The 42,054-nt window shown below is 71.2% G+C and carries 33 protein-coding genes and 1 pseudogene (1 of these 34 cut by a window edge); 15 read left to right on the top strand and 19 right to left on the bottom strand.

Features of this window, described 5'->3' with window-relative positions; all coding sequences use genetic code 11:
- Positions 1-194 (top strand): annotated as a pseudogene (locus HCK04_RS27870) (hypothetical protein); the annotation flags it as partial.
- A 1-nt stretch (position 195) separates the two neighbouring features.
- Here HCK04_RS27870 and HCK04_RS27865 read toward each other — a convergent pair.
- The 12 genes from HCK04_RS27865 to HCK04_RS27810 form a co-directional block, all read right to left on the bottom strand.
- Positions 196-1,227, bottom strand: coding sequence for a hypothetical protein (locus HCK04_RS27865; protein ID WP_142650357.1), 1,032 nt, complete (start codon positions 1,225-1,227; stop codon positions 196-198).
- A gap of 93 nt (positions 1,228-1,320) precedes the next feature.
- A complete protein-coding gene (locus HCK04_RS27860; protein ID WP_142650356.1) occupies positions 1,321-1,722 on the bottom strand; it encodes a (deoxy)nucleoside triphosphate pyrophosphohydrolase in 402 nt (133 codons plus the stop codon).
- The gene (locus HCK04_RS27855) at positions 1,719-2,864 is read right to left on the bottom strand and encodes a bifunctional lytic transglycosylase/C40 family peptidase (protein ID WP_260617426.1); all 1,146 of its coding nucleotides are present in this window, start codon (positions 2,862-2,864) and stop codon (positions 1,719-1,721) included. The genes HCK04_RS27860 and HCK04_RS27855 overlap by 4 nt, the downstream gene beginning before the upstream one ends.
- Positions 2,861-3,508, bottom strand: a complete 648-nt coding sequence (locus tag HCK04_RS27850; RefSeq protein ID WP_142650355.1) for a hypothetical protein — start codon at positions 3,506-3,508, stop codon at positions 2,861-2,863. The genes HCK04_RS27855 and HCK04_RS27850 overlap by 4 nt, the downstream gene beginning before the upstream one ends.
- Before the next feature lie 19 nt (positions 3,509-3,527).
- Positions 3,528-6,059 (bottom strand): type IV secretion system protein, encoded by a 2,532-nt coding sequence (locus tag HCK04_RS44350; protein WP_260617425.1) that lies wholly within the window; start codon positions 6,057-6,059, stop codon positions 3,528-3,530.
- Entirely contained in the window at positions 6,056-8,533 is a 2,478-nt protein-coding gene (locus tag HCK04_RS27840) for an ATP-binding protein (RefSeq protein WP_142650354.1), read from the bottom strand. The genes HCK04_RS44350 and HCK04_RS27840 overlap by 4 nt, the downstream gene beginning before the upstream one ends.
- Before the next feature lie 30 nt (positions 8,534-8,563).
- A complete protein-coding gene (locus HCK04_RS27835; RefSeq protein ID WP_168066316.1) occupies positions 8,564-11,620 on the bottom strand; it encodes a conjugal transfer protein in 3,057 nt (1,018 codons plus the stop codon).
- Between the two features lie 22 nt (positions 11,621-11,642).
- Complete coding sequence (locus HCK04_RS27830; RefSeq protein ID WP_244312715.1) at positions 11,643-11,915, bottom strand: hypothetical protein; 273 nt, start codon at positions 11,913-11,915, stop codon at positions 11,643-11,645.
- A 65-nt stretch (positions 11,916-11,980) separates the two neighbouring features.
- Positions 11,981-12,991 carry a conjugal transfer protein gene (locus HCK04_RS27825; RefSeq protein WP_142650352.1) on the bottom strand — a complete coding sequence of 337 codons (1,011 nt, stop codon included), beginning with the start codon at positions 12,989-12,991 and terminating at the stop codon, positions 11,981-11,983.
- Positions 12,992-13,344: 353 nt separating this feature from the next.
- Positions 13,345-14,061, bottom strand: a complete 717-nt coding sequence (locus HCK04_RS27820; RefSeq protein ID WP_142650351.1) for a hypothetical protein — start codon at positions 14,059-14,061, stop codon at positions 13,345-13,347.
- A 312-nt stretch (positions 14,062-14,373) separates the two neighbouring features.
- On the bottom strand, positions 14,374-15,297 hold the full coding sequence (locus tag HCK04_RS27815) for a hypothetical protein (RefSeq protein ID WP_142650350.1): 924 nt from the start codon (positions 15,295-15,297) through the stop codon (positions 14,374-14,376).
- Positions 15,290-15,736: an RNA polymerase sigma factor gene (locus tag HCK04_RS27810; protein ID WP_260617428.1), complete on the bottom strand. Its 447-nt coding sequence runs from the start codon at positions 15,734-15,736 to the stop codon at positions 15,290-15,292. The genes HCK04_RS27815 and HCK04_RS27810 overlap by 8 nt, the downstream gene beginning before the upstream one ends.
- 130 nt (positions 15,737-15,866) lie before the next feature.
- Here HCK04_RS27810 and HCK04_RS27805 point away from each other — a divergent pair, with 130 nt between their 5' ends.
- Both HCK04_RS27805 and HCK04_RS27800 read left to right on the top strand, forming a co-directional pair.
- Positions 15,867-16,337: a GNAT family N-acetyltransferase gene (locus HCK04_RS27805; RefSeq protein ID WP_260617427.1), complete on the top strand. Its 471-nt coding sequence runs from the start codon at positions 15,867-15,869 to the stop codon at positions 16,335-16,337.
- 404 nt (positions 16,338-16,741) lie between these two features.
- A complete protein-coding gene (locus HCK04_RS27800) occupies positions 16,742-19,111 on the top strand; it encodes an RICIN domain-containing protein (protein ID WP_142650348.1) in 2,370 nt (789 codons plus the stop codon).
- A 124-nt stretch (positions 19,112-19,235) separates the two neighbouring features.
- On the opposite strand, the gene ychF is transcribed toward HCK04_RS27800, so the two are convergent.
- Positions 19,236-20,324 carry a redox-regulated ATPase YchF gene (gene ychF, locus HCK04_RS27795; RefSeq protein ID WP_142650347.1) on the bottom strand — a complete coding sequence of 363 codons (1,089 nt, stop codon included), beginning with the start codon at positions 20,322-20,324 and terminating at the stop codon, positions 19,236-19,238.
- A 100-nt stretch (positions 20,325-20,424) separates the two neighbouring features.
- Here ychF and HCK04_RS27790 point away from each other — a divergent pair, with 100 nt between their 5' ends.
- Both HCK04_RS27790 and HCK04_RS27785 read left to right on the top strand, forming a co-directional pair.
- Positions 20,425-21,747: a DNA recombination protein RmuC gene (locus tag HCK04_RS27790; RefSeq protein ID WP_205830786.1), complete on the top strand. Its 1,323-nt coding sequence runs from the start codon at positions 20,425-20,427 to the stop codon at positions 21,745-21,747.
- A gap of 10 nt (positions 21,748-21,757) precedes the next feature.
- Positions 21,758-22,258, top strand: a complete 501-nt coding sequence (locus tag HCK04_RS27785) for a DUF6542 domain-containing protein (protein WP_142650346.1) — start codon at positions 21,758-21,760, stop codon at positions 22,256-22,258.
- 24 nt (positions 22,259-22,282) lie between these two features.
- Here the strand turns inward: HCK04_RS27785 and HCK04_RS27780 are convergent, their stop codons facing one another.
- Positions 22,283-23,248, bottom strand: coding sequence for a 4-hydroxy-3-methylbut-2-enyl diphosphate reductase (locus tag HCK04_RS27780; RefSeq protein WP_142650345.1), 966 nt, complete (start codon positions 23,246-23,248; stop codon positions 22,283-22,285).
- An 89-nt stretch (positions 23,249-23,337) separates the two neighbouring features.
- On the opposite strand from HCK04_RS27780, the gene HCK04_RS27775 reads away from it, so the two are divergent.
- Positions 23,338-24,693, top strand: coding sequence for a hypothetical protein (locus tag HCK04_RS27775; protein WP_168066312.1), 1,356 nt, complete (start codon positions 23,338-23,340; stop codon positions 24,691-24,693).
- A gap of 314 nt (positions 24,694-25,007) precedes the next feature.
- Positions 25,008-26,213, top strand: coding sequence for an exodeoxyribonuclease VII large subunit (gene xseA, locus HCK04_RS27770; RefSeq protein WP_142650343.1), 1,206 nt, complete (start codon positions 25,008-25,010; stop codon positions 26,211-26,213).
- A 146-nt stretch (positions 26,214-26,359) separates the two neighbouring features.
- Here xseA and asnB read toward each other — a convergent pair whose 3' ends face one another.
- Positions 26,360-28,201 (bottom strand): asparagine synthase (glutamine-hydrolyzing), encoded by a 1,842-nt coding sequence (gene asnB, locus HCK04_RS27765; protein ID WP_142650342.1) that lies wholly within the window; start codon positions 28,199-28,201, stop codon positions 26,360-26,362.
- Positions 28,202-28,335: 134 nt separating this feature from the next.
- Between asnB and HCK04_RS27760 the strand changes: the two genes are divergently transcribed.
- Entirely contained in the window at positions 28,336-28,629 is a 294-nt protein-coding gene (locus tag HCK04_RS27760; RefSeq protein ID WP_142650341.1) for an exodeoxyribonuclease VII small subunit, read from the top strand.
- A 122-nt stretch (positions 28,630-28,751) separates the two neighbouring features.
- Here HCK04_RS27760 and HCK04_RS27755 read toward each other — a convergent pair whose 3' ends face one another.
- Positions 28,752-29,300, bottom strand: coding sequence for a DUF4245 domain-containing protein (locus tag HCK04_RS27755; RefSeq protein ID WP_142650340.1), 549 nt, complete (start codon positions 29,298-29,300; stop codon positions 28,752-28,754).
- Between the two features lie 46 nt (positions 29,301-29,346).
- Positions 29,347-29,940: a TetR/AcrR family transcriptional regulator gene (locus HCK04_RS27750; RefSeq protein ID WP_142650339.1), complete on the bottom strand. Its 594-nt coding sequence runs from the start codon at positions 29,938-29,940 to the stop codon at positions 29,347-29,349.
- Positions 29,941-30,086: 146 nt separating this feature from the next.
- Here HCK04_RS27750 and glpX point away from each other — a divergent pair, with 146 nt between their 5' ends.
- Complete coding sequence (glpX, locus tag HCK04_RS27745; RefSeq protein ID WP_142650338.1) at positions 30,087-31,115, top strand: class II fructose-bisphosphatase; 1,029 nt, start codon at positions 30,087-30,089, stop codon at positions 31,113-31,115.
- A gap of 4 nt (positions 31,116-31,119) precedes the next feature.
- Here glpX and HCK04_RS27740 read toward each other — a convergent pair whose 3' ends face one another.
- Positions 31,120-31,767 carry a DUF1707 domain-containing protein gene (locus tag HCK04_RS27740; RefSeq protein ID WP_260617424.1) on the bottom strand — a complete coding sequence of 216 codons (648 nt, stop codon included), beginning with the start codon at positions 31,765-31,767 and terminating at the stop codon, positions 31,120-31,122.
- 108 nt (positions 31,768-31,875) lie between these two features.
- On the opposite strand from HCK04_RS27740, the gene HCK04_RS27735 reads away from it, so the two are divergent.
- Positions 31,876-34,266: a LuxR C-terminal-related transcriptional regulator gene (locus HCK04_RS27735; protein WP_260617423.1), complete on the top strand. Its 2,391-nt coding sequence runs from the start codon at positions 31,876-31,878 to the stop codon at positions 34,264-34,266.
- A gap of 83 nt (positions 34,267-34,349) precedes the next feature.
- Entirely contained in the window at positions 34,350-35,603 is a 1,254-nt protein-coding gene (locus HCK04_RS27730; protein ID WP_142650336.1) for an MFS transporter, read from the top strand.
- On the opposite strand, the gene HCK04_RS27725 is transcribed toward HCK04_RS27730, so the two are convergent.
- On the bottom strand, positions 35,593-37,014 hold the full coding sequence (locus HCK04_RS27725) for a PLP-dependent aminotransferase family protein (RefSeq protein ID WP_142650335.1): 1,422 nt from the start codon (positions 37,012-37,014) through the stop codon (positions 35,593-35,595). The two genes, HCK04_RS27730 and HCK04_RS27725, sit on opposite strands and share 11 nt — an antisense overlap.
- Before the next feature lie 66 nt (positions 37,015-37,080).
- On the opposite strand from HCK04_RS27725, the gene HCK04_RS27720 reads away from it, so the two are divergent.
- The 4 genes from HCK04_RS27720 to HCK04_RS27705 form a co-directional block, all read left to right on the top strand.
- Positions 37,081-38,040 carry a DMT family transporter gene (locus HCK04_RS27720; RefSeq protein WP_142650334.1) on the top strand — a complete coding sequence of 320 codons (960 nt, stop codon included), beginning with the start codon at positions 37,081-37,083 and terminating at the stop codon, positions 38,038-38,040.
- Between the two features lie 298 nt (positions 38,041-38,338).
- The gene (locus HCK04_RS27715) at positions 38,339-39,991 is read left to right on the top strand and encodes a fumarate hydratase (RefSeq protein WP_142650333.1); all 1,653 of its coding nucleotides are present in this window, start codon (positions 38,339-38,341) and stop codon (positions 39,989-39,991) included.
- A gap of 98 nt (positions 39,992-40,089) precedes the next feature.
- A complete protein-coding gene (locus tag HCK04_RS42790; RefSeq protein WP_142650332.1) occupies positions 40,090-41,607 on the top strand; it encodes a serine/threonine-protein kinase in 1,518 nt (505 codons plus the stop codon).
- Positions 41,608-41,649: 42 nt separating this feature from the next.
- Positions 41,650-42,054, top strand: partial view of a serine/threonine-protein kinase gene (locus tag HCK04_RS27705; protein ID WP_142650331.1) — the 5' portion only. The gene runs 1,146 nt beyond the window's last position; the window shows 405 of its 1,551 coding nt (coding positions 1-405); it begins with the start codon at positions 41,650-41,652; the stop codon falls past the right edge of the window.

Genomic DNA, 42,054 nt, shown 5'->3' with positions numbered 1-42,054 from the left:
ACGAGGCGTACGACGTGAGTCACCGGATCAAGGATTATCGCATTCCCGTCGTCCGGGTGATCGGAGGATCCCCCTCCCAGGCGACCACCGTCTTCTCCCGGCTCAACAGCGCCGGCCTGTCACTGACCGTGGACGAACAGGCCACAGCGCACGAGTACACCGACGGCTCGGAAAGCGCTCAAGACAGCGGGTGACTCAGCGGCGGGTCGTGGGGTCCTCGTCCTCAGGGCCGTGAGGCTGCTGCGGAAGGTTACCCGACCGGGTGGCCTCGGCCCAGGGGTCCGGCTGGGCATGCATCTGGGCCTGCTGCTGCGCCTGCATCTGGGCCTGCATCTGGGCCTGCATCTGGGCGGGGTCGGCCACCGGATATCCGTACGGCTGGGGGTAGCCGTACTGCACCGGGTAGCCGTAGGGCTGCTGCGCATAGCCCACGGTGTAGGGCTGGACGGGCACGAAGCCCACCATCGGCGCGTAGCCGGGGGCGGCCGCCGCGGGGTAGGCCGCTGCCGCCGCCTCGGGTGCCGGCGTCCGCGCCGCGGCCGGGCCGCCCCGCCGTACGGCGGCGGCGTGCGCCATCCGGCGCAGCCGGCCCTCGAAGATCAGCCAGGCGATCAGCGCGATGCCCACGAGCACCCCGGCGGGGATGGCGAGCCGGTGGGCCAGCGTGGGCTTGTCATACTCGGGCGTCGCGTTGCGGATCTCGATCGGCACCGTCTGGGGATCGGGCTGCTCGAACGTCACACCGCTCGGGGTGGGGCTCTGCTGCGCCGCGTCCGGCGTCGGCCCGGTCGACGCCGGGGCCAGGCTCACCTCCCCGTCGTCCTCCGGGGTCGGGCTGGGGGGATCCGTGACGGGGGTGTCGGTCAGCGTCGGGATCGACTGCCCAGTGTTCTGCCCGGTGTTCTGTTCCGTCGTGGACGCGGGGGGAGCGGTCGTCGTCGTGACCGGCTTGGGCGACTTGCTCGGCGACGGCGTCGGCGTGATGGTGATGGTCTTGGTCACCACGGGCTCGGCCGTGGGGCTCGCGCTCGGCGACGACCCGACCGGCGGCGTCTGGGTGACGGTCACCGTGACGACGGCGCACTGGGGGTCCGTGGTGGGGTCGCACGGCTCCACCGGCTCGGCGTTCGCGCCGATCATCGGGCCCACGGCCAGGACCGCCAGCGTGGCGATGGCCACGGACGCGGCAGCCGAGGACGCGGCTCTCAGGTACACGCGTCCGATCACCGCTCGCCTCCTGTCGGCCCTGCTACGAGGTCAGAACCGATTGTAGATTGGTAAAAGCACGAGCAAAGCCCGATCTTGCGAACGATTCGGCGACTATCCGCCGTGATTCGGCAGCATTTTCTCGATCGCGGCGACGACCGGCAGATCCGCGGGAAGCCAGGGGACGTCGTAGAGCTCGTGCGGCTCCAGCCAGCGCAGCGCGAGGTGCTCCAGCGGGCGGGGCACACCCGTGACGACGGTCGCGAGCCACACACGCATCACCCAGTCGCCGTGCAGGGGCCAGTCGCCGCCGACCCGGCGTCCGAGGGCGACCTCGACCCCGAGCTCCTCGGCGCACTCGCGCACCAGCGCCGCGTGCTCGTCCTCCCCCGGGTCGACCTTGCCTCCGGGGAACTCCCAGCCCCCGCGCAGCGCCGGGGGCTCGGCCCGCTGGGCGGCCAGGAGACGGCCGCCCTCGACGATCGCGGCGCCGACGACGAGACGCGGGCCCGTCACGTCTGGGCCCTCTTGAGCTGCTCGATGACGGTCTCGTTCTCCAGCGGCCGGGTGAACCCCACGATGTTGGGCCGGTCACGGTACGTCGTGACCTTGATGGGCCCGCACAGCGTGCACCGCGCCTCGATCATCTTGCCGGGCGACACGACCATCCCGACATGCCCGGGATTGTCCTTAGAGGTGCCGGGGCCGGCGTTGAAGAAGACGAGGTCGCCGGGCTGCTCCTCGCCCGCCTCGATCTTCACGCCGAAGGGCCACTGGCCGAAGGTCGTGCGGGGAATGGTCAGACCCGCGTTGCGGTAGGCCATGTAGATGATTCCCGAGCAGTCGAAGGCGTCCGGGCCCGTGCCGCCCCACCGGTACGGCTTGCCCCGCTGCGCCAGAGCGTACTCGAGGATCTTGCGGACGACGTCGTCGGGGGCGCTGTCGACGAAGCCGGAGTCGCAGGCCGGGTCGGCGTCGGGCGGCAGGCCGATCTCCCCGGTCGCCGCGTAGCGCTTGGCGATCTCCAGCACCTGGTCGACGTACCAGGTGGCCCGGTTGTAGACGAAGATCGCCCTTCTGAGGTCGTCGGGCGCGCCGTTGCGCTTGAGCATCTTGGCCGCGCCGAGGATCGCGTCCGCCGGGTCGTAGACGTCGCCGTAACCGTCCCCGTCGCCGTCGGAGGCGTAGCCGTTGATCCCCGGCTCGATCTTGATCCTCGGCTGGCCGCCCCAGGTGCTGATGAGGAACTGCATCGGCCCCGCGGCCCCCGCGTAGTTGGTGCCGCTGCGCACCCCCGGCAGCGTCGAGCGGCCGTGGTTCGTCTCCCGCTTGCCGATGGCGGCCAGGACGTTCCACTGCACACCGATCTGCTTGCCGAACTTCTTGTAGAGCTCCAGGTAGTCGGCCGGGATGTCGCCCTGGGCGGTCTGCGAGACGTCGGCGGCGCCCTCCCCCGTGGCCGCCTGCGCGCAGTTCTCCGCCGCGCCGCCGCCGAAGAGGATCGACGGGCTGGGCGTCATCAGGATGATCGAGCCGAACAACGTGGCCGGGACGATCACGATGAGGGCCACGGCGATCATCCGCCAGTCCCGCCCCGCCGACGCGAGCCTGCGTACGACGCGCGTCGAGGCGGGAGTCATGCGCGGCGGAGCGGTCACGGCGTGCTGTCCCCGTCCTGACCGGCGTCGGCCAGTTGCAGGTCGTACACCCGCCAGTCGGTCCCTGCCTTGATCACGGTCACGGCGAAGCGCTCGGGCACGTCCTTCTGGCCGTTCTTGTCCGTGACGTGACGGACCGAGTCGACGACGAACACCACCTGGTCGGCCGTCATGTCGCGGATCGTCGTCACCTTCGCCGACCCCTTGGAGGTCACCTGGTCGGCCTCGTTCTGCTCCACCACGGCGGGATCGGTGACGGTCCTGGTGATCTGCCCGCCGAACTCGTCGGTCGCGAACCACTTCAGCCGGTCGGCGCGCGCCGCCGGCTCATCTCCGGGCGAGAAGGTGCCGTACGCCTCGGTGAAGCGGCGCGCGAGGTCGGCCGCGGCACCGATCTCCTGCCTCGACAGCGGCAGGTACGCGTACACGTCGAAGGCGCCCGGAGTCGTCGCCACCGGGCTGGGCTCGCGGGCCGCGGCCGTCGCCCGCGAGGTGGCGACGACCGACTGCTCCCTCGTCTGCTCGTCTCCCGAGGAGGAGTCCGACGGCCCGCTCATCGTGAGGTAGACGCCGACGGCGGCGAGCACCACGACGGCCGCCGCGAAGGCGAGCCCCTTCCCCCGATCACTGTTTCGGCTTCTCATGACGGCGCGGAGGTTCCCGTCAGTCGCCGGAGTCGCGGTCGGCGGGCTTGGCCCAGAACGGAGTGGGCGCGTCGCCGTCGCGGCGCGTGCTCTCTCCCCTGCTCGGCAGCCAGAGCGGCGGCGGCTCGGCCGAACGGGGACGGCTGGACGACCCGCCGAAGATGCCGCCGGACGAACCCGACTCGCGCGGGGCGGGCCGGGACCGGCCGCCGTCGCTGCGGCGGGACGATCCGCCGAAGATCCCACCGGACGAACCACCCGACGAACCACCGGACGACCGGTTCGAGGACCTGCCCGACGAGCCGCGCGAGCCGCCGCCGAAGAACCCGCCCGAGCCGCCGCCGGACGACCGGGTGGACGACGGCCGGGAGGCCCAGCCGCCACCGGACCTGCCGCCGAACCAGCCGCCACCACCGGATCCGCCGCTCGATCCGCCGCTCGATCCGCCGCTCGATCCGCCGCTCGACCCGCCGCTCAGACGGCCGCGGGACGGCGCGGGCTGTGCTGTGGCTGACGCGGCAGACGGCGCGGGCACGGGGGACACGCCGGTGACCCGCTGCGGCGGGCTACCCGCCGACGCCGCAGACGCCGCGGACGCCGCCGACACGGCCTGTGCCGCGGGGCGCTTGCCCGGGCCCGACGGCATGGACGCTCGTACGGCCCCGGCGGGGCGCACGCCCGAGAGGTTGAGCGGCGGGGCCGTACCCGGACGCGAGGCGGTGACCCCGGCCTTGCGGCGGCCGGCCCCCTGCGCGTCGGCGTCGAGCGGCGCGGGTTGCGCCCCCGCACGCGCTCCCGCCTGGGCGGGGACGTTGCTTGCGCCCTCCTCGCCGCGCACGCGGCCCTGCGCCACGCCCGTCGCGGCGGCCGCCGCCGTGCCCGCACCGGTCGCCATCGCGACCGCGCCCATGACCGGCTCGGCCTTGCGCAGCCCCCACCGGGCCGCCCGGGCCGCCGCCACCGGCGGCAGCGCGTTGGCCGCCCGCGAGAGGGTCGGCGCGGTCGCGGCCTCGCCGAGCATCCGGGTGGTGATCGTGTGCCCGTCCATCGAGGCGAACAGGTGCTGGAACGGCCGTCTGTAGAAGAAGACCGCGATCGTCAGCAGCGCCATGAACAGGATCTGCATGCCCCAGGGCAGGCTGGTCGAGATGATCAGCGCGTAGCCGTACACGAGGACGCCCAGCACCAGGGCCAGCACCGCCTGACGCAGCAGGGTGCCGACCAGCATCTCCACCCAGCGCATGGCGATGATGCGGCCGGAGCCCGGATGCACGCCGATCAACAGGAAGACCGGTCCGAGCATCAGCAGCAGCAGGAAGCCGACCTTCAGCACGAGCAGCGACACCGCGACGAGGAAGATCAGCAGACCGGCGACCATCGCGGCGATGAACGCGCCGATCGCGATGCCCAGGCGGCTGGTCCAGTCCTTGCCCTGGAACAGGAAGTACGCCGGGGTGCTCTGCATCGGCTTGGCGATCTCCTCCTCGAACCGCTGCTGGTGCGAGTCGGAGGCCGGCGTCTGGTCGGCGGCCTGCTCGGCGGCGTCGATCGCCTGGAGGTTGAGCAGCTTGGCGCCCAGACCCTTCACGAGACCGGAGTTGGGGTCGGCCGTGCCGAACTCGCCCATCAGCCACGGCTTGCAGACCAGGACCGACCACAGCGCGTCGGCGTTCTGCGCCACACCGGGCGTGCCCTGGCGGCCGTACCCGCCCGCCGTCGGGGCGCTCGGCACCTCGCCCGGCGCGGTCTCCTTCATCGGCAGGCACGACGCGCCGCCCGCCCCGGGCAGCCCGGAGAACGCCGAGTTCACGATCTCGCCGGTCTTGTCGGTGACGGTCTTGCCGAGGCTGGTGAAGTCACCCGGACGGCTGAAGAACCAGATGGCGACCGTGACCGCGAGGACCATCCAGATGACGCCCTCGGTGGTCGTCGTCGCGCGCTTGCGGATCAGGCCGTACCACGCCAGCCAGATCGCGCCGAGGATGACGATCGGCCGCAGGTAGGGCCAGTACATCGCGTTGGCCAGGTTGGTGACGATCTCGTCGGCGACGTCCTTGATGGGCTGCAGCGGGCCCTCGGTCGCCGCCGCCTGGTAGGTGCTGATCGTCAGCCGGTCGACGGCCTTGGCCCACGAGAAGACCGTGTTGGCCCACGCGTTGCCGAGCACGGCCGTGACGTCGGAGCACCCGAGGTCATAGGTGTGCCAGAACTGGCCGGCCATGCCGTACCGCTCGTAGTTGGTCTGCGGCTCCTTCGGCGCCTGCGCCGTGTTCTGACCGGCGTTCTGACCGGCGTTCTGGCCGGCCACCGCGTCGTCGGTCGCCGGTGGCTGGACCAGCCCGTCGACGCCGCCGCCCACGATCTCGGGGGCGAGGTTGGGCGACAGGTCACAGGGCCCGACCGCGCTCGCCGTACTGGTGGGAAAAACCAGGGGAAGCGTCACGAACGCCGCGAAGGCGACGAGAAGCAGGGCCAGGGTCCGGCGGACCCGCCTGCCACGTCTGCCGCCCTCCCGGGTGCGACCCCTGGGACCGTTCCTGCGCACGCTCACGATCGCACCTCCTGCGCGACCCCCGACCGACCGGAGCCCCCGTCAAGAAGATCATGCACGTTCTCGTTGGGTTTGTCGTGTGTCGGATTGGTGTCAAGCCAGCGCAGCAGCTCTTCCGAGATAAGGTCCACCCCGATACGGCCGGCCCGGCCGTCCAGATCCCGGAAGACGCACTCCCCGTTGCCCAGGGAACGCAGCACCGCCTTGTGCTCCTCCGACGGGTCGACGCCCAGGAGCTCCATCACGTGCTCGACCTCCACGCGTTCCGTCGAACGGAACGCGAAGACCGACGACAGACAGTTGGTCACCTGCTCGTTGAGCAGGTCACCGGCGTTCTGTGAGACCAGGACGAGCGCCGTGTTGCGCGAGCGGCCCATCCGGGAGACCTCCGGCACGAGCTTGGCGCCCTCGGGGGTGGACGTGATCGCCCACGCCTCGTCGAGGAAGATCGCCTTCGGCGTGCGCCGGTCGAGCCCGTTCATCAGGCGGCGCGCGAACTGCGACACCAGATAGAGCAGCGCGACCGACAGCCGCTGCTCGTAGGAGTAGTCGTCCCTGGCCGTCATCACGTCGGGCAGCGTGAGGCCGCCGAGCGTGAACACGGTCGTCCAGCCCTCGGTGTCGATCTGCTCGCCGCCCGAGGCGTCGAAGCACAGCCGGGCGAGGTGCATCTCCGACATCGACCGCAGCACGGCGCCGAGGTTCTTCGACGCCGGGTCGGTCGACTGCTCCAGGTGATCCACGACCTTGCCCAGCGAGGGGTCGGGCTCGTTGGAGACCGCGGCGACCGCCTGGATCATGGCGGACTCGCGCTCCTCCGACATCCTCGGCAGCAGCAGCCGCAGGGTCTCGGTCGCCATCGTCTTCTTCGTCGCGATGTCGTCGCCGAACGAGAACGGGTCGAGCAGGCCCGGCGAGGCCGATCCCAGCGGGATGACCCTGGCTCTGCGGCCCCGGTCGCGCAGCAGCCGTACGAGCGACTCGGCGTCGCCCTTGGGGTCGATGACCGCGATCGTGACGCCGCGCAGCGCCATCTGGTAGATCAGCAGCAGCGCGAGCGTGGTCTTGCCACCGCCCGGCTCACCGGTGATCGCGATGGCGGTCGGGCGGTTGCGCGCCGCCGCGACGAGCGGATCGAAGTGCACGATGCTGCGCGCCCGCCCCAGCGTCTCCCCCACGTACGGCCCGATCCAGCCGGCGTTCGACTCGTCCACCCGGTCGCCGAGCTCGACGGTCGCCGTGGCCATGCCGCCCGCGATCGTGCGCAGCGGCTGCCGCTGGGCGTACGCGTTGACCCGCAGCCGCTCGCCGGGAAGGGCCTCGCAGAACAGCGAGAACTGGTCGCCGGTGGAGTTGACGACGTCGATGCCGATGTCGCGGTAGTGCTCCACGACGGCCTCGACCCGCTGGACGCACATCTCCTCGGTCGGCGCGCTCACGCTCAGGCGGTGCCAGCCGTACACGAACGGCAGGCGTTCCTTGGTGATGCCGTGCTCCAGCATGCGGGCGGCGTCGATCTGCTCGGCCAGCGCGAGCGGCGCCTCCGCGCCCGCCTCGCGGATGTGGATGTCCATGTCGCGGGCGTGGGCCAGCTTGCGCGCCACGTCCTTGCTCGCCCTGACCGGGGGGATCAGCCGCATCCGGCTGGAGATCTCCACGGGGAACGGCAACTGGTCGGCGAAGTGCAGCCACGGCTCGCCGTCGGGGAACGGCATGAGGTCGGGGAACCGGGCGAACGACAGGTGCGCGGTGTAGGAGTCTCCGGCCGGCTGCTCGATCCGCAGCAGCGACCTGCCGTTGTGGATCTGCCCCTCGACCAGCGACTCGATCTCGCCCTTGCCCCACCTACGGCGCGGCGTGGCCGAGGGAGACGGCTCACCGAGGCCGCCCGCCGCCGCGTGCTGGAACAGCCAGGCGATTTCCGTGGAGGTGGCGTGGCGGGCGTAGAGCGCGCTGGAGGCCAGGGCCCGGCCGAGCCGCTCGGCGGCCTCGGTCCACCGGGTGATCTCCTTGTCCGGCACGTGATCGTCCTCGATGCCGAGCGCCTTCTCGCTGCGCTGGTAGAAGCCGAAGAGCTGGGCCAGCACGCCGGTGCCGAGCTGCGCGCCACGCGGCCCGAGCCGTACGCCGAGATAGACCTCCTTGCTCCAGAAGTCCTTGGCCCAGACGTGGCGGTACATCTCCTCCAGGTACTCCCGCCAGCCCGGGCCCTCGTCGGAGGTCGAGTTGAGCGCCATCGCCCACTCCGCCGCCGGGTAGGCCCGGTGCGCGATGCGCAGGTGCACCTCGGCGTCGGACATCCTGATCGCGGCCAGCGCGATCGTGATGTTGGTGGCCAGCGCCTCGCGCTCCTCGGGGGTGAGGAACTCGTAGCTCACCGTCGGCAGCCGGAAGTAGGCCCAGGCCGCCGAGTCGGTGAGAAGAACCCGGTCGTCGAAGTAACGCACCGCGAGGCGACTGCGCGCCCTGCTCATCGACCTCTCACCAGCTTCCTCGCTCGCCCCTCATCTGGCCACCTCCTGCTTGGCCTGGACAGCCGCCAGGCCGCTCACGATCACACCCGCAAGCGCAACGTACGCCCTGCGGCCGCCCATTCGGAGGTGATTGACGTCGACCGGTCCCGGCCGCCCAGGAGCCAGCTCGTCCTCCCAGGGCACCCGGACGATCGCCCGGCAGCGGCCGCTGGCCACCGCCTCGGCCTGCTCCACGTCGGGGAGGCTGCGGCGGCTCACGCCGTTGATCACCATTACGGCGCGTCGCCGCAGGTCGGAGCAGCCGTGCCCGTCGAGCCACTCGTAGGTCATCGCCACCGCCTCGGAGGCGTCCTCGCTCGCGGGGGCGACCAGCACGAGCTGGTCGGCGTACGGCAGGAGCCGGGCCGCCAGCGCGGCCGCGGGGTCGATCACGGTAAGCCGGTAGTGCCGGTCGAGCGCGGCGAGCGTCCTGCGCCAGTCGGCCAGGAACGCGCGTTCGGCCAGGCGCTGCGTCACCCGGTCGTCGGTGTCCGCCCCGACGACCTCAAGCCCCGATTCACAGCGCGTCGTGTACGCCCGCATGCCGAGGTAGCCGTTCACCTCTTCCGAGCTCTCGATGAGCGAGCTCAGCGTTTCGGGGGACTCGGCGGCGATCCTCGTCGTGAGCGTGTCTTCTCCGGTGTTCGCGTCGAGCGCGAGCACACGGTCATCGCGATAGCGGGCCAGTGTGTGGCCCAGCATTAACGCCGTGGTCGTCTGCCCGGCGCCGCCGGTGCAGCCGAGCACCATGATCCGCCTGCTCGTGGTGAGCGGGATGCGGGTCCTGGCCTCGTCGACCTCCATGCCGTCCGTACGGCTGCCGCCCACGACGACCTGCGCCAGGCGGCGCCAGCCTCCGGAGGTGTCACGTCCGACGACGGCCTCGACGCGGCGCAGGCGCGGCGGCTCCTCGTGCGCCGGCCTGCCGGGGGTGGGCGTCCCCGGGGTGGGCAGCGACGGCCGGGCGGGACCGGCCGGGCCCGCGGCGCGCGGCCCCACAGGCACGGCGCGGATCGACACTCCCGCCGTGCCCGCCGAACCCGCAGCGCCCGCTGAACGAGGGGTGCCCACAGTGCCCGCAGCGCTCTCGTACGGCCTGGCCCCCGTGTGGTGCGCCGCCTCCCGGGCGGGCGTGTCCCGCGTCTCAGGTTGGGAAGCAGGTCGGGAAGCAGTGGAGACGTCGGCCGCCGGCTCCAGGGGCTCCGGGAGCGCTGGGGGTGCCTGAGGCGCTAGCGGCTGCGGGGGGGCTGGGGGCGCCGCCTCCGTGGCCGCGTGAACCACGGGCGCCTCGCCCGCCGGCTCCAGGGTCTCAATGGGCGCCATGGACGCGGGGGGTGCCGGGGATGCCGCTTCTGTGGCCGCGTGAACCACGGGCACCTCGCCCGCCGGCTCGCCCGCTGCGTCGCTCTCCGTGCCGCTCTCCGTGCCGACCGGCACCCGGGGCCGCACGAGCCGCGGCGGACGGCCCCTCCGATGCTGCGCGAGTGCCTCGGCGTCGTGCTGTGCCGTCGTTTCCCGCGCCGTCGTTTCCCGCGCCGTCGTTTCCCGCGCCGTCGTTTCCCGGGCCGTGGGTGCCCGGCCCGCGTCCTCGGCGGGCCTCCGGGGCGCGTCCGCGGCGTCAGCGGCGTGCGCGCGCTCCACCGCAGCCGACTCCGGCTCGGGTTCCGGCAACGGCCCGGGCTCCAGCTCCAGCTCCGGCTGCGGCTCAGTGAAGGACGCCGCACCGGACGACCGTACGGCGTGAGGCTCGGGAGTCTGCTCGGGCCGGGGTTCGGGAGCCTGTTCGAGGCGGGGCTGGGGACCGGGCTCGGGACCGGGCTGGGGACGGGGCTCGGCCGAGGCGGCGAGCCTGCGGAGGCGGCGCAGCGTCTCGGTGCCGATGGGAGGGACGGCGTGCGGAGCAGCGGGTGCCTCCGACGCCTCGGCGGGCGCGGCGGACTCAGCGGCGGCCAGGGGCGCGTGCTCCACAGGTGCCGGCGCAGCGCCCTGCCCAGAGTCCTGCACGGCGCCATGCGCAGAGTCCTGCACAGCGTCCAGCACAGTGCCCTGCACAGCGTCCAGCACAGTGCCCTGCACAGCGTCCAGCACAGTGCCCTGCACAGCGTCCAGCACAGTGCCCTGCACAGCGTCCAGCACAGTGCCCTGCACAGTGCCCTGCACAGTGCCCTGCACAGTGCCCTGCGTAGAGTCCTGCATGGGGTCCTGCACGGCGGCATGCACAGGGCCCGGCTCGTGGCTCTCTTCGCGGCTCTCGTGAAGCTCCTGGGGCTCGCGTTCCCGCTCCAACTCCGTCGGCGACGGCGACGGCGGGGGCACTGACGACACAGACGACGCGGCCGGCAGGGGCGGCGCAGGTGACGCAGACGGCGCGGGCGGCGCGGGCGGCGCGGGCGGCTGCGTGAGGTAGACGACGCGCTCGCCGGTGGCGCCCGCCCGGGAGGCGGCACCGCTTCGGGACAGAGGTGCGGGAGGCGCGTCGGCGACCGGGGCGGCGGCGGCAGCGGCGGCCGCCACGGCCGGGCGTACGACACGTGACGGATCCACCTGATGCGCGCCTGCTCGCGCGGCGGCCCGCGAGGCCGGCCGCGCGCCGCTCCTGGAGACCTTCGGAACGGGCACCTTGACCGAGACCGCGCGGCGCGCCTTGCGTTCCGCCCTGGCCTGCGGCGCCGCGACCGGCGGCGTGGTCCGCCAGACACGCGCCGTCAGCGTGACCTCATCCGGCTCGTCGAACGGGGCCATACGGCACCACGTGCGGGGCTCGCTCATGTAGCGGAGCTGCGACTGGAGCAGCTCGGTGAGGCGCTTGCTCTCGATGACAGGGCGGGTGGACAACCAGGTGAGCACACCCGGCGGAACGAGGTAGATGACGTGCCAGGGAGCCTCGAACGGCAGTCCGATCAGGTAGAGGAAGACCCACCACGGCACGGAGACACCCACGAACACACCGATCCAGACGACCGGAAGCGGCATCGGCAGCCGTAGGTCGTACAGCTTGTACAGCCGCTTCTCAATACGCCAGATATTGGTATACGTGGGCAGATCCACCCCGAACCTCCTCTCCGCCCGATCACTTGATGCCAAGTGCGCCCGCGATCGCCTTCGCCGTCACCTCGATGATGTTGGGAACGTAAAAGATCACGCCGATCGCGATCGCCAGGATGATGAACTGGACGAACCTGGTGATCTCGCGGGTGAAGAGGAAGAAGATCGCCACGACGGAGACGACCGCGAGGAAGAGCGGAGCGAAGAACCTCCGGAGGAAGTCGGCGAGCCCTTCGGTGTTGATGCCCGCCGTCGGCGCCGGTGAGGGCGCGGCGAGATCAAGGAAGTGGTCCGCGATGGTCTTCAGTATCAACTCTCGCCCTCCCGGGGGGATGGATCAGCGATGTCTTTGCCGGGCATGCGCTACCCCACGGACCGGTTCGCACCCTGGATGTCCCTGACGAACCACTTGCCGCCCTGCTTTTCCATGGTCAGCTGATAGGCCTGTTCGAGACCGGCCGGCTGTGCCGCCGGGTCCTGCGACGGGCTCGCCACCCCCGCCGACTGTCCTGACGCGACCGCCCACACGACCACGGCCGTGACCTTCCTGCTGTCGGAACTGCCCGGCGGGACCACCACGTCCTTCAGCTCGGCGAGGCTGAACTCGCCGTTGAACCCGTTCACGGTCACCCCGCTCGCGACGTAGCGCTGGAGGTCGACCTGGTTGCCCGCGGCGTACGCCTTGAAGAAGCCTTCGAGCTGGGGACGCAGTTCGGCCTCGGTGGCGGAGTCGCGGTCGGGGTCCGGGAGCTGCGGCAGCCCTGCCGGGCCGGGCGCGGGAAGCAGGGCCGGCTGGGCCGAAACCACGAACCTGCCGTTGTCGTAGTAGACCGGCACGGACAGCAGCCCGCGGGTGCCCCCCGACTGGTAGGTCACGGTCACTCGGGCGTTGTGGTCGTCGATCACGTCGATGCCGGTGAACTGGAAGGCCCCCGCGGACATGCGTCCGTAGCCGTTCCAGCCGAACTGCTCGTCGGCGCCCTCCGGCAGGAAGGTCCTCAGCCGCTCCGCGCGCTGCTGGGGATTGGCCGCGTCGTAGTTGAGGTAGACCGCCGCGAACTGGTTGGCGAAGGCCGCCGCCTGCGTCACCGGGAATCCGGAGGTGGCCGAGCCGGTGGGGGCCACGCCGGCCGGGTCGTCCTGCGTCAGCCGATCAAGCGGGGCGCGGATGCCGTTGACCACGATGACGATGATCAGCGCCCAGAGGATGACCCGCCCGGTCCAGACGAGCCAGCGGCCTCCACCACCGCTCCAGCCTCTGCGGCGGGGGACCGTGCCGTGCGCCGCGCTCGCCGCCTCGAAACCTTCCAGTGGGTACGGGTCAGGGTCGCCAGCGATCCGCGGATCCTGCTGGACGTCTGACCTGCGAGCCATCACGCCTCCGCTCGCGCCGATCCCTCCGGCTGGCGCGGTTTCCTCTTGCTCTCGATCCGGTTAACCGCATTGAAGTATTCACCCTAGCGGCCTCGCCAATTCTTCCAGGTAAGCCACGCCCATGGTGCAAGCATCGCCGCGACCGAGCAAACCGGGTCCACATCCCCAGAGAGACGCCCCACACCTATCCACTCCGCGAAAAAGCACGTTACGCCTGGCCAGCGGGGGCATCGATTACCTAACCGCCACCTATTGCTGTCTTCGCAGCTCGCAGGCATAACGAAACCGTCCGTACGCGCCACGACGGCCCCGCCGGAGCAGGGCCGTCGTGCCTCTGAGCTACGCCCGCACCGTCACTGGCACGCCTCGGAGGAGGACGCGGAGGACGACTGCGACTCGGTCGACGCCGGTGGGATGGCGGCCGGCGGGACGTTCTCCGGCGCACTGCCCATGGCGCTGCCCGTCACGCTCTCCGGGACGCTCTCCGGGACGCTCTCCGGGGCGCTCTCCGGCAGCGAGGAGGTCTGCGACTCGCTCGCGGACGACTGCTCCGGAGATTGGGCCTGGGATTCGGCCAGCGACTGGGCCTGGTCCGACAGCTGCTGCTGCGCGCGCTGGGACATCTCCTCGATGCGCTGCTGTGCGCTCGCCGCCTCCTGCATGATCTGCTGCTTGGCGCTGCTCGCCTCGTCCCTGATGCTCTGGCGGGCCTGCTCCGCCATCTCCTCTATCGACGCCGCGGTCATGCCCGGGAGCGCCTGGCTCCGCAGGCTCGCACCGCCGTACCAGCCGGTGGACCACTGCGCCGGGAGCTCCGCGACCGTCATCATCGGCATGCCGAGCTGCATCGTCTCGGGCATGGCCTCGGCCATCATCATCGGCTCGCCGAGGGTGGTGGTGTACGACGTCGCCCGCACCGATCCGCCGGGCTCGCTCGCCTGCGGCGCCCACGCCGACTCCGGGGCACCCGTCGCGGCGGAGGCGGTGCCGCCGAGCAGCGCGACTCCGGCGGCCGTGAGCGTCGAGGCGAAAATCACCGCGAGAGCCGGCTGTCTGGATTTCCGATGCATGGTCCCCTCCTTGGGTCCGATCGGGCCTCGCCAGGTCAGGCCACCTGGGCTTTTCCCGGTGCCCGGAATCGGCCGGCATCCCCTTCCGCTGTGCCGGATTGCGGCGGCGAAGAGATTTGTGGCGAAAAGGGATTCAAACGGCGACTACGCGCCAAACGGCCTCATCTCGATGCTTCAACGAAGCTCACGAATGCGTCTAGGGCAGTTGGCCCAAGCGTTTCCGCTGGCCATGGAGGATCTGACCAGAGGGAGAGGTGTGGCGGGTGATGCCGCTCACCACCATGACCACCGCTTTTGCCCGACCGGGCCATCTCAAGGCCGTTCGAGATCGTAGGCGACGTCCGCCACGCGAACCGTCCGTACCAGCGGATCCTCGATGATCTTCCGCAGCTCTCCGATGGTCACCAACGAGTCCACGTAGGCGTAGGCCAGGCCGTCGTTCACGGCCTTGCGCAGCCGCGCCAGGCTGAGATCGAAGTCGCGCAGGTTGTCGTCGTCGTAGTCCTTGAGGATGCCGACCCAGCGGCGGAAGTTCGCCAGGTCGGATTTGAGTGGTTCATCGTCCTCCCCCGGCATCGGGGCCCGGTCCCATGTCGTCGTCCCTCCCCAGGTGATGGGGATCGACCTGGGACGCCGTTCGAAAACCACCTTGTCGGCGTACGACTTGTACCTGCCGGTGAATGAGGTCAGCTCATCGATGGTGAGCGGCGTGGCGAACTCGACCACCGCCAGCGCGTTGAGCCCCTCGGGGAGCCGGGCCAGAACCTTGCGGCTGTCCTCCTTGGGCTGGTTGCCCGTCCCCACGTTCATCAGGGCGAGGTTGAGCGTGGTGCCGGCGCTCGCGCCGAGCGGCAGCCTGCCCACATGGCCGAAGAAGTCCTGGGTGACCACGTGCTCGGCGCCGCCGTACCCCTCGACGAAACCTCCGACGGCCCGCACCGGCCTCGCGGCCACGGTGAACGACATCGACAGCGGCGTGGTGGCACCCCAGTTTCTGACCTCGATGTCGTAGCTCGGGTTGTAGATTTTGAAGGCGGTGCCCAGCACGTCGGTCATGCGCTGCTCCCTGTCGCCGCGCCGCTGGATCATGCCGGAGCCCACCGTCGCCGCCAGGACCGAAACCAGCAGCCCCGCCAGCACTGTGATCGCGGTGCGGGCGACACCCCGCCGTACGGCCCGGCGGGTCGCCCGGGGATCGAAGTCGGGCATGGGCGGCAGCAGAGCGTCGTCAGTCATGAGGGCCTCCGTAGAGATCGGCGAAGGCCGCCCTGGCACGCCACACGGCCGTCTTGACGGCGGTGTGCTTCCTGCCGGTCATCGCGGCCACCTCGACCAGCGAGAAGCCTTCGAAGTAGACCAGGGTGAGCAGCCTGCGGTGCTCCTCGGGCAGGCGGTCCAGGGCGTCGCGTACGGCCAGCGACTCGACGTGCAACGGAGGCACGCCGAGCTCGTCAGGGTGGGGCAGGTCCAGCTCGCGGCGGTGCCGCCGCACCTGGTCGACGAGAACGTTGCGGGCGATGACGAGCAGCCATGCCGCCGGGTTTCCGCCGCGCCAGCCGAGCAGGGCCCTGGTCGCCTTGACGAACGTCTCCTGGGCGAGGTCCTCGGCGAGGTGGGGATCGCGGGTGCGGCGCAACAGGAACCCGCACACGAGCGCCCAGTGCTCGCGGTACAGCTCCTCGATGATGATGCCCCCCGCGTCTTCGTGTCTGTCACAACAGACCAGACGCGAACGGGCCGGAAATGGTCACCCGCAAAATCTCTTGCGGTCCGCCGAGCCGGGCAGGGAGGGTGCGAAGGTGGCCATATCGCAGCAGGAGCACCCGGCGCGGCAGGCGAGGCCGTCCGACGCCGCTGTCGTCGCCGAGTTGCTGGACGCCTTCAACCGCGAGTTCGACACGCCGACACCGGGCAGCGACGTGCTCACGGCGCGCCTCCGCCGGCTGCTCGCCGGGGATGACCTCGTCGCCCTTCTCACCGGCGAACCGGCCGTCGGCGTCGCCGTTCTGACCTTCCGGCCCGACGTCTGGCATGACGGCCCGTCCGTCGTCCTCGACGAGCTGTACGTACGGCCCGGCCTGCGCGGGCAGCGGTTCGGGCACGCCCTGCTCGAGGAGGCGTGCCGCCTGTCACGGGAGCGCGGCGCGGCGATCCTCGCGATCAACGTCGACGGCGAGGACACCGACACGCGCCGCTTCTACGAGGCGCACGGCTTCGCCAACATCGAGCCCGGAGCGCCCGAGCCGATGTTCCACTACTACCGCGCTCTCGCCTGAGCACGGCCTGGGCCCGTCTGAGCCCGTCTGGGCCCGTCTGAGCCCGTCTGAGCGCGTCTGAGCACGTCTGAGCAGCACGAACGTCGAGGGCTCGCGTTCCAACATTCTCTGCCATAACCGAGCGCGACCGAACGTACGCGGACGCCTGAAACGTTCATCACGGGCGACGGCCGTCAGCCGCGTTTCCGCTGCATGCCTGTTCAGCCAGGTTAACACGCCATCTTTCCCGCCTGACCACGCCTTGACATGCCCCAACCGCTCTGACAATTTCAAACGGCTTCCAACAGAAAGCGATCCGGCAGGGTCGGTGGACCGCCCGTCACCCATCCCCCACACGGACACCCCGGAGGTCCGGCATGCGCAAACGTCGACCAGTCGGCGACAGGAAATGGATCCGCATCATCATGGCGGCGGTCACAGCGGCCGTGACCGGCGCCGGCGCGGTGGTGGTGACCGCGCCGGCGGCCCAGGCGGCCACGACGACCATCACGCTGAACGGCGGCTCGACGGGTCGCACGTTCGACGGGGTGGGGGCGATCAGCGGCGGCGGCGGCAACTCCCGGCTGCTCATCGACTACCCGGAGACGCAGCGCTCCCAGATCCTGGACTACCTGTTCAAGCCCGGGTACGGCGCGGCGGTGCAGTTGCTGAAACTGGAGATCGGCGGTGACGCCAACTCCACCGACGGCTCCGAACCCAGCATCGAGCACACCCGCGGTGACATCAACTGCAACGTCGGCTACGAGTTCTGGCTGGGCGAGCAGGCGGTGGCGCGCAACCCGAACATCAAGCTGATCGCGCTGCCGTGGACCGCGCCCGGCTGGATCGGCGGCGGGAACTTCTGGTCCCAAGACATGATCGACTACGACATCTCCTGGCTCAACTGCGCCAAGCAGCACGGCCTGACGATCAGCTACATCGGCGGATGGAACGAGCGCGGGCACAACAAGACCTGGTACAAGAACCTCCGGTCGGCCCTCGACTCCAACGGCTACGGCAACGTGCAGATCGTCGGCGACGACAGCTTCGGCCTGTCCACCGCGGACGACATGCTGAGCGACTCCGCGTTCAAGAACGCGGTCGGCGTGGTCGGGGCGCACTACCTGTGCGGCTACCTGAGCGACGCCACCTCGTGTCCGTCCAGCGCGAACGCCGTGGCCACCGGCAAGCCGATCTGGAACAGCGAGTTCGGGTCGCAGGACTACATCAGCGGCTCGGCCCCCTATATCCGCAGCATCACCCGCGGATATCTCGACGGCCAGATGACGGGCTTCGTCAACTGGCCGCTGGTGGCCGCGCTCTACCCGAACCTGCCCTTCAACACCACCGCCCTGGCGGTCGCCAACTCGCCGTGGTCGGGCGCCTATCGGGTGGGCCGCAGTCTGTGGGCGAACGCCCAGGTCGCCCAGTTCACCCAGCCGGGCTGGCGCTTCCTCACCGGCTCCGCGAGCGGATACCTCGGCGGGAACCGGAGCAACGGCAGCTACATCTCCCTGAAGTCCACGAACAACACCGACTACTCGACCATCTACGAGACCAGCACATCGACGACCACGCAGACCGTGAACGTCAACGTGACAGGCGGGCTGAGCACCGGGACCGTGCACGTGTGGTCCACCGACCTGGGGTCGAACAACCCGGCCGACTGGTTCGTCAGGCAGCCGGACATCACCCCCAGCAACGGCTCCTACTCGCTCACCATGCAGCCGAACCGGATCTACTCGGTGACCACGACCACCGGCCAGGGCAAGGGCACGGCGACCGGACCGGCGAGCGCGCCGCTGGCTCTGCCGTATTCCGACGACTTCGACGCCTACGCCTCCCGCACCGAGGCCAAGTACTTCTCCGACATGCAGGGATCCTTCGAGGTCCGGCCCTGCGCAGGCGGCCGGGCCGGTCAGTGCCTGCAGCAGGTGACCCCCATGCGTCCGATCGAATGGCAGGACGACAGTGACGCCTTCGGCCTGGTCGGAGACCCGTCCTGGAGCAACTACAAGGTCAGCGTGGACGTCAACTTCCAGCAGGCCGGCACCATCACGCTGCTCGGGCGGGCGAACACGCAGTCACGCCCGCAGAGCCACCAGGCGGCCTACCAGTTGCGGCTGAACAACTCCGGCGCCTGGTCGATCGCCAAGAGCACCACGTCCGGCACGGTGAGCACCCTCACCTCGGGCTCCCGGGGCTCGCTCGGGACCAACACCTGGCACACGATCTCGCTCAGCTTCACGGGCAACCAGATCAGCGCCACCCTCGACGGCACCGCGCTCGGCTCGGTGACGGACAACTCCTACTTCACCGGACAGGTCGGGCTCGGAGTGGTCGGATACCAGACCGACATGTTCGACAACCTCTCCGTCACCGAGACCAGCGGCGGAAACGGCAACAGCGGCGTCGGTCCCATCAGGGGCCAGGCCTCCGGCCGCTGCGTCGACGTCCCCAACCAGTCGCAGGCCAACGGCACCCAGGTCGCGCTCTGGGACTGCAACAGCGGCGCCAACCAGACCTGGACCCTCACGCCGTCCAAGCAGCTGATGGTCTACGGCACCAAGTGCCTGGACGCCTACGGACAGGGCACGGCGGACGGGACCCGGGTCGACATCTACGACTGCAACGGCGGCACCAACCAGCAGTGGACGCTCAACCCCGACGGCACGATCGTCGGAGTCGGCTCGAACAAGTGCCTGGACGCCTACGGCGGCGGCACCGCCAACGGCACGCAGCTGGTGATCTGGACGTGCAACGGCGGCGGGAACCAGAAGTGGTCCCGCAGCTGAGCCGACGGTGACACCGGCCGGCCGGGTTCGCATCGCAAACCCCCGCATCGCGAACCCCCGCATCGCAACCCTGCGACGCGGACCCGGCCGGCCACTCGCGGCGAGCACGGCGGGCAGAGCCGGTTCAGACGTTGAAGCGGAACTCCACCACGTCGCCGTCGCGCATCACGTAGTCCTTGCCCTCGATGCGGGCCTTGCCCGCGGCCCTGGCGGCGGTCATCGAGCCGGCCTCCACCAGGTCCTCGAACGAGATGACCTCGGCCTTGATGAAACCGCGCTGGAAGTCGGTGTGGATGACCCCGGCGGCCTCGGGGGCGGTCGCGCCCTTGCGGATCGTCCAGGCCCTGGCCTCCTTGGGCCCGGCCGTCAGGTACGTCTGCAGGCCGAGCGTCTCGAAGCCCACCCGGGCGAGCTGGGCGAGGCCCGACTCCTCCTGGCCGACGGACTGCAACAGCTCCAGCGCCTCGTCGTCGGGCAGTTCCACCAGCTCGGACTCGATCTTGGCGTCGAGGAACACGGCCTCCGCCGGGGCCACGAGCGCCGAGAGCTTGGCCCGCAGGTCGGTGTCGGTCAGCTCGTCGGCGTCGAGGTTGAACACGTACAGGAACGGCTTGGCCGTGAGGAGGTGGAGCTCGCGCAGGTCGGCGAGGTCGATCCCGGCCGCCTTGCCCCCGGCGTACAGGGTCGTGCCGGTGTCGAGCAGCTTCGCCGCGGCCTCGGCGGCCTCCAGCAGGACCTTGCGGTCCTTGTTGTTGCGCGCCTCCTTCTGCAGGCGGGGCAGCGCCTTCTCGATCGTCTGCAGGTCGGCGAGGATCAGCTCGGTGTTGATCGTCTCGATGTCGCGCTCCGGCGCCACCTCGCCGTCCACGTGGGTGACGTCGGGGTCGGAGAAGACGCGGATGACCTGGCAGATCGCGTCGGTCTCGCGGATGTTGGCGAGGAACTGGTTGCCCCTGCCCTGGCCCTCCGACGCGCCCTTCACCAGGCCCGCGATGTCGACGAACTCGACCTTGGCCGGGAGGATGCGCGCGGAGCCGTAGATCTCCGCCAGCTTGTCCAGACGGGAGTCCGGCACGCCGACGATGCCCACGTTCGGCTCGATCGTGGCGAACGGGTAGTTGGCCGCGAGGGCGTTCCCGCTCTTGGTCAGGGCGTTGAAAAGCGTGGACTTGCCGACGTTGGGCAGGCCGACGATGCCGATGCTCAGGCTCACGTACCACGAGTTTAGGGGTCTCGGGGGGTGCGCCTGACATCGACGGCCTCGTGGTCCGGCTCGGCCCGCCCGCAGGCGCGCCTCCCTGTTTGGGACGCCAATGCCTGAAATCATCCAGACCGTGGATGTCGTGGCGCTCGCACTGGGACTGGTGATCGGGGTGGTGGTCGGCGCGGCCCTGGCCGGGATGCGGGCCGCGGGCCGGACCGCCCAGGCGGCCGCAAGGGTGGCCGAGGCCGAGGCCCGGACGCGGGCGGCCGAGGACAAGGTGTCCTACATGGAGAACCAGCTCACCGAGCGGTTCCAGGCCCTCTCCGCGCACGCCCTCGACGTGGCCAACCTGCGTTTCCTCGAACTCGCCGAGAACCGGCTCAACACCACCAGGGCCGAGGCGGCCGGGGATCTCGACCAGCGCAGGCAGGCGGTCGAGAACCTGGTCGCGCCGCTGCGGGAGACGCTCGCCAAGGTGGAGAGCCAGCTCAGGGAGAGCGAGTCGGGCGCCCGCGCCGCCCGCGCCGAGCTGAGCAAGCAGATGGAGTTCGTACGGGAGAGCTCCGATCGGCTCAAGGCCCAGACGGACGCGCTGGTGCGGGCGCTCCAGCGGCCGGAGGCCCGGGGGCGGTGGGGAGAGCTCCAACTGCGCCGGGTCGCGGAGATCGCCGGGATGGCCCGCTTCTGCGACTTCGACGAGCAGGTGAGCGCCGTCACCCGTGACGGCGTGGTCCGGCCCGACATGGTCGTACGGCTCAGCGGCGGCAAGAACATCGTCGTGGACGCGAAGGTCTCGCTCGCCGCCTACCTGGAGGCGGCCGAGGCCGCCGATCCCGCGTTCGCCTCGGCCCGGCTGGACGCCCACGCGCGGCACGTACGCGAGCACGTCGACCGGTTAGCGGCCAAGTCCTACTGGCAGGCGTTCAACCCGTCGCCGGAGTTCGTGGTCCTGTTCATCCCCGGCGAGGCGTTCCTCGCGCCGGCTCTGGAGCGCGACCCGGGGTTGCTTGAGTATGCGATGCGCCGGCGCGTCCACATCGCCACGCCCACGACGCTCGTCACGATGCTCCGCACCGCGCAGTACGCCTGGCAGCAGACGGCGGTCAGCGAGAACGCCAAGGCCGTCTTCGATTTGGGCAAGGAACTGTACGAGCGGCTCGGCGGCCTCGGACGGCACGTGGACAACCTCGGCAAGGCGCTCACGCGAGCGGTCACCGCGTACAACCAGACGGTCGGCTCGCTGGAGAGCCGCGTGCTGGTCAGCGCGCGGAGGATGAACGACCTCGGTCTCGTGGACTACGCGCTCGACGCCCCGTCGGCGGTCGAGGAGGTCCCCCGGCCGGTCGCCATCCCCGAACTCGAAGGTGAAGAGCGGGTAAGCCCCCCTCCCCCGCATCGTCAGAACGGTAAATTGACGCGAGACTTGTCGTAAGGGGGGCCCGATGACAGGCACCGGTCGAGCGGGGCTGCGGCTGACCGCTCGGGGGGCGATCGTCATGCTCTTCGTGATCACTTTGGTGGGCATGCCGTTCCTGCCCGGACCCGCGTTCGTGGCCGGGTGCCTGGCGGCGGTCCTGTTGGTGCGTCCCCGCGACCTGCTGCCGCTGGTGGTGACGCCTCCGCTGGTCTTCTTCGCCGCGGCGCTGCTGGTGGAGCTCGTGCGGGCGCTCGGCTCCGCATCGACGCTTCCGACGTTCGGGCTCGGGATGTTCACCGCGCTGTCGTCCGGCGCGCCGTGGCTGTTCCTCGGGTCCGCGCTGGCGCTGGGCATCGCGTGGGTGCGCGGCCTGCCCGACAATGTGCGGGAGTTGCGCGGCGCGCCCGCGCCCGAGCCGACGTCGGCGTCCCGCTTCCGTTCACGCCGTGGCCGGGCCCACACGTTCGACCCGGAGCCTGAGGGTTACTTCGAGCCCCGGGTGTACGGCAGGGCCGCCGACGAGTGAACGCGGATCGTTGCTGAACCGCTGCTAGACCGCGCGAAGATCCCTGCGCAGCTCGTGGGGCAGGGCGAACCGCATGCTCTCCTGCACCGACTCGACCTCCTCGACGTCGGTGAAGCCGTGGTCGGCCAGCTTGGCGAGCACGCCCTGCACAAGGTCCTCCGGGACGGAGGCGCCGCTGGTCAGGCCGACCGTACGCACGCCCTCCAGCCACTCGTCCCGTACGAACGAGGCGTCGTCGACCAGGTAGGACGCGGCGGCGCCGTAGTCCTTGGCGACCTCGACCAGCCGCTTGGAGTTGGAGGAGTTGGCCGAGCCGACGACGATGACCAGGTCCGACTCGGCGGCGATCTGCTTGACCGCGGTCTGCCTGTTGGAGGTGGCGTAGCAGATGTCGTCGCTCGGCGGGTCGATGAGGTTGGGGAACCGTGTCCGCAGCCGCGCGACCGTCTCGGTGGTCTCGTCCACCGAGAGGGTCGTCTGGGAGAGCCAGACCACCTTCTCCGGGTCGCGTACGGACACGCTCTCGACGCCGTCGAGCCCGTCGACGAGCTGGACGTGCTCGGGCGCCTCGCCGGCGGTGCCCTCGACCTCCTCGTGCCCCTCGTGCCCGATGAGCAGGATGTCGTAGTCCTTGGCCGCGAACCTCTTGGCCTCGTTGTGCACCTTGGTCACCAGAGGGCACGTCGCGTCGATGGTCCGCAGCCGGCGGCTCGCGGCCTCCTCGTGCACGGCGGGCGCGACGCCGTGGGCGGAGAAGACGACGATGGCCCCCTCGGGGACCTCCTCGGTCTCCTCCACGAAGACGGCGCCGCGCTTCTCCAGCGTCTTCACGACGTGGGTGTTGTGCACGATCTGCTTGCGTACGTAGATGGGCGCGCCATACTGCTCCAGCGCCCGCTCGACCGCTTGCACCGCTCGGTCGACGCCCGCGCAGTAACCGCGGGGCTTGGCGACCAGGACACGGCGGGTCGCTGAGGTCTGCACGTCCATGTTCCTATGCTATGTGGAACGCGAGCCACCTCTTGACCCTGGTCTTGCAAGACTGGGTGTACCAGATACGCATCTCCCCGGGAGCCGAAATGTCCGTCCTTAGAGCAATAACGACCGTTCTTCAGACCGCTCTGAATGGGGTCGGACAGGCGTTGCTGGCCGGCGACAAGATCAAGTCCACTCTCAAGGAGCGCTTCGCCGGTGGCGAGGCGCAGGACGGCGAGCGCCGCGAGACCGCAGAGACGCCCGAGGGGGCACGCGCCGAGGCAGCGCGAAACGGAGCAGTAAGGACCGAGGAGGGCACCGAGCAGGCCGCCGGGGAACGGCCCGCGCGCCGGGAGCCCGTCATCTTCGCGCCCCGCCCGAGCAAGACCGAGAAGGCCGAGAAGACCGAAAAGGTTGCGGAGGCCGAGAAGGCCGAGGCCGGCAAGACCGACGCGGTGACGGCCGAGGCACCGGCCACACCGGCCACGGAGACGGCCCCCGCCCAGGCATCTGCCGCAGGGAGCGCCCCCACTGAGGCTCCTGCCGAGGCTGCTGCCGAGACGCCGGTCGCGGAGACCGCCCCTGCCGAGGCACCTGCCGGAACCCCTGCCACGGACGCCGCCCCTGCCGAGTCTCCCGCTGCGGCGTCCGCTGCGACCGAGGCCGCGCCCGCCGAGACGCAGGCCGCCACGACCACCCCTGCCCAGGCGCCGGTCGCGGAGACCGCCCCCGTCGAGGCACCCGCCGCTACCGGGGCACCTGCCGCCGAGACCGCCCAGGCTGTTGAGGCCGGGGAGGCCGGGGAGGCCGTCAAGCCTGCAGAGCCCGTCGCGACCGAGCCGGAGGCCGAGGCCGCCCCGGCCGCGCCCGCCGCGCCGAAGAAGCCGCGCACTCGTCGCAAGGCCGCCGCCGAAACGGCGGAAACCCCCGCAACCGCCGAAACCACTGAGGCCACCGCGACCTCGGCGACGGCGGGAACCCAGGAGGAGGCCGCGCCCGCCGCCGCTGCCGCCCCGAAGAAGCCGCGCACCCGCCGCAAGGCCACCGCCGCCGAAACCCCCGAAGCCACCGGAGCCGCAGAGGCCGCCGAGAGCAGCGCCGAGAGCGGCACCAAGAGCGCCAAGAGCGCGGCCGCCGCGCCGAAGGCCACCAGGACGCGCAAGAAGCCCGCCGCCGCAGCGGCCGAGCCGGCTGCGCAGCCCGCGCAGTCCACCGAGCAGCCCGCGCAGCCCGTGGAGCAGCCGGCGGCAGTGAAGACGACCGTCGAGACGACCGCCGAGGCGGCGGAGCCGCTGCCGGGCTACGCGAACCTCTCCGTGGCGTCGCTGCGGGCCCGGATGCGCGGCAGGTCGGCCGAGCAGGTGCAGGCGCTGCTGGACTACGAGCAGGCGCACCTGAACCGCCCCGAAGTGGTCCGGATGTTCCAGAACCGGCTGGCCAAGCTCCAGTCCGAGTCCTGATCCCGGACCGCGCCCGCCCGGCCCACACCCGGGCGGGCTCATGCGTGGCTCTATGTGCATGGCCTTATGGCGAGCGCCCTCCAGTACCCGCCCGACCGGCCCACGCCCCCGGCCCAGACCCGGGCGGGCTCATGCGTGGCTCTATGTGCATGGCCTTATGGCGAGCGCGCTCAAGTGCCTGCCCGACCGGCCCACGCCCCCTCGGCCCACGCCCGGACGGTCCACGCCGTACGGCGCCATCCGCCGGTCGCCCGGGAAATGTCGGCGGGTGCGGCTAGCCTGCAGGTGCGAGCCGGTCCAGGCGAGGAGGGCACTTGAGCGCGAATACGTCTCCTGAGGCGCCGCTGCCGATCAGGTCGGTGCTGCAGATGGTCGCCCAGTGGATCGGCAAGCTGGGCACCGTCTGGGTCGAAGGGCAGATCACCGAGCTGACCGCCCGGGGCGGCACCGTCTTCATGACGCTGCGCGATCCCGTGGCCAACGTCTCGGCGCGGATCACCTGCGCCCGGGGCGTGTACGAGGCCAGCGTGCCGCGTCCCGTCGACGGCGCACGCGTCGTGATGCACGTCAAGCCGGACTTCTGGGTCAACAAGGGCTCGTTCGCGTTCACGGCCCTGGAGATCCGCCCGGTCGGCATCGGCGAGCTGCTGGCCCGGCTCGAACGGCTCCGCCAGGTGCTGGCGGGCGAGGGCCTGTTCAACGTCGACAGGAAGAGGCGGCTGCCGTTCCTGCCGGGCACCGTCGGGCTCATCTGCGGGCGCGACTCGGCCGCCGAGCGTGACGTGCTGGAGAACGCCCGCCGCCGCTGGCCCGCCGTCCGGTTCAAGGTCGAGCAGGTCGCCGTCCAGGGGTCGTACGCCGTGGGCGAGGTGACCGAGGCGCTGCGCAGGCTCGACGCCGACCACGAGGTCGATGTGATCATCATCGCCAGAGGCGGCGGCTCCCTGGAAGACCTGCTGCCGTTCTCCGACGAGTCGCTGGTGCGGGCCGTCGCGGCCTGCCGTACGCCGGTGGTGAGCGCGATCGGACACGAGCAGGACAGCCCGCTGCTCGATCTGGTCGCCGACGTGCGCGCCTCGACCCCGACGGACGCGGCCAAGAAGGTCGTGCCCGACGTGGGCGAGCAGCTCACGCTCGTCCACCAGCTCAGAGACCGGGGCCGCCGGGTGCTGCGGGGCTGGGTCGAGCGCGAGATCTCCTGGCTCGAGTCCGTGCGGTCGCGGCCGTCGCTCGCCGATCCCGTCCGCGAGCTCGACCGGCGTGCCGAGCAGGTCGACGCGCTGCGCGAGCGGTCACGGCGCTGCCTTTCCTCGTCCCTGGACCGCTCGGCCGACTCGCTGGAACATCTCAGGGCCAGGCTGGTGGCTCTGTCCCCCGCCGCCACTCTGGAACGGGGTTATGCCATCGCGCAGCGTCCTTCCGGAGAGGTCGTCCGCCTGGCCTCGGACGTGAAGCCCGGCGACGAGCTCACGATCCGCTTCTCGGACGACCGGGTGACGGTGACCGCCCAGGACGCGTGATCCGGGGACGCGCAGCCGGAGCCCCGGGCGCTCGGGCCGGGTCGGGCCGGATCGCGTCAGGTCGGGCCAGATCAGGCCAGGTCGGGCCGGATCGCGTCAGGTCGGGCCGGATCGCGTCAGGTCGGGCCAGATCAGGCCAGGTCTCATCAGATCATGAGACGCACGTTGTATGCCTCGAGCCAGGCGTTGATCTGCAGGATGCCCTCCAGCGAGGTCCGGGCGCCCTGCAGGCTGACCGCGCCCACGGGCTGGTCGAGGATCCCGCGCACCTTCGCCGCGTCCACCAGGCCCTTGATCGGCGGGTCGCCGTCGAGCACGCGGGCCACCTCGGCACGCAGCGCGCGCTCGTACGCCGGGTCCTGCGTGGAGGGGTAGGGCACCTTGCGGCGCTCGACCACCGAGCGGGGCAACAGGTCGGCCGTCGCGGCGCGCAGGAGGCTCTTCTCATGCCCGTCGAAGGTCTTCATGGACCAGGGGGCGTTGAAGACGTACTCGACCAGGCGGTGGTCGCAGAACGGCACCCGGACCTCCAGGCCGACGGCCATGCTCATGCGGTCCTTGCGGTCGAGCAGGATCTGCACGAACCGGGTCAGGTGCAGATAGCTGACCTCGCGCATCCGCTTCTGCAGCCCGGTCTCCCCCGGCACCCGGGGCACCTCGGCCAGCGCCCGCTGGTAGCTGTCGGCGCGGTAGGCCGGGAGGTCGAGCTTGCCGAGCAGGTCCTCGTTCAGGAACTCGCCCAGGGTGGCCAGCCCCGTCGGGCCCTGCATGGCGAGCCACGGGAAGGTGCCGGAGTCGACCGCCTCGGGATCGTGGAACCACCGGTAGCCGCCGAACACCTCGTCGGCGGACTCCCCCGACAGCGCCACCGTCGAGTGCTTCCTGATCGCCTTGAAGAGCAGGTAGAGCGAGGTGTCCATGTCGCCGATGCCCAGCGGGAGGTCCCGTGCCCGCAGGACGGCCGCGCGTACGGCGGGGTCCATGAGGTCGGCCGAGTCGAGCACGATGTCGGTGTGATCGGAGCCGACGTGCCGCACGACGTCGTGGACGTACGGAGTGTCCGGGGTGTCGCGCATGTCGTCGGCCTGGAAGTTCTCGCTGTAGCCGGCGAAGTCGACGGAGAACGACCGCACCGCGCCCTTCCCGGCCAGCGCGCGGGCCGCGAGCGCGGTGACCGCGCTCGAGTCGAGCCCGCCGGACAGCAGCGTGCACAGCGGCACGTCGGAGATGAGCTGCCGCTCGATGATGTCTTCGAGCAGCTCCCGCACGGTCCTGATGGTCGTCTGCAGGTCGTCGGTGTGCTCACGCCCCTCCAGCCGCCAGTAGCGGCGCTTGCTCAGGCCCTCGCGGCGCACCTTCACCACCTGGCCGGGCCGCACCTCGTACATCCCCCGGAAGACGGCGCACTCGGGCGTCTTGACGAAGGACAGGATCTCGCGCAGGCCGTCGGCGTCGACCACTCGTTCGGCGAGCGGGTTGGCCAGGATGGCCTTGGGCTCGGAGCCGAACAGCACCCCGTGAGGCATCGGGTAGTAGTACAGGGGCTTGATCCCCATGCGGTCGCGCACGAGCAGCAGTTCCTCGCTGCGGACGTCCCAGATGGCGAAGGCGTACATGCCGTTGAGCCGGGAGGCGAAGTCCTCGCCCCATTCGAGGTACGCCTCCAGGACGACCTCGGTGTCGCTCTGGGTGCGGAAGCGGTGCCCACGCTGGATGAGCTCGGCCCGCAGCTCCCTGAAGTTGTAGGCCTCGCCGCTGTAGGTGAGCGCGGCCAGGACCTCGCCGCCGGCGTCGGCGATCATGGGCTGGCGCCCGCCCTCGATGTCGATGATGGCCAGCCGCCGGTGGCCGAACGCGGCATGCGGAGCGAGCCACATCCCTTCGGCGTCGGGCCCCCGGCACGCCATCGTGTCCGTCATGGCCTGCACGGTCTCCCGCTCGCGACGAAGGTCGCGTCCGAAGTCCACCCAGCCGCTGATTCCACACATGAGGATGACCCCCCGATCATCGCCCTCGAAAGTGGTTAGTCCTTCTAACTAACAGACAATGTCTATGTTTTATGCCCAAAACGGACAGACCTAAGAGGCCGCGGAGTGTCGGTGCCGGCCTCTAAGGTGGGGACGTGGCTGAGGACAAGCAGACCCCGCCGGACAAGCGGACCGCGTCGGGCAAGGCGACCGCGTCTGACAATGCGACCCCGTCGTACGAGCAGGCCCGCGAGGAGCTGACCGAGGTGGTGCGCCGCCTGGAGACCGGGGGGCTCACGCTGGAGCAGTCGATCGAGCTGTGGGAGCGGGGAGAGCGGCTGGCGGCGATCTGCGAGGAGTGGCTGCAGGGCGCCCGCGCCAAACTGGCCGCCGCGATGGCCCAGCGCCAGGAGCCCCAGCCGAACGGCCCCGAGGAGGCCCCCTTCTGACCGTCCCAGACCTCCCAGAGGGCGGCGAGCCGCCGAGTGGCCGGCGGAGACGGCCGTCGGGCACGCCGAGGTCATCGTGCACGGCTGCACTCCCCCGGCGTGACGGCAGAAGAGACCCGGGCTCAGCCCGACGACGGCACGGGAGAGGGCTTGGGCTGCGGGGCGAGGGTCCGGGCGAGGGCGGTCAGCTCGTCCCAATCGGCCGTCCCGGTGACGACCACGGCGTGATCGGGGAAGACCCGCACCAGCGACCGCTGGTTCTTGTCCTGGCGGAACCGCTCCTCCCAGGTCGCGCCGTCGATCTGCCGGCTCCCGCCGGGCTTGTCGGTGTTGGCCATGCGGTTCACGAAGTCCGCGGACGGCCTCTCGTCGCTCTGGGCGAGCATGGCGTGCTGCCGCTTGGCGGTCGCGAACCCCAGCCGCCACGTCACGACGCCGTTCTTGTCGGTCAGCGACGTGCTGTTGGGCACCCAGTCGGGCAGCACCTGGCTCGGGGCGACGACCTCGTACGACGCCGCGCGCGCCGCGTTGACCCGGTCGATCGAGAAGTCCACCCGGGGGATGTGCTCGGTGCGGCTCTGCGGCGTGACGAGCAGGAACGCTCCGACCGCGGCGAGGCAGACGAGGAGCGCGAACGCGTAGCCGTAGATGCCCTGGGTGAATCGTCCCACGTAAGGCGAGACTAGTCGGTGGGGTGGGCGGTGGCCGTACCGGCCGTCAGGGGTGCCGAATTTCGCCGATGATGCGAAGAGCGTCCTCGGCGATCCTCCGGGCGTGTTGCGGGTCTTCGGACAGGGTGACCTCCTGCACGACGGCCGCCAGGGCGCCGGTGACGACGACGACCAGGGCGTCCTCGTGCTCGAACAGCGCGGCGGTGCGCCTGGCCCACTGCCGGAGGCGGTCGCGCATGATCACCTCGAACCCGGGCGGGGCGTCGCCGCGGAGGAAGAGCGCGGCGAGATCGCGCTCTTCGAGGCAGCCCTCCAGGTAGGCCCGGGCGGCGGCGAGGAACTGGGGCATGGGGTCGGTCTCCCCGGCCGCCCGCGCCTCCTGCACGGCCTGCCGGGTGCGCTGGGTCTGCCGCTTCTGGAACTCCTCGAACAGCGTCAGGTAGAGGTCGGCCTTGCCGGAGAAGTGGTGATAGAGGCTGCCGACGCTGGCGCCTGCCCTGGCCACGACGTCGGTGACGCCCGCCTCGGCGAAGCCGCTCGTGATGAACGTCTCCTTCGCGGCGTCCAGGAGAGCTACCCGGGTCGCCGCGCCGCGCTCCGACGTGCGCATCGTCACTGGTCGTTCGGTGTCGCCGCTCATGCGGCGACGATATCCCCGGCCCGTGCGTTCCGGGGGGCCGCGCCCGCAAATGGCCTCCTACCTGGCCCAACAGGTTCAGACCAATCGGACAAGAACCGGTTCGCGAACTACGATCGCTGGAACGGCACCTACCTAAAAGGGGACAAATGGCTGATCACGTACCGGCCGCTCTCGCGACGGGGGAACGCGCACCCGACCGCAACCTGGCCCTGGAACTGGTCAGGGTGACCGAGGCCGCTGCCATGGCCGCCGCGCGCTGGGTGGGACGCGGCGACAAGAACGGAGCGGACGGCGCCGCGGTGAACGCCATGCGCCAGCTGATCAACACGGTCTCGATGAAGGGCGTCGTCGTGATCGGGGAGGGCGAGAAGGACAACGCCCCGATGCTGTTCAACGGCGAGGAGGTCGGCGACGGGACCGGCCCCGAGTGCGACGTCGCCGTGGACCCGATCGACGGCACCCGGCTGTGCGCGCTCGGCATGAACAACGCGATCTCCGTGATCGCGGTCAGCGAGCGCGGCTCGATGTACGACCCGTCGGCGGTCTTCTACATGGAGAAGCTCGTCACGGGCCCGCAGGCGGCCGAGCACGTGGACATCAACGCCCCGGTGGCCGACAACATCCGGGCCGTGGCCCGGGCCAAGGGCGCCAAGCCGTCCGACGTCACCGTGGTGGTCCTCGACCGGCCCCGGCACGAGCGGATCGTCAAGGAGATCAGGGAGACCGGTGCCCGGATCCGCTTCATCACCGACGGCGACGTCGCCGGCGCGATCATGGCGGCGCGCAACGGCACCGGCGTCGACCTGATGCTCGGCATCGGCGGCACGCCCGAGGGCATCGTCGCGGCCTGCGCGCTCAAGTGCATGGGCGGCGTCATCCAGGGCAAGCTGTGGCCCCGCGACGAGGAGGAGCGCCTCAAGGCCCTCGACGCCGGGCTCGACCTCGATCAGGTGCTCACCACCGACGACCTCGTACGCTCCGACGACGTGTTCTTCGCCGCGACCGGCATCACGGACGGCGAGCTGATGCACGGCGTGCGGTTCCAGGGCGGCGCGGCGGTGACGCACTCCCTCGTCATGCGGGGACGGTCGGGCACGATCCGCAAGATCGAAAGCGAGCACCAGCTCTGGAAGCTCGGCGCCTACAGCGCCATCAACTTCGACACCGCCGTATAGGACCTCAACTGCCGAACAGGCGGCGGCGGGGGCGCTTCGGCGAGCGGGCGACGACCCTGCCGCCGAAGACGAACCCCGCGAGCTCGATCACGGGCGCGTCCGGCGCGAAGTCGGTCGCGCCCGGCGGGAGCCGCACCTCGTTCCTGAACGACCGGACGCGGGCGTCCGGGGCGGTCACGATCCGCACGCCCTCGGGCACCGTCAGGTTGACGGTGCCGGCCATGACGGCGAGCTGCACCACCACGTGCCGCGACTGGAGCAGCGCCTCGCACAGGTCCATCGTGACCGTGCCGCCGAGGGACGTCACCGGCACCTGGGAGGGCACGACCCACCGGCCGCCGCGGGTCTCCGTACGGAAGAAGGCGGTGACCGGGCGGCTGTCCATCCGGAACGGCTGGCTCTCGGGCGGCAGCAGGTCGACGGTCAGCTCGGCCAGCTCGCCGAGGGTCCTGGCGGCCCAGACACGCTCGATGCGTTCCTCGTGCTCCAGCGGCGTGAGCCGCCCGTCGGTGACGGCGTCCGTGAGCACCTCGACGATCCGCTCCCGGTCGGCGTCCGAGGCCCGCAGCAGGGAGGGGTCGGGCGTGTCCGGAGTGCGCTGCGCGAGGAACGCGGAGATCCACTTCACGGCTGAGGACTCGCTGCTGCTCACATCTTCGAGAGTAAGCGGTCCGCGTACGACGGTCACCATGCGGCGCTACGCCCGGCATCGCCCTCCCGGAATTGACCGGGGACTTCATGGCCACTTAGCGTGAGGAGCGTGGTCGCGGGGGCGGTGACACGGCAGGTCGGCAACCTTCCAGCCGACCTGACGAGTTTCGTCGGCCGAAGGCATGAGCTGGCCGAGATCAGGCGGCTGCTTTCGGTGTCGCGCCTGGTGACCCTCACGGGCGTGGGCGGCGTGGGCAAGACCCGGCTGGCCCTGCGGGCCGCCGCCGAGCAGCGCCGCGCGTTCGACAGCGTCTGGCTGGTGGACCTCAGCACCGTCACCGATCCCGCGCTCGTGGCGGAGACCGTGGCGGCGACCATGGGCGTGCGGGACGAGACCGCGGACTGCCCGCTGGACGCGCTGGAGCGGGTGCTCTCCTCGCAGCGGACCCTGCTCGTGCTGGACAACTGCGAACACCTGCGTGACGCCTGCGCCGTGCTCGCCGACCGGCTCCTGCGGGCGGCCCCCGAGTTGCGCATCCTCGCGACGAGCAGGCAGTCGCTCGGCATCACAGGCGAGCATCGGATGAAGGTCTCGCCGCTGCCCGTCCCCGAGCCGGACCGGCCGCTCAACCGCAGATCACTGGAGTTGTACGACGGGATCAGCCTGCTGACGGAACGGGCGGCGGCAGTCCTGCCCGGATTCGCCGTCACCGAGGACAACCAGGCGGCCGTCGCCGAGCTGTGCCGCCAGCTCGACGGCATCCCCCTGGCCATCGAGCTCGCCGCGGTGCGGCTGCGGGCCCTGTCGGTGAACGCGCTCGTCGAGCGCCTGCGCGACCGCTATCGCCTGCTCACCGGAGGCAGCAGTGCGGCCGTGCCACGTCAGCAGACCCTGCACGCGCTGGTCGACTGGAGCTTCCAGCTGCTGCCCGCGGCGGAGCGGACGCTGTGGACCCGGCTGTCGATCTTCCCCTCTCACTTCGACCTGGACGCCGTCGAGGCGGTGTGCGCCGGCGACGGCATCGAACGGGACGACGTCCTCGACCTGCTCGACGCGCTGCTGGACAAGTCGCTGCTCCTGCGTGAGGAGCACGAAGGCACGGTCCGCTATCGCATGCTCGACACCCTGCGCGAGTTCGGCCGCATGCGGCTCGGCGGGCCCGCGGAGCGCCGGGCGCTCCAGCGGCGGCACCGGGACCACTATTTCCTGCTGGCGCGGCAGGCGGCCGCCGAGTGGTTCGGCCCCGACCAGTCCTCCTGGCTCAGGCGGCTGAACCTGGAGCACGCGAACCTGCGCACGGCGATGGACTTCTGCCTGCAGGAGCCCGGCGAGGCGGAGACCGGGCTGCGGATGGCCCTCTGCCTGAACGACCCCTGCTGGCTGGCCAACGCCTTTTACAACGAGGGCCGTCACTGGCTGGACCGCATGCTGTGGGCGGCGCCCGAGCCCACCGTCCTGCGGGCGCTGGCGCTGTGCGCCGACACGGAACTGGTGCTCATCCAGGGGGACATCGACAGGGGCCGGCGGCTGCTGGCCGAGAGCCGGGCGCTCGCCGAGGGCCTGGGCGACCCGGAAGTGCTCGCCCACACGTCCCTGATGGCCGGAATGACGGAGCACTACTCAGGCGACTACGCGAAGGCGAACCGGCTGCTCGAACGGGCGGTCGCGGAGGAGGAGGCCGTCGGAACCCTGAGCGGCCTGCTGACCGCCCTCATCACGTTCGCGGCCGATGTCGGCTACCTCGGCGACCATGCCCGTGCCACGGAGCTGTTCGAGCGCGCTCTCGCGCTGACCGAGGCCCACGGCGAGCGCACCGGCCGGGCCTGGGTGTACACGATCTTCGCCATCGACCTGTGGCAGGCAGGGGAGAACGCCCGAGCGCTGGCGATGGCACGCGAAGCCCTCCTTCTCACCCGCGACCTGGGCGACCGGCTGAACATCGCGATGAGCATGGAGGTCATCGCCTGGGTGCAGGCCGGCGAGGGCCGGCACGCTCTCGCGGCCCGGCTGCTCGCGGCCGCGGAGGAGATCGGCCGTTCCGTGGGCATGACGCCGTGCCGCGACAAGCGGTTCACCGAGTTCCACGGGCGGTGCCTGGACGATCTCCGTACGCGCCTGGGCGACCGGGCCCTGAGCCGCGAGACCCGCAGGGGGCAGCGGCTGACGATGCACGAGGCGATCGAGGAGGCGATCGGCGACCGGGCCGAGCGTGAGCCCGCGCGCGTGGACGAGACGGTCGCGGAGGCCGAGCCCACCCCGCCCGAACACCCCGCGGCCGCGGCGCCGGCGGCCGAGCCGTCCCCGCTCACCCGGCGTGAGCAGGAGATCGCCGAGCTGATCGCCCAGGGGCAGAGCAACAAGGAGATCGCCTGCTCCCTCGTCATCTCGCAGCGCACCGTGGAGGGCCACGTCGAGCACATCCTCGACAAACTCGGCTTCGCCTCCCGGGCCCAGATCGCCGCCTGGATGGCCGCACGCAGGGCGGGCGGCAGGTCCTGACCGGCGCACCCCATTGACCGGGCGGGTGGCGGCTCCTACGCTGGCCGAAACTTGAACCCCCCTCATGTTCGTGGAGGCCCACGATGCCAGTAGAGGACACGGCGTCGGCGCGGGGCACGGCCCCCGCTCCCCGCGACCGGCAGGCGCGGCTCGCCACCTTCGCGGTGTTCTTCGTCCAGGGCCTCACCTTCGCCACGCTGCTCACCCAGGTGGCGGCGCTGCAGAAGAAGCACGGCCTGACCGACGGCGAGCTGACCATCCTGCTCCTCGTCGTCCCGGTCATCGCGGGGGCCGGGAGCGCGCTCGCCGGCGCCGCCGCGTCGCGATGGGGCAGCCGCCTGATCCTGCGCGTGGTGCAGCCGGTCGCCTGCGCCGCCGTCGTGCTCGCGGGCCTCGCCCCCAACGTCCCCATGCTGGTGGCGGCCAACATCCTGTTCGGCCTCGGCCTCGGCGGGGTGGACGCGGGCATGAACATGCAGGGTGTCGCGGTCGAACGCGAGTATGGCCGGGCGGTGCTCACCGGGTTCCACGCGCTGTGGAGCGTGGCGGCGGTCATCGGCTCGGTGTGGGCCTCCGCGGCGGCCACCCTCGCTCTCGGCCTGCCCGTCACGTTCGCCATCGCCCTCGTGCCGGCCGCCGCCGTCTCCGTCCTCGCGTCGCTCTGGCTCTACCGGCCGGAGGAGGAGCACCGCGCGGCCCCGGCCCCCGCCAAGACCACAGACCAGACCGCGAACGCGGCCAAGCCGGCCGGCGTCGCGTGGCGGCCGATCATCCCCCTGTGCCTCGCGATGGCGTTCCTCTACGTCGGCGACTCGTCGGTCTCCAACTTCGGCACCGTCTTCATGGACAAGGTCGTGCACGCCTCGGCGACCGTGATCCCGCTGGCCCTGGGTGCCTACCAGCTCACCACGTTCCTGGTGCGGGTCGGCGGCGACTTCGCGGTGCGCCGTTGGGGCCCGGCCGCCATCGTGCGCGCCGGAGGCACCGTCGCGACGCTGGGCTTCGTCGCGATCGTGGCCGCGCCGACCGTGCCGCTGGCGATCGCGGGCTTCGCCCTCACCGGGATCGGCCTGTCCGTCGTCGCCCCGCAGTCGTTCTCCGCGGCCGGCCGCCTCGACCCCGCGGGCACGGGCGTGGCGATCGCCCGCGTCAACATGTTCAACTACGTCGGGTTCATCGTCGGAGCCGCGCTCGTCGGCGGCCTCGCCGACGCCTCCGGCTATCGGGTCGCCTTCGGCGCGCCGCTCGTCCTCGCCGCCGCGATCATCCTGCTCGCACGCGGCTTCCAGCCGCGCAAGGCCGAACCGGCCGCCACGACCACCGTCGTCACTCCCTGACGCCCCCTCCGGCGTTCTTCGCCAGGACGCGTACGGCCTCGGCGACACGGTGGGCGGGCAGGCGGGCGAAGCCGATCACCAGCCCCGGCGACCCGTGCGCCGAGGTGACGACCTCCGTGGTCAGGCCCGCGGCCCGGGCGGCCTCGGCGAGGCCGGACGGATCACCTCCGTCCTCGGCATTGACCTCGGCATAGAGGTGCAGCCCGGCCGAGATGCCGCGCACGGTCATCCCGGGCAGGTGCTCGGCCAGCGCTCCGACGAGGGCGTCCCTGCGCCGCCGATATTCCCTGCGCACCCGGCGCAGGTGCCGGTCGTACGTCCCGCCCTCGATCAGGTGGGCGAACACGTACTGGTCGACGACCGGCGAGCCGAGGTCGGACTCGCCGCGCGCGAGCCGTACGGCACGGGCGACGTGCGGGGGCGCCGCGATCCAGCCGAGCCGCAGCCCCGGGGCGAGGGCCTTGCTCACGCTGCCGGCGAGCACGACCCGGTCGGGCGCGAGGCCCTGCAGGCATCCGACAGGGTCGCGGTCGAAGCGGAACTCGGCGTCGTAGTCGTCTTCGAGCACGAGGGCGCCCGTGTCGGCCGCCCACTCGACCAGCGCGGCGCGGCGGGCCGGGGACAGCACGACGCCGGTCGGGTACTGGTGCGCGGGGGTGACCATCACGGCGTCGGCGTCGTCCGGCAGGGCCGCGACGACGATCCCCTCATGGTCGACGGGCACGGGGACGATCTCCGCCCCGGCCCGCCGGAGCAGCGGAAGCATGCGCGTGCTCGTCGGGTCTTCCACGGCCAGCACGACGCGCCTGCCCCGGTCGCGCACCAGGGCCTCGACGACGAGGCTGATCCCCTGGGCCACCCCTGTCATGATCACCAGATCGTCCGGTGAGGCGTCGGCCGCGCGCACCCGGCCGAGGTACGCGGCGAGCTCGCGGCGCAGGGCCGGCACGCCGCCGGGGTCGCCGTAGTCGAGCCCGTCGTTGGGCAGCGTGGCCAGCACGTGCCGGACGGCGGCCAGCCATGCCTGCCGGGGAAACAGGCCGAGGTCCGGCGACGTGGGCCGATGGTCATAGTGGGGCCGGCCGGCCTCCCGCCGGTCTCCCTGCCGCTCGGGGGCGGCCTGCCGCCCGGCCCCCGCCGCCAGCCCTGCCGCCACGCCTGCCCCGACCCTGGCCGCGACCCTCGTGCCCGCGCCCGTTCTCGATTCGAGCAGCCCCTCGGCCACGAGCTGCTCGTACGCCTCGACCACGACGCCGCGCGACAGGCCGAGATCGCGGGCGAGGTCGCGGGTCGCGGGAAGACGGGCGCCGGGGACGAGCCGCCCGGACCGGACCGCCTCGCGCAGCTCGCGGGCGATCTGCCCGGCGAGCCCGCCCGCGGCCCTGTCGACCACGAGATGAAGATCGGCCATTGGTCCACTCTAACGGCGGCCGATTGGACCAGCAGTAAGGACCAAGCCGTCCCTAGCATCCCTCGCATGAACACTCATGTGGCCGGAGCCGCGGGTGCGATGTTCCTCGTGGGGACGTTGGCGGCGGTCTCCGGCGTCATCGAGGACTATCCGGTCTATGGAGGGCAGGCGGTCCGCTACGCCCTCGCCGCCGTGGTCATGCTCGCCGTCGCCCGGGCGCGCGGGCTCGGCCACGTACGGCTCCGCCCGCGTCAGTGGGGGTTGCTCGTCGCGATAGCCCTGACGGGGCTCCTGCTGTTCAACCTCTGCGTGGTCGAGGCGAACCGCGCGGCCGGGCCCGCGCTGCCCGGCATCGTCCTCGGCACGGTGCCGCTGGCGCTCGCCCTGGTGGGCCCGATCTTCACCGGCGCCCGGCCCTCCCCGCGCGTCGTGGCCGCGGGTCTGGTGGTGGTCGCCGGGGCCACTCTGGCGACCGGCGCCGGCAGCGGGAACCTGCCCGGGCTGCTGTGGTCGCTGGGCGCCCTGGTCTGCGAGCTGTGCTTCTCGCTGCTGGCGCTGCCGCTGCTGCCGCTGATCGGCCCTCTCAGGCTGTCGGCGTGGACGGCCGCGCTGTCGGTGCCGTTCCTGCTGGTCACCGGCCTCGTCCTGGACGGCCGTGACGTGCTGCGCGTCCCGACCGCCGCGGAGGCGGGTGGTCTCGCCTACCTCGCGCTGGTGGTGACGACCGTGGCGTTCTTCCTGTGGTATCGCTCACTGCCTCACCTGGGCCCGGACCGGGCCGGGCTGTTCGCCGGGGTGGTTCCCGTCGGGGCGCTCACGACGGCCGCCCTGCTAGGGATCGCCGTCCCTTCTGCGGCCGACCTGGCCGGAGCGGCCCTCGTGATCAGCGGGATCGCCCTCGGGCTCCGGTCACCCGCTCGGGGTGCTCGGCGTGCTCGGTCTCCTCGGTCTGCTCGGGGCCCCGCTCGGCCGGCGGCGGCTCCTCGCTCGGCGTCCGCCGCCTCCCGGGAGGGGTCCACCAGGTGATCTCGCCCTCCTTCACCTGCCGCAACACGAGCGTCAGCAGCGACACCGCCAGGCCCACGAGAATGCCGATCGCGAAGACGACCATGACCCATACTTCGCCATGCATGGCCCCTCCTCTCCCTGTCCCCTGTGTTATTTATCCCCATTTATGATCGAATATCCGGTTTGAAGTTGTTCAAAACGGACGCATGGCCCGGGCATGATGACCATCGCCCGCGAGCCGTACGCTGTGCAAAGACCATGGGCGGTCCGCGGGACGGGCACGCCCGACCAGGCAGACCACGAGGAACCGAGGACGATGCCGGAGTTCGACTACACCGACCTGCTCCCGCTTGGACCGGACGAGACGGAGTACCGCCTGATCACCAGCGAGGGGGTGCGGGTCACCGAGGCCGCCGGGCGCAGGTTCCTGGAGGTCGAGCCGGAGGCCCTGCGGCTGCTAACCGAGACCGCGATCCACGACATCTCGCACTACCTGCGGGCCTCCCACCTGGCCCAGCTCCGCAAGATCGTCGATGACCCCGAGTCGAGCGGCAACGACCGCTTCGTCGCCCTCGACCTGCTCAAGAACGCGAGCATCTCGGCCGGCGGCGTGCTGCCGATGTGCCAGGACACCGGCACCGCGATCGTCATGGGCAAGCGCGGCAGGCACGTGCTGACCGACGGGCGCGACGCCGAGCACCTCAGCCGCGGCGTCTACGACGCCTACACCAAGCTCAACCTGCGCTACTCGCAGATGGCCCCGCTGACCATGTGGGACGAGAAGAACACCGGCTCCAACCTGCCGGCCCAGATCGAGCTGTACGCCGAGGACCCCAACGGCCACCCGGACGAGTACAAGTTCCTGTTCATGGCCAAGGGCGGCGGCTCGGCCAACAAGTCGTTCCTCTACCAGGAGACCAAGGCGGTGCTCAACGAGAAGCGCATGCTCGCCTTCCTGGAGGAGAAGATCCGCTCGCTCGGCACCGCCGCCTGCCCGCCGTACCACCTGGCGATCGTCGTGGGCGGCACCAGCGCGGAGTACGCCCTGAAGACCGCGAAGTACGCCTCGGCCCGCTATCTCGACTCCATCCCCACCGAGGGCTCCCCGAGCGGGCACGGCTTCCGCGACCTGGAGATGGAGAAGAAGGTCTTCGAGCTGACCCAGAAGCTGGGCATCGGCGCGCAGTTCGGCGGCAAGTACTTCTGCCACGACGTACGCGTCATCCGGCTGCCCAGGCACGGCGCGTCGTGCCCGGTCGCCATCGCGGTGAGCTGCAGCGCCGACCGGCAGGCGCTCGCGAAGATCACGCCGGAGGGCGTCTTCCTCGAACAGCTGGAGACCGACCCTGCCCGCTTCCTGCCGGACACGACCGACGAGCACCTCGGCGGCGACGTCGTCAGCATCGACCTCAACCGCCCGATGCCGGAGATCCTCGCCGAGCTGAGCAAGTATCCGGTGAAGACCCGGCTGTCGCTCACCGGCCCCCTCGTCGTGGCCCGCGACATCGCCCACGCGAAGATCGCCGAGCGGCTCGACGCCGGCGAGGACATGCCGCAGTACATGAAGGACCACGCCGTCTACTACGCCGGCCCGGCCAAGACCCCCGAGGGCTACGCGTCCGGCTCCTTCGGCCCCACCACCGCCGGGCGGATGGACTCGTACGTCGAACGCTTCCAGGCCGCGGGCGGCTCGATGGTGATGCTGGCCAAGGGCAACCGGTCGAAGCAGGTGACCGAGGCGTGCCAGAAGTACGGCGGCTTCTATCTCGGCTCGATCGGCGGCCCGGCCGCCCGGCTCGCCCAGGACTGCATCAAGAAGGTCGAGGTCCTGGAATATCCGGAGCTGGGAATGGAGGCGGTCTGGAAGATCGAAGTCGTGGACTTCCCCGCCTTCATCGTCGTCGACGACAAGGGTGACGATTTCTTCGCCGACACCACCGGTCCCGTCCTTACCATCGGAAGGCGCTGATCTGCGGGGAGGTTGTCAGGATCTTTGACAGAAGATCTCAACAATTTCCCGGCATGGTCTCTACAGGTCGCACTGCACAAATCGGTAAGCTGCCACCCATGCGTGCGCCGTCCGGATACTTGCTAGCCGCGCGCTATCGGCTGATCGAGCCGGTCGGGCGCGGCGGGATGGGCACTGTGTGGCGCGCGCGTGACGAGCTGCTCGACCGCGAAGTGGCTGTCAAGGAGGTGCGGCTCCCGCTGGTCCTCGACGAGGAGCTGCGGGCGGAGCTGTGCGCGCGCACCGAACGCGAGGGCCGGGCGACCGCCATGGTCGCCCATCCCTCGGTCATCACGGTCTTCGACGTCATCACCGAGGACGACCGCCCCTGGATCGTGATGGAGCTGCTCAGGGCGCGGTCGCTGGAGGAGCTCATCCGCCAGGAGGGCCCGCTGCCGCCGCGCCGGGTGGCCGACATCGGCCGGCAGGTGCTCGGCGCGCTGCGCGCCGTCCACGCCAAGGGCATCCTGCACCGCGACGTGAAGCCCAGCAACGTGCTGGTGACCGACGACGACCGGGCGGTGCTGACCGACTTCGGGCTGGCCGCCCTGGAGGGCGACGCCTCCATCACCCAGGCCGGGATCGTCCTCGGCTCCGCCGGATACATCGCCCCGGAACGCGTCCTCGGCGACAAGGCGAGCCCGGCGGCCGACCTGTGGTCGCTGGGCGCCACCCTCTACACCGCCGTCGAAGGCCGCGGCCTGCACGGCCGCCGTACGGCGGCGGCCGCGCTCGCGGCGCTGACCAGCGGCGCTCCGATCCCCATGGAGAAGGCGGGCCCGCTCGCCCCTGTCCTGCGCGGCCTGCTCCAGATCGACCCCGCGGCCCGGCTCGACGGAGTCCGCGCGGCCCACGCCCTGTCCAGGATCGCGGCCGGAGGCACGGCCGACGACCCCTTCGCCTCCCCGTTCCGCACCGGCCGGCCCACGCCGCCGCCCACCGCCCCGCAGCCCACCGCCCCCGAGACCCGCAAGCCGCCGCAGCGCAGCCAGCGGGGACAGCACCGGGCCGAGTCGCGCCCCGCGCCCAAGGTCACCCCGCGCGACCGCGACTCCGGGCCCCACCGCCAGCAGTGGCCGTACGGCCAGCCGCACCGGCCCGGGGAGCACGTGCAGCCGCAGGCGTACGATCCGTACGCCTCGGGGCGGTACGACCTGCACGGCCCGCACGGGCAGTCCGGACAGTACGGCCAGTTCGGTCAGAGCGGTCAGCTCCGGCACAGCGGATCCACCGGGTCCCACAGCGGCCCGTACGGCGGCTCACATGGGGGCTCACACGGGGGCTCGCACAGCGGTCCGCACGGCGGTTTCTATGGGGGCTCACACGGGGGCGCGTACAGCGGCCCTCACCAGCAGTCCGGGCAGCCGCACCAGCGCGGTTATCCGCGTGACTACGGCTACTCGCGGGAGGCGCCGTCCGTGCCGTCCCAGCGGCGGCGGCCGAGCGAGGGCCTGCACCGCAAGCCGTCCGAGCCCGCCTTCCACCAGGTCGTGCGCAGTCCGATGATGCGGCACGTGGCAAAAATGATCAAGCTGCTGCTCCCCCGCCGGTATTGGCCGCGAATCTTCATCAAGTAACCAGAAAGCGATTTCCAAGGCAGAATCGCTATCTTTCTAGATATGCCGGAACAGCACCCTGGGCCACTCGCCGACCGCTATGAGCTGCGCACCCGCATCGGACGGGGGACCATGGGCACCGTCTGGCGAGCGTACGACCGGTCGCTGGGCCGGGAGATCGCGGTCAAGGAGATCCGCCAGGACCCCTCGCTCAGCCCCCGGCAACGGCAAGAGCTGCGCGAACGCATGATGCGCGAGGGCCGCATGGCCGCGCGCGTCAGCCATCCCTCCGTCGCCACCATCCACGACGTCATCGTGTCCGACGGCATCCCGTGGATCATCATGGAGCTCGTCGAGGGGCGCTCGCTGGAACAGGTGATCGACGAAGAGGGCCCGCTGCCGCCGCGTCTGGTCGCGGAGATCGGCTACGACCTGCTCGGCGCGCTCCGCGCCGCCCACGCCCAGGAC

Source organism: Microbispora sp. CL1-1 (assembly GCF_012034195.1).
Classification (GTDB): Bacteria; Actinomycetota; Actinomycetes; order Streptosporangiales; family Streptosporangiaceae; genus Microbispora.
The sequence above is the reverse complement of the archived record's forward strand: the minus strand, read 5'-3'. Positions and strand labels throughout refer to the sequence as shown.

Coding starts and splice junctions, on each gene's coding strand:
- HCK04_RS27790 (WP_205830786.1), top strand. CDS start 20,425: ATGCCTGAAATCATCCAGACCGTGGATGTCGTGGCGCTCGCACTGGGA.
- HCK04_RS27840 (WP_142650354.1), bottom strand. CDS start 8,533: ATGAGCAGGGCGCGCAGTCGCCTCGCGGTGCGTTACTTCGACGACCGG.
- HCK04_RS27820 (WP_142650351.1), bottom strand. CDS start 14,061: ATGCATCGGAAATCCAGACAGCCGGCTCTCGCGGTGATTTTCGCCTCG.
- glpX (WP_142650338.1), top strand. CDS start 30,087: ATGGCTGATCACGTACCGGCCGCTCTCGCGACGGGGGAACGCGCACCC.
- HCK04_RS27750 (WP_142650339.1), bottom strand. CDS start 29,940: ATGAGCGGCGACACCGAACGACCAGTGACGATGCGCACGTCGGAGCGC.
- HCK04_RS27715 (WP_142650333.1), top strand. CDS start 38,339: ATGCCGGAGTTCGACTACACCGACCTGCTCCCGCTTGGACCGGACGAG.
- HCK04_RS27720 (WP_142650334.1), top strand. CDS start 37,081: ATGAACACTCATGTGGCCGGAGCCGCGGGTGCGATGTTCCTCGTGGGG.
- HCK04_RS42790 (WP_142650332.1), top strand. CDS start 40,090: ATGCGTGCGCCGTCCGGATACTTGCTAGCCGCGCGCTATCGGCTGATC.
- HCK04_RS27775 (WP_168066312.1), top strand. CDS start 23,338: ATGTCCGTCCTTAGAGCAATAACGACCGTTCTTCAGACCGCTCTGAAT.
- HCK04_RS27725 (WP_142650335.1), bottom strand. CDS start 37,014: ATGGCCGATCTTCATCTCGTGGTCGACAGGGCCGCGGGCGGGCTCGCC.
- HCK04_RS27730 (WP_142650336.1), top strand. CDS start 34,350: ATGCCAGTAGAGGACACGGCGTCGGCGCGGGGCACGGCCCCCGCTCCC.
- asnB (WP_142650342.1), bottom strand. CDS start 28,201: ATGTGTGGAATCAGCGGCTGGGTGGACTTCGGACGCGACCTTCGTCGC.
- HCK04_RS27815 (WP_142650350.1), bottom strand. CDS start 15,297: ATGACTGACGACGCTCTGCTGCCGCCCATGCCCGACTTCGATCCCCGG.
- HCK04_RS27780 (WP_142650345.1), bottom strand. CDS start 23,248: ATGGACGTGCAGACCTCAGCGACCCGCCGTGTCCTGGTCGCCAAGCCC.
- HCK04_RS27800 (WP_142650348.1), top strand. CDS start 16,742: ATGGCGGCGGTCACAGCGGCCGTGACCGGCGCCGGCGCGGTGGTGGTG.
- HCK04_RS27825 (WP_142650352.1), bottom strand. CDS start 12,991: ATGGCTCGCAGGTCAGACGTCCAGCAGGATCCGCGGATCGCTGGCGAC.
- HCK04_RS27785 (WP_142650346.1), top strand. CDS start 21,758: ATGACAGGCACCGGTCGAGCGGGGCTGCGGCTGACCGCTCGGGGGGCG.
- HCK04_RS27850 (WP_142650355.1), bottom strand. CDS start 3,508: ATGAGAAGCCGAAACAGTGATCGGGGGAAGGGGCTCGCCTTCGCGGCG.